Source organism: Streptomyces sp. NPDC096105 (assembly GCF_044763335.1).
Lineage (GTDB): Bacteria > Actinomycetota > Actinomycetes > Streptomycetales > Streptomycetaceae > Streptomyces.
This window is the reverse complement of the sequence record NZ_JBIWGC010000005.1, coordinates 335,644-391,916: the sequence shown is the minus strand read 5'-3', so window position 1 is coordinate 391,916 and position 56,273 is coordinate 335,644. Positions and strand designations below refer to the sequence as shown.

The 56,273-nt window shown below is 74.4% G+C and carries 48 protein-coding genes and 1 riboswitch (2 of these 49 only partly in view); of the genes, 18 read left to right on the top strand and 30 right to left on the bottom strand.

What is annotated here, in order from left to right; genetic code table 11:
* The 4 genes in view from ACIQ8B_RS11830 to ACIQ8B_RS11815 are tightly spaced (at most 24 nt apart) and all read right to left on the bottom strand, a layout consistent with a single transcriptional unit that may run on beyond the window.
* A protein-coding gene (locus ACIQ8B_RS11830) for a hydantoinase B/oxoprolinase family protein (RefSeq protein ID WP_403546565.1) crosses the window boundary here: on the bottom strand, positions 1-3,587 show its 5' portion. It extends 67 nt beyond the left edge of the window; 3,587 of the gene's 3,654 nt are visible here — the first part of the coding sequence; its start codon is at positions 3,585-3,587; its stop codon lies off the left edge, out of view.
* A gap of 24 nt (positions 3,588-3,611) precedes the next feature.
* Positions 3,612-4,007 carry a DUF742 domain-containing protein gene (locus ACIQ8B_RS11825; RefSeq protein ID WP_106415200.1) on the bottom strand — a complete coding sequence of 132 codons (396 nt, stop codon included), beginning with the start codon at positions 4,005-4,007 and terminating at the stop codon, positions 3,612-3,614.
* Between the two features lie 9 nt (positions 4,008-4,016).
* Entirely contained in the window at positions 4,017-4,451 is a 435-nt protein-coding gene (locus ACIQ8B_RS11820) for a roadblock/LC7 domain-containing protein (protein WP_106415199.1), read from the bottom strand.
* A complete protein-coding gene (locus ACIQ8B_RS11815; protein WP_403546564.1) occupies positions 4,448-7,438 on the bottom strand; it encodes a nitrate- and nitrite sensing domain-containing protein in 2,991 nt (996 codons plus the stop codon). Before ACIQ8B_RS11815 ends, ACIQ8B_RS11820 begins: the two co-directional genes overlap by 4 nt.
* A 418-nt stretch (positions 7,439-7,856) precedes the next feature.
* Here ACIQ8B_RS11815 and ACIQ8B_RS11810 point away from each other — a divergent pair, with 418 nt between their 5' ends.
* Both ACIQ8B_RS11810 and ACIQ8B_RS11805 read left to right on the top strand, forming a co-directional pair.
* Positions 7,857-8,402, top strand: coding sequence for a hypothetical protein (locus ACIQ8B_RS11810; protein ID WP_403546580.1), 546 nt, complete (start codon positions 7,857-7,859; stop codon positions 8,400-8,402).
* A gap of 106 nt (positions 8,403-8,508) precedes the next feature.
* A complete protein-coding gene (locus ACIQ8B_RS11805) occupies positions 8,509-9,303 on the top strand; it encodes an IclR family transcriptional regulator (RefSeq protein ID WP_403546563.1) in 795 nt (264 codons plus the stop codon).
* 379 nt (positions 9,304-9,682) lie between these two features.
* Here ACIQ8B_RS11805 and ACIQ8B_RS11800 read toward each other — a convergent pair whose 3' ends face one another.
* From ACIQ8B_RS11800 to ACIQ8B_RS11785, 4 genes are all read right to left on the bottom strand, one after another.
* A complete protein-coding gene (locus ACIQ8B_RS11800) occupies positions 9,683-14,308 on the bottom strand; it encodes a hypothetical protein (RefSeq protein ID WP_403546562.1) in 4,626 nt (1,541 codons plus the stop codon).
* Between the two features lie 33 nt (positions 14,309-14,341).
* Complete coding sequence (locus ACIQ8B_RS11795) at positions 14,342-15,223, bottom strand: hypothetical protein (protein ID WP_403546561.1); 882 nt, start codon at positions 15,221-15,223, stop codon at positions 14,342-14,344.
* A 112-nt stretch (positions 15,224-15,335) separates the two neighbouring features.
* Complete coding sequence (locus ACIQ8B_RS11790) at positions 15,336-16,862, bottom strand: hypothetical protein (RefSeq protein WP_106415194.1); 1,527 nt, start codon at positions 16,860-16,862, stop codon at positions 15,336-15,338.
* A gap of 104 nt (positions 16,863-16,966) precedes the next feature.
* Entirely contained in the window at positions 16,967-17,662 is a 696-nt protein-coding gene (locus tag ACIQ8B_RS11785; RefSeq protein WP_106415193.1) for a GntR family transcriptional regulator, read from the bottom strand.
* Between the two features lie 132 nt (positions 17,663-17,794).
* Here ACIQ8B_RS11785 and ACIQ8B_RS11780 point away from each other — a divergent pair, with 132 nt between their 5' ends.
* Genes ACIQ8B_RS11780 through ACIQ8B_RS11760 form a run of 5 tightly spaced genes read left to right on the top strand, consistent with a single transcriptional unit; the run spans position 17,795 to position 22,286 of the window.
* Entirely contained in the window at positions 17,795-19,117 is a 1,323-nt protein-coding gene (locus tag ACIQ8B_RS11780) for an MFS transporter (RefSeq protein WP_403546560.1), read from the top strand.
* Positions 19,118-19,146: 29 nt separating this feature from the next.
* Positions 19,147-19,971, top strand: coding sequence for a putative hydro-lyase (locus ACIQ8B_RS11775; protein ID WP_403546579.1), 825 nt, complete (start codon positions 19,147-19,149; stop codon positions 19,969-19,971).
* A gap of 55 nt (positions 19,972-20,026) precedes the next feature.
* Complete coding sequence (locus ACIQ8B_RS11770; RefSeq protein WP_403546559.1) at positions 20,027-20,785, top strand: LamB/YcsF family protein; 759 nt, start codon at positions 20,027-20,029, stop codon at positions 20,783-20,785.
* The gene (gene pxpB / locus ACIQ8B_RS11765; RefSeq protein ID WP_290004264.1) at positions 20,782-21,411 is read left to right on the top strand and encodes a 5-oxoprolinase subunit PxpB; all 630 of its coding nucleotides are present in this window, start codon (positions 20,782-20,784) and stop codon (positions 21,409-21,411) included. The genes ACIQ8B_RS11770 and pxpB overlap by 4 nt, the downstream gene beginning before the upstream one ends.
* Positions 21,408-22,286, top strand: coding sequence for a biotin-dependent carboxyltransferase family protein (locus ACIQ8B_RS11760; RefSeq protein WP_403546558.1), 879 nt, complete (start codon positions 21,408-21,410; stop codon positions 22,284-22,286). Before pxpB ends, ACIQ8B_RS11760 begins: the two co-directional genes overlap by 4 nt.
* Positions 22,287-22,343: 57 nt before the next feature.
* Here the strand turns inward: ACIQ8B_RS11760 and ACIQ8B_RS11755 are convergent, their stop codons facing one another.
* Together ACIQ8B_RS11755 and ACIQ8B_RS11750 are read right to left on the bottom strand one after the other, a co-directional pair.
* Positions 22,344-23,762 (bottom strand): HEAT repeat domain-containing protein, encoded by a 1,419-nt coding sequence (locus tag ACIQ8B_RS11755; protein WP_403546557.1) that lies wholly within the window; start codon positions 23,760-23,762, stop codon positions 22,344-22,346.
* A 300-nt stretch (positions 23,763-24,062) separates the two neighbouring features.
* Positions 24,063-24,455: an ankyrin repeat domain-containing protein gene (locus ACIQ8B_RS11750; protein WP_106415187.1), complete on the bottom strand. Its 393-nt coding sequence runs from the start codon at positions 24,453-24,455 to the stop codon at positions 24,063-24,065.
* 257 nt (positions 24,456-24,712) lie between these two features.
* On the opposite strand from ACIQ8B_RS11750, the gene ACIQ8B_RS11745 reads away from it, so the two are divergent.
* Both ACIQ8B_RS11745 and ACIQ8B_RS11740 read left to right on the top strand, forming a co-directional pair.
* Positions 24,713-24,907: a hypothetical protein gene (locus ACIQ8B_RS11745; protein WP_006136669.1), complete on the top strand. Its 195-nt coding sequence runs from the start codon at positions 24,713-24,715 to the stop codon at positions 24,905-24,907.
* A 49-nt stretch (positions 24,908-24,956) separates the two neighbouring features.
* On the top strand, positions 24,957-26,642 hold the full coding sequence (locus ACIQ8B_RS11740; protein WP_403546556.1) for a hypothetical protein: 1,686 nt from the start codon (positions 24,957-24,959) through the stop codon (positions 26,640-26,642).
* A gap of 438 nt (positions 26,643-27,080) precedes the next feature.
* Here ACIQ8B_RS11740 and ACIQ8B_RS11735 read toward each other — a convergent pair whose 3' ends face one another.
* Positions 27,081-28,580, bottom strand: a complete 1,500-nt coding sequence (locus ACIQ8B_RS11735) for a PLP-dependent aminotransferase family protein (protein ID WP_290004273.1) — start codon at positions 28,578-28,580, stop codon at positions 27,081-27,083.
* A 99-nt stretch (positions 28,581-28,679) separates the two neighbouring features.
* Between ACIQ8B_RS11735 and ACIQ8B_RS11730 the strand changes: the two genes are divergently transcribed.
* From ACIQ8B_RS11730 to ACIQ8B_RS11715, 4 genes are all read left to right on the top strand, one after another.
* Positions 28,680-29,345 (top strand): YitT family protein, encoded by a 666-nt coding sequence (locus ACIQ8B_RS11730; RefSeq protein ID WP_290004275.1) that lies wholly within the window; start codon positions 28,680-28,682, stop codon positions 29,343-29,345.
* On the top strand, positions 29,342-30,109 hold the full coding sequence (locus tag ACIQ8B_RS11725) for a glycerophosphodiester phosphodiesterase (RefSeq protein WP_403546555.1): 768 nt from the start codon (positions 29,342-29,344) through the stop codon (positions 30,107-30,109). Before ACIQ8B_RS11730 ends, ACIQ8B_RS11725 begins: the two co-directional genes overlap by 4 nt.
* A gap of 52 nt (positions 30,110-30,161) precedes the next feature.
* Positions 30,162-31,508 carry an MFS transporter gene (locus ACIQ8B_RS11720; protein ID WP_403546554.1) on the top strand — a complete coding sequence of 449 codons (1,347 nt, stop codon included), beginning with the start codon at positions 30,162-30,164 and terminating at the stop codon, positions 31,506-31,508.
* Positions 31,509-31,787: 279 nt separating this feature from the next.
* A complete protein-coding gene (locus ACIQ8B_RS11715) occupies positions 31,788-32,162 on the top strand; it encodes an RNA polymerase-binding protein RbpA (protein WP_003977404.1) in 375 nt (124 codons plus the stop codon).
* Between the two features lie 104 nt (positions 32,163-32,266).
* Here ACIQ8B_RS11715 and fxsA read toward each other — a convergent pair whose 3' ends face one another.
* From fxsA to ACIQ8B_RS11695, 4 genes are all read right to left on the bottom strand, one after another.
* Positions 32,267-32,848 (bottom strand): FxsA family membrane protein, encoded by a 582-nt coding sequence (fxsA, locus tag ACIQ8B_RS11710; RefSeq protein ID WP_403546553.1) that lies wholly within the window; start codon positions 32,846-32,848, stop codon positions 32,267-32,269.
* Positions 32,849-32,917: 69 nt separating this feature from the next.
* Positions 32,918-33,793: a polyprenol monophosphomannose synthase gene (locus tag ACIQ8B_RS11705; protein WP_403546552.1), complete on the bottom strand. Its 876-nt coding sequence runs from the start codon at positions 33,791-33,793 to the stop codon at positions 32,918-32,920.
* A gap of 541 nt (positions 33,794-34,334) precedes the next feature.
* On the bottom strand, positions 34,335-35,939 hold the full coding sequence (locus ACIQ8B_RS11700; protein WP_106415179.1) for an amidohydrolase: 1,605 nt from the start codon (positions 35,937-35,939) through the stop codon (positions 34,335-34,337).
* A gap of 390 nt (positions 35,940-36,329) precedes the next feature.
* Positions 36,330-36,770: an Lrp/AsnC family transcriptional regulator gene (locus ACIQ8B_RS11695; protein ID WP_106415178.1), complete on the bottom strand. Its 441-nt coding sequence runs from the start codon at positions 36,768-36,770 to the stop codon at positions 36,330-36,332.
* Positions 36,771-36,984: 214 nt separating this feature from the next.
* On the opposite strand from ACIQ8B_RS11695, the gene ACIQ8B_RS11690 reads away from it, so the two are divergent.
* A complete protein-coding gene (locus tag ACIQ8B_RS11690; protein WP_290004288.1) occupies positions 36,985-37,419 on the top strand; it encodes a hypothetical protein in 435 nt (144 codons plus the stop codon).
* A gap of 341 nt (positions 37,420-37,760) precedes the next feature.
* On the opposite strand, the gene ACIQ8B_RS11685 is transcribed toward ACIQ8B_RS11690, so the two are convergent.
* From ACIQ8B_RS11685 to ACIQ8B_RS11670, 4 genes are all read right to left on the bottom strand, one after another.
* Entirely contained in the window at positions 37,761-38,933 is a 1,173-nt protein-coding gene (locus ACIQ8B_RS11685) for an acyl-CoA dehydrogenase family protein (protein WP_403546551.1), read from the bottom strand.
* 441 nt (positions 38,934-39,374) lie between these two features.
* Positions 39,375-39,542, bottom strand: a complete 168-nt coding sequence (locus tag ACIQ8B_RS11680) for a hypothetical protein (protein ID WP_403546578.1) — start codon at positions 39,540-39,542, stop codon at positions 39,375-39,377.
* A 171-nt stretch (positions 39,543-39,713) separates the two neighbouring features.
* A complete protein-coding gene (locus tag ACIQ8B_RS11675; RefSeq protein ID WP_106415174.1) occupies positions 39,714-39,854 on the bottom strand; it encodes an SCO1431 family membrane protein in 141 nt (46 codons plus the stop codon).
* Between the two features lie 141 nt (positions 39,855-39,995).
* Complete coding sequence (locus ACIQ8B_RS11670; protein WP_403546550.1) at positions 39,996-41,369, bottom strand: peptidase C39 family protein; 1,374 nt, start codon at positions 41,367-41,369, stop codon at positions 39,996-39,998.
* A gap of 344 nt (positions 41,370-41,713) precedes the next feature.
* On the opposite strand from ACIQ8B_RS11670, the gene ACIQ8B_RS11665 reads away from it, so the two are divergent.
* Complete coding sequence (locus ACIQ8B_RS11665; protein ID WP_403546549.1) at positions 41,714-42,271, top strand: hypothetical protein; 558 nt, start codon at positions 41,714-41,716, stop codon at positions 42,269-42,271.
* 451 nt (positions 42,272-42,722) lie between these two features.
* Positions 42,723-44,585: an AAA family ATPase gene (locus tag ACIQ8B_RS11660; protein WP_403546548.1), complete on the top strand. Its 1,863-nt coding sequence runs from the start codon at positions 42,723-42,725 to the stop codon at positions 44,583-44,585.
* A 33-nt stretch (positions 44,586-44,618) separates the two neighbouring features.
* Here ACIQ8B_RS11660 and ACIQ8B_RS11655 read toward each other — a convergent pair whose 3' ends face one another.
* From ACIQ8B_RS11655 to ACIQ8B_RS11610, 10 genes are all read right to left on the bottom strand, one after another.
* Positions 44,619-45,695 carry a hemolysin family protein gene (locus ACIQ8B_RS11655; RefSeq protein ID WP_403546547.1) on the bottom strand — a complete coding sequence of 359 codons (1,077 nt, stop codon included), beginning with the start codon at positions 45,693-45,695 and terminating at the stop codon, positions 44,619-44,621.
* Entirely contained in the window at positions 45,692-47,023 is a 1,332-nt protein-coding gene (locus tag ACIQ8B_RS11650; protein ID WP_403546546.1) for a hemolysin family protein, read from the bottom strand. Before ACIQ8B_RS11650 ends, ACIQ8B_RS11655 begins: the two co-directional genes overlap by 4 nt.
* Positions 47,024-47,264: 241 nt before the next feature.
* Complete coding sequence (locus tag ACIQ8B_RS11645) at positions 47,265-47,726, bottom strand: PH domain-containing protein (RefSeq protein ID WP_290004308.1); 462 nt, start codon at positions 47,724-47,726, stop codon at positions 47,265-47,267.
* A gap of 20 nt (positions 47,727-47,746) precedes the next feature.
* Positions 47,747-48,631 carry an ATP phosphoribosyltransferase gene (gene hisG, locus ACIQ8B_RS11640; RefSeq protein WP_290004310.1) on the bottom strand — a complete coding sequence of 295 codons (885 nt, stop codon included), beginning with the start codon at positions 48,629-48,631 and terminating at the stop codon, positions 47,747-47,749.
* 47 nt (positions 48,632-48,678) lie between these two features.
* A complete protein-coding gene (locus ACIQ8B_RS11635; RefSeq protein ID WP_004990764.1) occupies positions 48,679-48,951 on the bottom strand; it encodes a phosphoribosyl-ATP diphosphatase in 273 nt (90 codons plus the stop codon).
* A gap of 34 nt (positions 48,952-48,985) precedes the next feature.
* On the bottom strand, positions 48,986-49,471 hold the full coding sequence (gene ribH / locus ACIQ8B_RS11630) for a 6,7-dimethyl-8-ribityllumazine synthase (protein WP_106415166.1): 486 nt from the start codon (positions 49,469-49,471) through the stop codon (positions 48,986-48,988).
* A 19-nt stretch (positions 49,472-49,490) separates the two neighbouring features.
* Positions 49,491-50,861, bottom strand: coding sequence for a bifunctional 3,4-dihydroxy-2-butanone-4-phosphate synthase/GTP cyclohydrolase II (locus ACIQ8B_RS11625; protein ID WP_403546545.1), 1,371 nt, complete (start codon positions 50,859-50,861; stop codon positions 49,491-49,493).
* A complete protein-coding gene (locus ACIQ8B_RS11620) occupies positions 50,858-51,499 on the bottom strand; it encodes a nicotinamide riboside transporter PnuC (RefSeq protein WP_403546544.1) in 642 nt (213 codons plus the stop codon). The genes ACIQ8B_RS11625 and ACIQ8B_RS11620 overlap by 4 nt, the downstream gene beginning before the upstream one ends.
* On the bottom strand, positions 51,496-52,110 hold the full coding sequence (locus ACIQ8B_RS11615) for a riboflavin synthase (protein WP_403546543.1): 615 nt from the start codon (positions 52,108-52,110) through the stop codon (positions 51,496-51,498). Before ACIQ8B_RS11615 ends, ACIQ8B_RS11620 begins: the two co-directional genes overlap by 4 nt.
* 144 nt (positions 52,111-52,254) lie before the next feature.
* A riboswitch (FMN riboswitch) is annotated at positions 52,255-52,385 on the bottom strand.
* A 461-nt stretch (positions 52,386-52,846) separates the two neighbouring features.
* A complete protein-coding gene (locus ACIQ8B_RS11610; RefSeq protein ID WP_403546542.1) occupies positions 52,847-54,034 on the bottom strand; it encodes an ROK family transcriptional regulator in 1,188 nt (395 codons plus the stop codon).
* A 158-nt stretch (positions 54,035-54,192) separates the two neighbouring features.
* On the opposite strand from ACIQ8B_RS11610, the gene ACIQ8B_RS11605 reads away from it, so the two are divergent.
* Entirely contained in the window at positions 54,193-55,398 is a 1,206-nt protein-coding gene (locus ACIQ8B_RS11605; RefSeq protein WP_290004323.1) for an MFS transporter, read from the top strand.
* Here the strand turns inward: ACIQ8B_RS11605 and ACIQ8B_RS11600 are convergent.
* Positions 55,358-55,816 (bottom strand): thioesterase family protein, encoded by a 459-nt coding sequence (locus tag ACIQ8B_RS11600; RefSeq protein WP_106415161.1) that lies wholly within the window; start codon positions 55,814-55,816, stop codon positions 55,358-55,360. The two genes, ACIQ8B_RS11605 and ACIQ8B_RS11600, sit on opposite strands and share 41 nt — an antisense overlap.
* A 174-nt stretch (positions 55,817-55,990) precedes the next feature.
* On the opposite strand from ACIQ8B_RS11600, the gene ACIQ8B_RS11595 reads away from it, so the two are divergent.
* Positions 55,991-56,273, top strand: the 5' end (the start) of a protein-coding gene (locus ACIQ8B_RS11595; RefSeq protein ID WP_403546541.1) for a uracil-xanthine permease family protein. The gene runs 1,124 nt beyond the window's last position; only the first 283 of its 1,407 coding nucleotides appear in the window; its start codon is at positions 55,991-55,993; its stop codon lies off the right edge, out of view.

The following is a 56,273-nucleotide window of genomic DNA, read 5'->3' as shown; positions in this document are numbered from 1 at the left end:
CCGCCGCCGGGGGTTTCGATGACGAGGACGTCGCCGGGGCCGACGTCCGCCGAGTCGCTGCCGGCGAGCGGGGTGACCGTGCCGTCGGCCCGCTCGATCCGGTTGGCGCCCGTCGCGCCGGGGGCCCCGCCGGCCATGCCGTAGGGCGGCACCCGGCGGTGCTGGGACAGCGTGGAGACCGTCATGGGCTCCAGGAAGCGGATGCGGCGGACGGCTCCGTCACCGCCGCGCCACCGCCCGGCGCCGCCGCTGCCCCGGCGCACCGCGAACTCCTCGAGCCGGACCGGCAGCCGCCACTCCAGGATCTCCGGGTCGGTGAGCCGGGAGTTGGTCATGTGCGTCTGGACGACGGGGGCTCCGGGGTGGCCGTGGCCGGCACCGGAGCCGGACGCCACGGTTTCGTAGTACTGGTGGCGGGCGTTGCCGAAGGTGACGTTGTTCATGGTGCCGGAGCCCTCGGCCTGGACGCCGAGCGCCGCGTAGAGGGCGCCGGTGACGGCCTGTGAGGTCTCGACGTTGCCCGCGACGACGGCGGCCGGGGGTTCGGGCGCCAGCATGGAGCCGGGCGGGACGACGATGCGCAGCGGGCGCAGACAGCCGTCGTTGAGCGGGATGTCGTCGGCGACCAGGGTGCGGAAGACGTACAGGACGGCCGCGTCGACGACGGAGGAGGGCGCGTTGAAATTGGTGGCGAGCTGGGGGGACGTGCCGGTGAAGTCGATGGTCGCGGAACGGTCGGCGCGGTCCACGCTCACCGTGACGCGCAGGACGGCGCCCGAGTCGGTCTCGTAGGCGTACGCGCCGTCGTCCAGGGCGTCGATGACGCGGCGCACCGCCTCCTCGGCGTTGTCCTGCACGTGCCGCATGTAGGCCTGGACGACGTCGAGGCCGTAGGTGTCGATCATGCGGCCGACCTCTTCGACGCCCTTGTGGTTGGCGGCGATCTGGGCGCGCAGGTCGGCGAGGTTGGTCGCCGGGTCGCGGGAGGGGTGGGGCGCCTCGGTGAGCAGGCGCAGGGTCTCCTCCTCGCGGAACCGGCCGTTCTCGGTGAGCAGCCAGTTGTCGAAGAGGACGCCCTCCTCGTCGATGGTGCGGCTGTTCGCGGGCATGGAGCCGGGGGCGATGCCGCCGATCTCGGCGTGGTGGCCGCGGGAGGCGACGTGGAAGAGGACCTCGGGGTCCCGCCGCGTGCCGTCCTCGGGTGCGGTGCCGAAGACGGGGGTGATGACGGTGACGTCGGGCAGGTGGGTGCCGCCGTGGTACGGGTCGTTCACGGCGTAGGCGTCGCCGGGGCGCATGGCGGAGCCGCGCCGTCGGACGACCTCCTTGACGCTGGTGCCCATCGAGCCCAGGTGGACGGGGATGTGCGGGGCGTTGGCCACCAGGTTCCCGTCGGGGTCGAAGAGGGCGCAGGAGAAGTCCAGTCGCTCCTTGATGTTGACGGACTGGGCGGTGGACTCCAGGCGGGCGCCCATCTGTTCGGCGATGGACATGAAGAGGTTGTGGAAGATCTCGAGCAGGACCGGGTCGGCCTCCGTGCCGACGTCGGAACTCTCCGTGACCGCGACGCGTTCCATGACCAGGTGCCCGTCGTCGGTGGTCGCGGCCCGCCAGCCGTCGTCGACGACGGTGGTGGAACCGTCCTCGGCGATGATCGCGGGGCCGGTGACGGTCTCGTCGGGAGGGAGGTCCTCGCGGCGGTGGAGGGGCACGTCGCGCCAGGCGCCGCCGGTGTGGAGGCGGACGGTGGCGGGTGCGGCGGGCCGTCCCGACCAGGTGGCCAGGGCGGAGAGATCAGGGGGTTCGGTGGCGCCGGTGGCTTCGACGGAGAGTGCCTCGACGACGATCGGGCGGTCGAGGGTGAAGGAGTAGGTGGCGCGGTGCCGGTCCTCGAAGGCGCGCCGCATGGTGTCGGGCTCGGTGAGCTCGACGGTGAGGGTGGTGTCGGTGCCGTCGTAGCGGAGCTGGGCCCGGCGGGTGACCTCGACGCGTTCCTCGGGGACGTCCTCGGCGAGGAGCTCGGCGCGGGCCGCCGCCTCCAGTTCGTCGGCGGTCCCGTGGACGGCGGGCATGGCGGCGGGCTCCAGCGGGGCCTCGACGGAGCGTTCCCGCATGGCGGTGGTGTCGGCGAGGCCGATACCGAGCGCGGACAGCACGCCCGCCATGGGGGGCACGAGGACGGTGCGGATGCCGAGGGAGTCGGCGACCATGCAGGCGTGCTGGCCGCCCGCCCCGCCGAAGGTGGTGAGGGCGTACCGGGTGATGTCGTGACCCTTCTGCACGGAGATCCGCTTGACCGCGGCCGCGACATGGGCGACGGCGATCTGGAGGTAGCCCTCGGCGACCTGCTCGGGGGTGCGGTCGTCGCCGGTGCTCCCGTGGATCTCGCGGGCGAGGGCGGTGAAGCGTTCGCGGACCACGTCCGCGTCGAGCGGCCGGTCGCCGCCGGGGCCGAACACGGCCGGGAAGTGGGCCGGCTGGATGCGGCCCAGCATGACGTTGGCGTCGGTGACGGCGAGCGGGCCGCCGCGCCGGTAGCAGGCGGGGCCGGGGTCCGCTCCCGCCGAGTCGGGGCCGACGCGGTAGCGGGAGCCGTCGAAGTGCAGCACCGAGCCGCCGCCCGCGGCGACGGTGTGGATGTCGAGCATCGGCGCGCGCAGCCGGACCCCCGCGATCCGGGTGGTGAAGACGCGCTCGTACTCGCCGGCGAAGTGGGATACGTCGGTGGAGGTGCCGCCCATGTCGAAGCCGATGACCCGGTCGAAGCCGGCGAGCCGCGACATGCGGGCCATGCCCACGATCCCGCCGGCGGGTCCGGACAGGATCGCGTCCTTGCCGCGGAACTGCCGGGCCTCGGTGAGCCCGCCGTTGGACTGCATGAACATCAGCCGTACGCCTTCGAGCGCGTCGGCGACCTGGCGCACATAGCGGCGCAGCACGGGTGAGAGGTACGCGTCGACGACGGCGGTGTCCCCGCGCGGCACCAGCTTCATCAGCGGGCTGACCTCGCTGGACAGCGAGATCTGCGGGAAGCCGACGCGGGCGGCGAGTTCCCCGACGGCCTGTTCGTGAGCGGGGTGGCGGTCGCTGTGCAGGCAGACCACGGCGACGGCCCGGATCCCGTCGTCGTACGCCTGCCGCAGCGGACCGGTGAGGGCGTCGAGGTCGGGGGCGCGCAGCACGGTGCCGTCGGCGGCGACGCGTTCGTCCACCTCGACGACCCGCTCGTGGAGCGGTGACGGCAGGTCGATGCGGCGCGCGAAGATGTGCGGGCGGTTCTGGTAGGCGATGCGCAGGGCGTCGCGGAAGCCGCGGGTGATGACCAGCAGGGTGCGCTCGCCCTTGCGCTCGAGGAGGGCGTTGGTGGCGACGGTGGTCCCCATGCGGACGACGTCGACGGGGTCGCCGGAGCCGTTCAGCAGCGCGCGGACGCCGGCCACCGCCGCGTCGGCGCCGGACGGGTCCGAGCGTCCCGGGTCCGGGTGGTCGGAGAGGACCTTGCGGGTGAGCAGCCGACCGTCGGGGCGGCGCGCGACGATGTCGGTGAAGGTGCCGCCTCGGTCGACCCAGAACTGCCAGCCTGTCACGCCACTACCCCGCTTCCGCGCCGGTCACAGCGCCCGGAGGCCGTTGATCACGTCGCGCAGAATACTCTCGTCCGGCAGCTCGGCCGGGGGGACGGGCCGGTTCACATGGACGAGTTCCGCGTCCACGAGATCACCGACGAGGACCCGGACCACGCCCACCGGCAGGTCGAGTCCCGCGGCGAGTTCGGCGACCGTCTGGGGGATCTCGCGGCACAGTCCGACGATGTCGACGTGTTCCGGGGAGAGGGTGGGGTCCTCCTCCGGGTCGTCCGCGTGCGGCTCCGCGACGACCACGGCGATCAGGTCGAGGCGGTGCTGGGCCGCACTGGTGGTGCGGCCCCGCGTCATGGCGTACGGACGGACGACCGGTCCGGCCTCGTCGTCGAACCAGTGGCTTCTCCCCTGACCGTGAGCGCTCATGCAGGTTCACTACCCGCTCGAGGGCAGATCGGTGCGTGGCGCGGCGCCCAGGTGTGCGCCGACCCGCTTCACCAGGAGGGTCATCTCGTAGGCCACCTGGCCGACGTCGGAGTCGGCGTCGGCGAGGACGGCGAGGCAGCTGCCGTCCCCGGCGGCGGTGACGAACAGGAACGCCTCGTCGAGCTCGACGACGGTCTGGCGGACCTCGCCGGCCTCGAAGTGGCGGCCCACGCCCTTGGCGAGGCTGTGGAAGCCGGAGGCGACGGCGGCCAGATGTTCGCTGTCCTCCCGGGTGAGGTCCTTGGACGCTCCCGTGGGCAGGCCGTCGCCGGAGAGCACGATCGCCTTGCGGATGCTGGCGACGCGGTCCACCAGGTCGTCGAGGAGCCAGTTCAGCTCCCCCTTGTCGTTCGCGGTGTGGCCGGTGGCGCTCGGTTCGGTCATCGACCGTCCCCCTTAGTCCTTCGTCGTGGTGCTGTGCCGCTGCCGGCGTCGTCGCCCGCGGCGTTCTCCTCCCGGCCGCGCTGCCAGCCGCGCTGGAGCGAGGCCATGCGGCTGCGTACTTCGTCCGCGTCCCGTTCGACGGGCCGGGCCCGGTCGGTCTTCCGGGCCGCGGCGTCGCGCTTGAGCTGCGGGGCCAGGCTGGCCTGCCGCACGCGCCGGGGCAGTGCTGCGCCGTCGGGCCGCGGTGTGCCGTCGGGCCGCGGTGTGCCGGTGTCCGTGTCCTCGGCGCACGTGTCGCCGGTGTACGCGTCGCCGGTGACCGGAGGGGAGTCGTCGGGGCCGCCGCCGGTGGTCGCGGGGCGGCGGGAGGAGCCGGTGGGTGCGGGACCGGCGGGCGCGGGGGTGTCGTCGCGCTTCCCCGTGCCGGAGCCGGGCCGGGCGGGGCCGGTGGTGCGCCGGCGGGCGGGCAGGGGCGGCGGTGTCCCCGTGCCCGGCTGCTCCGGGTCACGCGCGGGGAGCTCCGACACGGGCTCCGCGCCGGTCCGGCCGATGGCCCGTCGGCCGGTGCCGCCGCGGCGCCGGGAGGGCAGCGGCGGGGGCTCGTCCGCATCGGGGCGGGTGTGCGGGGCCGCGGTGTCGTCGTCCGTCCGTCCGTCCCGGGCCCGCGGGTCGCGGACCGGGCGGCCGTGGGAGCTGACCAGCTTGGGGGCGGCCCGGCGGGTGAGCGGCACGGGGCCGCTCACCCGCTCGCCGGTCGTCCCGTCCCGGTCGTCCGGGGCGGGATCGTGCCGTGCGGTGTCGTGTCCGGGGGCGTCGTGTCCGGAGGTGTCGCGGCCGGGACGCTCGTCGTCGGTGCGGGAGCGGCGGGACCGGAACAGACCGCCGTGCTCGCGGTCCTCGTCGTCCAGGGCGGGGAAGCCGTCGAGGGCGTCCAGGTCGACGGGCGCCTCCAGTTCGACCGGTCCGTCCAGCACGGAGGCGGGCAGCCCGGGCAGGGCCACGGGCACCTGGGAGAGCGCGGTGCGGCGGCTGTCGGCCGGTTCCTTCTCCGTACGGCGCGGGCGGTCGAGGCGGAATCCGACGCCGTTGGTGTCGGGCACGTCGTCGGTGAGCAGCGCGTCGGGGATGAACACGACGGCCGTGGTGCCGCCGTACGGGGACGGCTGGAGGGAGACGCGGACGTTCTGGCGCTGGGCGAGCCGGCTGACCACGAACAGGCCGAGCCGGTCGGTGTCGGACAGCTCGAACTCCGGTGTCTCCGCGAGCCGGAGGTTGGCGTCGAGCAGCGCGTCGGCGGCCATGCCGAGGCCCCGGTCGTGGATCTCCAGGGTGAAGCCGTTGCCGACGCGCTCGCCGACGACCTGGACCGCGGTGTGCGGCGGGGAGAACACCGTGGCGTTCTCCAGCAGTTCGGCCACCAGGTGGGTGAGGTCGGCGACGGCCGGTCCGGTGACGGCGATCCGGGGCAGCCGTCGGACCTCGATGCGCTCGTAGTCCTCGACCTCGGCGACGGCGGCGCGTACGACGTCCATGAGCTGCACGGGCTTGCGCCACTGGCGGGAGGGGGCGGCGCCGGACAGGATGACCAGGCCCTCGGCGTGCCGGCGCATGCGGGTGGTCAGGTGGTCCAGCCGGAACAGGTCGGCGAGTTCCTCGGTGTCGTCCGTCCGGCGCTCCATCGCGTCGAGCAGGGTGAGCTGCTTGTGCAGCAGCACCTGGCTGCGGCGGGCGAGGTTGACGAAGACCTCGGAGACGCCGGCCCGCAGTTCGGCCTGCTTGACCGCGGCCTCGACGGCGGCGCGCTGCAGGGTGTTGAGGGCCTGGCCGACCTCCCCGATCTCGTTCTTGTCGTACTCCAGGCGCGGGACCTCGGTCTCGACGTCGACCTGTTCGCCGGCCGAGAGGCGGCGCATCACGCTGGGCAGCCGCACCCCGGACGCCTCGTGGGCCTCCAGGCGCAGTTGCCTGAGGTCGCGGATGAGCTTGCGGCCCACGCGCACGGAGAGGAACAGGGAGACGAGCAGGGCGGCCAGGCCGAGCACACCGGCGGCGACGGCCTTGGCGATGACGCCCATGGCGACGGGCCGCACCCGCTCCTGGTAGCGGTCGGTGGCCTGGTCGTTGAGGGTGGCGAGTTCCTCCAGCACCTCCCCGGCGGCGGTGTCCCAGGTCTTGGCGGTGACCCCGCGGGGCGTGCCGTTCTCGGCGAAGACGGCCGCCTGCTCGCCGACCCGCAGCGGGGCGGTGGCGGCGTTCGACCAGAACGTCTCGTAGCGGTCGCGCTCGTCCGCGGGGAGCTGCGGCAGCGCCGACTCGTACAGCAGGGTGCGCTGGGCCATCAGGTCGGAGACGTCCCGCACCTCGGTGGGGGCCAGCTCGCCGACGATCAGCGCGGAGCCGAGCAGGGCGTCCTGGCGGGCGAGCAGTTCGCGGGCACGGGCCAGGTTCACCAGGGCGCGGTACTCCTTGTCGAGGCCGACGTCCTCGACCACGTGCAGGTCGGCCAGCAGCACGTAGCAGGGGTCGACGAGGCGGTTGTAGAGGTCGAGGGCCTGGCGGCGGTCGACGGTGCCGTCGTCGACGCTGCGGCGGAGGGACTGGATGCCCTCGAACGAGTCGAGGACGGCGTCGAGTTTGTCGGAGCCGCCGTGCATGGCCTCGCGCACGCCGTCGGCGGACGCGCTCCTGCGGACGGCGGCCACGGCCTTGTCGGTGGCCGTACGGCTGCGCCTGAGGGCGGAGAGCCCGTCGGCGGCACGGGGGTCGGCGAGATGGACGAGGGTCTGCCGGCGCTCCTGCTGGAGGACGCGGACGGTGTCCTCGACCGGGTAACCGACCTCCTCCATCACGGACGACACGTCGAACAGGTGGCTCGCCTCGCGGCTCGTGATCACCGTGGTGAAGGCCCAGAGCGTGGTCAGGGACACCAGCGGCACGAGAAGCAGCGCCACGATCTTCCGGCGGATGGACTTCCCGCGAAAGCGCATGGCCTCCCCCAGCTCGGCCCCCCGGGTGACCGGGGGCACGCATGTGCGTCAACAAACGGCGCGAGCCTACTACCGCATCGGGGTCAACTCGAAGACCCTGCCGGAGGATTGGGTTCCGGCAGGCGGTCGGTACAGGCTGAGTTGTCCGCCCATTGCGGGAGATTGCCTCCCGGAGCCCGGGACGGGTTTCCCGGCCCTTTCCACCGGGTTACGGGCGGCTGTTGGCCGAAAACTTTCCCGACCGGGAATCTTCACGACGCTCCGCACGTCCTTACCTGTGGGACATGGGGGCGGAATCGGCCACAGGAGCCGTGTCCCGCACCTGGGCAGCGTAAAACAGCGCAAGCCGGGCAGCCAATGGGGAGCCGGGTCTTCGGACATGGGCAGTGGGCTGGCGGCGGTGGGGAGTGACACGGTGATGGGCACGGCGGAGCGGCGCGGGACGTCCGAGGACGGCACTGCGGCGCGGGATGTGACGCGGCGGGGCGCCGCGGTGGCGGAGCGTGTGACGGACGCGGCCGGGCGGCGGGCGGACGACGGCCCCGTCCGGGAAGCGGCCGAGGACCGGCCGGCGTACCGGCCGTTGTGGGTGGAGGAGCCGGCCAAACGGCGCCGCATGCCCGATCCGGTGCGGACGGCCGCGGTGCGATCGGTGCTCGTCATCGCGGTGACGCTGATCCAGGCCATGGTGGCCCTGCTGTGCACGCTGGCCGGGTCCTGGCTCGCCTTCCCGATGGTCGTCAGCAGCGTGGTCAGCACCATCGCGGCCACCTGGGCGGCGCTCGACGTGTGGGTGACCCGCCAGGTGTGGAACCAGCGGCACGGCGTGGTGTCCACGCCCAGCAGCACGGCCCGGGCGCTGCGCCGCGAGCGGCGGCAGGCCCGCCGTCAGCAGCGGGCCGCCGAGCGCGAGCGGACCCGCATACGTCGGCGGGGCGGCACCGGGCAGTTGTCGCACCCGTAGGACGCGCCGTCGGTAGGGTGGCGTTCCGTACGACGCACAGGTGAGTGCGGTGCGCGACGGCCCGGCGGCCCGCGCGCACCGGGCGTTCGGAGGGACGGGGCCGGCCATGACCCCTGCGGGACGGCCCGCAGAGCGGGAGAAGAGCGCGAACGGCGCCGTGCGGTCCGTGGACCGCGCGGTGAGCGTGCTGGAGATCCTCGCCCGGCGCGGTGAGGCCGGGGTCACGGAGATCGCCGACGAACTGGGCGTGCACCGCTCCACCGCGTTCCGGCTGCTGGGCGTTCTGGAGAACCGCGGTCTGGTCGCGCAGGCCGGCGACCGGGGCAAGTACCACCTCGGGGCCGGTGTGCTGCGCCTCGCGGGCGCGGCGGCCGTGCGGCTGGACGTCTCGCAGGAGGCCGTCCCGGTCTGCCGGGACCTCGCCGACGAGCTGGGCGAGACGGTGAACACCGCGGTGCTGGACGAGGACGCCGCCGTCAACATCATGCAGGCGCGCGGTACGGCCGCCGTGACCGCGCAGGACTGGCTGGGCCGGCGCACAGCGCTGCACGCGACGTCCAGCGGCAAGGTGTTCCTGGCCCACATGGCGCCCGCGCTGCGCGAGGACCATCTGGCCCGCCCGCTGCGCCGGTTCACGGAGCACACCGTCACGGAGGCGTCCGTGCTGCGCGACGAGCTGGAGCGGGTGTCGGAGCGGGGGTACGCGGCGACGCGCGAGGAGCTCGAACTGGGACTCGTCGCCGTCGCGGCACCGGTCCACGCGCACGACGGCGCGGTGATCGCCGCGATCAGCGTCTCGGGCCCGGTGTTCCGGATGACGCCGGATCGCCTGCCCCGGCTGGGCTCCAGGACGGCGGCCGCAGCGGAGGAGCTGTCGCGGCGGATGGGGTACGGCTTCTAGGCGCCGAACGCGGCGAGGGCGGCGGCGGACGGCCGGCGCCACCGCGCACCCGAGCGGGGCGGGGCGGCACGTCACGCCCTTGGGCGGCGCCGCGCGGGTCGTCAGGCTCGACGCGTCGGGGACCACGGCGTCGAAGGTCATGCCGCCGGGGACCGTGTGATTGGCGGTCGGGGCGGGCGGGCGGCCCGCTCAAGCACGGACCGTCCGGCGCGCCCGGGACGTTTCCCCCATGGCCCCGAGCGCAGACCGGCCGGTCACGCCAACGCGAGCGGCCGGCACCGGGGAGCGGGACCCGGTGCGTGGCGGGGCGTGGCAGCCCCGGCCCCGCAGCCGAAGCGACCGGCGGTCACGGCGCCGCGAGGTGCTCCGCGGCCGCCGCTCAGGTCGTCGCGGCCGGCCGTTTGAACATGCGGGTGGCGGTGATCTCGCTGTGGGTCTCCTGGCCCGGGTCCGGCTGGGGGAGGCCGGGGCGGAGGTGTTCCTCCACGCTGATGTACTTCAGGCCCGCCCTCAGGTCGGCGTCGTTGCGGAGGCGGATGACCAGCGGGAACTCGGCCAGGGCCGTGGTGTCGAACAGGCCGGTGGTGTACAGCAGCTGGACGCCGAGCGCGTCGGCGACCGCCCGCTGGAGCTCCAGCAGGTAGGTGGCGTTGGCCCGGCCGATGGGGTTGTCGAGGAACAGCGTCCCCGCGTGCCGGTGCTTGTCGCGGCCCCGGTCGTTCGAGCGCAGCGCGGCCATCGTGCAGTACAGGGCGATGGCCGCGGTGAGCAGCTGCCCGCCGGAGAAGACGTCGCCCATCTGCCCGACCGGCACCCGCTCGGCGCGCAGCACCGCGTCGGGCTTGAGGATCTCCACGGCGACGCCCTTGGGCCGCAGGGCGGCGGCGACCCCGCGCAGGAGCAGGGACATGCCGTCCCGCCGCAGGTCGGAGTTCTTCTTGACGGCTGCCCGGGTGGCCTCGTCGATGACCTCGCCGAGGCGCTCGGTGAGGGTGGCCTGGTCGGGCTCCTCGAAACGGATGCGCAGGAACTCCTGCCCGGACCACTCCCCCAGGCCCTCCGGCAGCCGGGACAGCCGCTGGGCCGAGCGGAGGGTGGCGAGGGCGGACTCGACCAGGCCGCGCAGCCGGTCCACGATCGAGTCGCGGTTGCGCTCCAGCTGCTCCAGCTCGTCGGTGAGCACCCGCAGCCGGGGGGCGAAGGCGTCGGCCCACTTCTTGGCGTGCTCCGGCAGCGCGGAGGCGGGCAGTTCGCGGATCTGCTGGCGGGCCGGGGTGCGGACCTGTTCGTACCGGGTGGAGTTGGCGTGCCGCACCAGCACGTCGCCGGCCTCGCGCACCGCGGCCTCGGCGGCGGACAGGTCGGCGGCGCAGCCGCGCAGCGAGCGGCGTGCCTCGGCGGCGGACCGCCGGGCGTCGTCGAGACCGCCGGGGTAGGCCTCGGGCTGCTCCTGCTCCTCCTCGGCGGCGTGCTCGCGCAGCAGGTCGCGGAGCATGACGGCGATCTCGTCGAAGCCGCCGGCCGCGTCCTCGGCGGCCCGGTGGGCGGCGAGGAGTTCGGCGTGCGCCTCCCGGGCCTGGCGCAACTGCTCCTCGCAGGCGGCGAGTTCGGCGGTGGCGGTGCGCAGGAGGGCCTGGGCGTGCTCGGCGTCGCGCGGGACCAGCTCCTCGGGCAGCTCGGTGTGCGCCTCGCCGTCCGCCGGGGCGAGCCGCTCGGCTTCGCCGCGGAGCCGGCCGAGCTGCTCGCTCGCGCCGGACATGCGGGTCTCCAGCAGCTGCACCAGTTCCTCGGCGCGGGCCGCGGCGGCCTGCCGGCTGGGCCCGTCGGCCCCGTCGGGCGACTCCAGCAGCTGCTCGGCGCGGGTGCGGACCTTGTTGCTGAGCCGGTCCAGTTCGGCGCGCGCGGCGCTCTCGTCGCTCTCCGCGCGGGCCTGCTCGGCGCGCAGGTCGGCGCCGACGCCGACCTTCTCGTACACCTGGGACGCGGCGCGGTAGGCCTCCCGCAGGGCGGGCAGGGACGCCTGCGGGGCGCCGTCGCCGTCCTCGGGCAGGTCGTCGGGGGCGCCGGCGATCTCGGCGCGCTCGGCGCGCAGGGCGCGGGCGGTGCGCCGGGCGTCGTCGGCGGCGCGCTGGGCGGCGCGCCGGTCCTCGTCCGCGGCACGGGCCCGCTCCAGGCAGGACTGGGCGCGGGCCTCCGCCTCGGCGGCGTCGTCGGCCAGTTCGCGCAGCTTGGCCTGCCATCCGGCGCGTTCGCGCAGCCGGAAGGCGAGCCCGGCGAGGGCGTCGGCGGCGCGCCGGGCCTTCTGGGCGGCCTCCTGCCGTTCGTCCCGGACCCGGACCGCCTCGGCGGCCGCTTCCTCGGCCTCCGCCCGGAGGCCGCGCGCCTCCGCGAGTTCGGCCTCGGCCTCCTCGGTGAAGGTCCGTGCCTGCTCGGCCGCGGCGGCCAGTTCGGCGAGGCGTCCGGCCGGGCAGCCGGTGCGCCAGGAGGCGAGCCGGGCGGCGAGTTCGCGGTCCTTGCCGAGCCGGGCGGCGAGCGTCCGGATCTCCTCGTCCCGCTCGGCGGCCCGGGCGCGCAGCGCCTGCCGCTCCTCGTCGGCGGCGTGCTCGTCGTGCATGGCCGGGTTCGGCGGTACGAGGAACACGTCGCCGGAGTCGGACGCGGGCGTGGGCGCGAGCAGGGCGGCTGCGGTGCCGACGGCGACGGCGGACCGGGGCAGCAGGGCGGCGTCGCCGAGCGCCTCGCGGGCGCGGGCGTGGGAGTCGGGGTCGGTGATGACGACGCCGTCGACGAGTTCGGGGCGGGCCGCCAGCACGCGCGCGTGGTCGGCGGGGTCGACGGCCTGGGCGAGGTAGCGCCACCCGGGGAGGGCGGGGATGCCGTGCTCGCCGAGGAACTCGACGGTGGCCAGTACGTCGGGGCCGGGCGGCAGCAGTCCGCCGTCGCCGAGGGCACCGAGGACGCGGGCGTCGTCCGCGGCGGCGGTGCGCAGCTCGAACAGCTGCCGCTCGGCGGAGGACACGGCGTCGTCGAGCAGCTCGCGCAGCTCGTCGGCGAACCGGTCGAGTTCCTCCGCGCTCAGCCCGCCCTCGCGGGGACCGCTCCCCGCCGTGTCGGTGTCCGTGCGCCGGCCCGGCACGGCCGCCCGGCGCTTGCCGGAGGCGCCCGGCAGGCTCAGCAGCTCCGCCAGCCGCTGTTCGGCGGCGAGGGACTCGGCGGTGCGCCGCTCGCTGTCGTGGGCGCGCTCGGCCGCCGTGGCCGCGTCGGCGGCGCGGGCGGCGGTGAGTTCCGCGCGGCTCTCGGCGGCGGCCGTCTCACGGGCGTGCTCGGTGGCCCGGCGGGCGGACTCGCGGGCGGTGTCCCAGGCGGCGACGGCGGTCTTCTCGGCGTCGCTGGCCGCGAGGGCGGCGCGGGCCGGGTCGGCATCGGGGGCGCTGTCGTCGAGCCAGCCGGCCCGGACGGCCTCGGCGGTCTCCTGCTCGACCTCGGCGAGCCGCTGCCGCAGGTGGCCGATCTCGCTGCGGGCGCGCTGCGCCTCGGTGGCGGCGGCGGTGGAGTCGCGGTGGGCGCCGTCGCCGGCCTCCTGGAGCGCGGCGGAGCGCGCCTCCTCCTCGTTGGCGTGGTTCTCGGCCTTCTGCGCGGCGGCGTGCAGGGCGCGGACCAGGTCGACGGCGGCCTTGGCGCGTGCGGCGAGGGCCGGGGCGGCGTCCCGCTCGGCCTCCTGGATCGCGGCGGACACCCGCGCCACCCGGTCGGCGGCGGCCCGGTGGCGTAGCACGGACTCGGCGGCCTGCCAGGCGGAGTGGAGTGTGCGCGCGTCGGCCAGTTCGCGCTTCTGGGCGGCGGCGGACTTCTCGGCGGCGGCGAGCGCCAACGAGGCGTGGCGGTAGGCGAGTTCGGCGGAGACACGGGCGCTGTGCCCGCGGGCGGTCTCGGCCTGGGCGACCGCGTGCGCGGCGGCGGTGACGCGGTGGGCGAGGTCGGCCGCGCGCTCCCGCTCCTGGGCGCCCCGCGCGGAGAGCCGGCGGGCGAGGGCGCGGGTGCGGCGCTCGGCGGAGGCGTGGATCTCCCGGGCCCGGGTGCGGGCGTCGGCGGCCTCGACGATGCGGCCGAGCAGGTCGACGGACCCGGCGGTGAAGTCCCGTTCGGCGATGAGTTCGGCACGCCGGCCCAGCTTGTTGCCGAAGCCGCTGACCAGGTCGGCGAGTCCGTCGGTGTCGCGGGTGTCGGTGACGGCGCGCAGCAGCAGGTCGGTGAAGTCGGAGTCCTTCTTCACCGCGAAGAGACCGGCCGCCTCGCCCTCGTCTGCGTTCATCTCCCGTTGGTAGCGGAAGAGTTCGGGGTCGAGTCCGAGGTCACCGAGGTGTTCGGTCCAGCGTTCGTGGATCTCCTCCCAGTGCACCTCCAGGTGCGGGTAGGTCTTGCCCGCCTCGGTGAGGGCGTCACGGAAACCCTTCATGGTGCGGCGCCGGCCACGGGCACCGGACTGGCCCTCGACGGGCGGGCGCACGGAGGTGGCCTCGGCGACGGGGAGGTTGTCCAGGCTGAGGCCGGGACCGGGACGGAAGGAGTACCAGGCCTCGGCGAACTTCCGCGGGTCGTTGGAGACCTGGCGGCCGCGCCATTCGCTGACCTTGCCGACGACGACGCACTCGCCGGTCTGCACGTGCTGCCATTCGAGCGCCACGTGGCCGCAGTCGTCGGCGAGCAGGAACTTGCGCAGCACGCCGGAGCTGGCGCCGCCGAGGGTGTTGCGGTGCCCGGGGAGCATCACGGAGAAGATCAGCTTCAGCAGGACGGACTTGCCGCCGCCGTTCTCCAGGAAGAGCACGCCGGCGGGCGCGGGCCTGCGGGGCGGGCCGACGGGCTCGTCCGCGAAGAACTCCGCCTGCGTCGGTGCCGGGTTCGGCACGGTGGCGCCGACGCCGCGCAGGTCGAGCACGGTGTCGGCGTAGCGTGCGCCCGCCGGTCCGATGGAGTAGAGGCGGACCCGGGACAGCTCGTACATGGCGGACTCTCGTGAGGCTTCGTGGGGTGGGGGTCAGACGGAGTGGAAGGGGAGGCCGGCGTCGGCGACCAGGTCCAGGTCGTCGCCGTCCTCGGGCGGCAGCAGGGTGGGGGTGCCGTCGGTGACGGGGACGACGCCGAGGTCGAGCAGTTCGGCCATGGCGGCGCTGCCCGCCATGTCGCGGACCTGGAGCTGGTAGCGGGCGGTGGTGCGGTAGGTGCCGCCGTTGTCGTCGCCGGTGCGCTGGAGGAAGCCGGAGTCGGTGAGGAAGGAGACGGCCTTGGCGACGATGCCGGTGGTGGATCCGGCCAGGCGGCGGGCGTCCTTGGTGGCGCCGGTGGCGCTGCGCCGGGACCAGATCCGCCAGGCGGCCTCGAGTCCGGGGGCGTCGGTGGCCGGGTCGGTGTTCTCGCCCTGTTCGGCGGCCCGCTCCTCCAGGCGGTGGCAGGCCTGGCGGACGAAGGCGTCGACGCCGTTGACCGTGACGCGTCCGATGTAGCCGTCGTCGGCGAGGTCCTCGGGGCGGGGGAAGGCCATGGCGGCGACGGCGAGGTGGGCGAGTCCGTGCAGGAAGCGGTCGCCGCCGTCGGCGGAGGCGCGGCGCGCGTAGTCGCCCATGCGGACGGCGAAGACGGAGTCCTCGGCGGCGGTGACGGCCATGCCGGCGCGCGGGGACACCTCCAGGACGACGAGTCCGAGGCCGGTGGCCACGGCGTCGGCGAGCCGCGCGAACGGCGGGTCCTCCCGGTAGCGGCGCAGCAGGTCGGCGTACTCCTGGTCGCGGGCGGGCTGGAGCTTGGGCTGGAGGCCGAAGGCGACGAGCCGGGCCGCGTCGGCGGCGTCGGCGGGCGTGACGACGGTGCTCGCCGGCGTCGCCGCGGGCTCCGGCTCGCTCCGGTCGGCGTGCTCGGTCACGGTCGGGGCTCCTCGGTACGGGCGAAATCGGTACGGGCGAAATCGGTGCGGGCGAAATCGGTGCGGACGGTCCCGGTGCGGGGGGTGTCGCCGCGGGCTGCTCGGGTCGCGGTCACGCCGCCTCCGCACGGTCCGCGGCCATGCCCGCCGCGTCCAGCAGGGCCGTGCCCACGATGAGGTCGGCGCCGCCGAACTCGGGGTCGTCGAGTGCGGTGCCGTCGTCCACGGCGAACAGCAGTTTCCGCTCCCCCTGGCGGTAGGCGGTGCCGACCGGCGGGCTGGCGGCGTGGACCGCCAGCAGGGCGACCAGGTAGGGCAGCTCGGGGTCCTTGCGGCGGGCCTCGGCGAGCAGCCCGGACAGCCGGCGCGGCGCGTCGGCCGGGAGGTCCAGCAGTTCGGTGGCGGCCGCGAGCTGCTCCTCGCTGAAGCGGCTGTCGTCGGGGGTGGCGATGAGGTCCGGCTCGGGCATCTCGGCACCGAGGTGTTCCCGCTCCACGGGCGGGGTCAGCAGGATCTCGACGAGGTCGGCGACCCGGACGGACACGGGTGTGCGCAGTCCGGTGCCGTGGGCGAAGAACGCGTCGGTGACCCGGGACGCCTGCTCCACGGGGAGCGGCAGCAGGGGCGCGAGGAGTTGGCCGTAGAGGTCGGTGCCGGCGGCCGCGGCGGGGGTGGCGAAGGCCTGCCGGTCCTGCTCGGCGCGGAACAGCGGGCCGGCCTCCAGCAGCCGGGACTGCAGCTGGGTGTGACGGCGGATGCAGTCCTTGACGATGTCCACCAGCTCGGCGGCGCGGCGCTTGTGCCCGGGGTCCTCGGACTCGTCGCGGGCCTTGCGGATGTTGGTGAGGATCGCGTTCTCGTGGCGGTAGCGGTCGGCGACGTGGTCGAGCGCCTCGGCGATCATGTCGGGCACGGCGCTGAGCCAGTCCACCGCGCGGACGTTGCGCCGGGTGGCCTCCAGGGCGCGGCGCAGGGTCTCGGAGTACTGCACCGTGCGGTAGCGGGCCTGCTCGGCGGCGAGCTGGGCGTCGGCGAGCCTGCCCCGGCTGATCAGCACCTCGAGCTTGACCTCGGCGGCGATCTGGGCGCTGGTGACGTCCGTGTCGAGGGCGCCGACCAGGACGTTGACCGCCTCGTCGGTGGTGCGCAGGTACACCGTGCCGCCGGGTCCCGGGACCTCTTCGATCAGTTTGAAGTCGTAGTCGCGGCGGACGTACGTGCCGTCCGGGCCGAACACGCCGTACACGGCGCGGAAGCCGCGGTCGACGCTGCCGACGTTGATCAGGTTCTCCAGGACCCAGCGGGCCACCCGCTCGTGCTCGGCCGCGGGGCGGTCGGGGGCCTGCGCGGCGGCGCGCGGGACGAGCCGGGCGACGATCTGCTCGTGGTCGGCGCCGGTGTCGAAGTCCATGGTGAGCGTGACCAGGTCGATGGCGGCGAGGGCGATCTCCGCCATGCCGTACACCGAGTACTCGCCCGCGAGATTGGCCTTGCGGGCGTCCAGGTCGTGCAGCGGCGCGGTGCACGCGAGCGCGCGCAGCCGCCGCGCCAGTCCTTCGTCGGCGGCCGGGCCCGGCGCGGGGCGCGGCCCCGCGCTGAGCTGGGGCGGAACGCTGTCCGTCGATGCAGGCGAAGTCACGGTGCACAGACTAGGTCCTCGGTCCGACAACGGCCCAAACGAGGCAGAAGCGCCCCGTTCCCGCGGCCTGCGGACCACCCGCACCGGCCGGTTTCCCCGCGGTCCTACTCCCCGTCCCCGACCCGGCGCCGGTAGACCTCCACCACCCGTTCCAACGACAGGTCGAGGTAGGCCGCGAGCAGGCGCTCGGCCGCGTCCCGGTCGCCCGCCTGAAGAGCCTGGAGAATCTCGACATTTCGCGCGATGTACGGTTCGTGCAGCCGCTGCGGCTCGTCCACCACGTGGAAAGCGAGCCGCAGTTCGGCGAAGACGCTGCGCATCAGCTCGGCGGTGCGCTCGCCGGAGGCGAGGGCGACCAGCTCCTGGTGGAAGTGGATGTTGGCCGTGCCCACCGCTTTCCAGTCACCTTCGCGCGCCGCCCGCTGCCCCTGCGCGACCGCCCCGGCGAGCCCGTCGAGGGCGTAGGGCGGCTCGCCCAGCCCGCGGACGACGGCGCACTCGACGAGCCGGCGGGTGCGGTAGATGTCCTCGACGTCCTCGACGGTCAGCACCCGGACGAACACGCCCCGGTTGAGCTCGTGGACGAGCAGCCGTTCATGGGTGAGCAGCCGGAACGCCTCGCGCAGCGTGTTGCGGGAGACCCCGAGGGCGCCGCCGATGCTGTCCTCCGACAGCCGGGTGCCGGGCGGGAAGAACCCCTCGGCGATGCGGCTCCTGAGGATGTCCGCGACGCGCTCGGCGGTGCTGGTGCGGCCCAACAGGGCGCGGTCGTCGGCGAGTCCGCTCGTCTGCTCTGCCATGCCTGAATTCAAGCGCACGCGGAAGAACGAGACAACATGGGTATTGAAGGATCGTTCAACGATCCTCTACCTTGCTGGGCACCGGCACGGCTCACTCCTTTCCTGCACCCCCGTCCTTTCTGCGAGGTGCCCATGAGCACGACCCCTTCTCCGCCCCACGCCCTCACCGGCTCCCCACCCCCCGCCAAGCCCGAACCCCCGTCCGAGGACAGGGCGTTCGGCTGGCTGCGCGCACTCGGTCCGCGCGGCCGGCGCGCGTTCGGCGGCGCGTTCGGCGGTTATGCCCTGGACTCGTACGACTACTTCACGCTGCCGCTGACGATGGTGGCGCTGTCCGCGTACTTCGGCCTGAACAGCGGCCAGACCGGTCTGCTGACGACCGTGACCCTGCTCGTCTCGGCGGTCGGCGGCGCCCTCGCGGGTGTGCTGGCGGACCGCATCGGCCGGGTCAGGGCGCTGCTGCTGACGGTGATCACCTACGCGGTGTTCACCGTGGCCTGCGGCTTCGCCCCCAACTACGAGACGCTGCTGGTCTTCCGCGCCCTGCAGGGCCTCGGCTTCGGCGGCGAGTGGGCGGTCGGCGCGATCCTGGTCGCCGAGTACGCCGGCGCCCGGCACCGGGGCCGCACCCTCGGCGCGGTGCAGAGCTCCTGGGCCGTCGGCTGGGCCCTGGCCGTGATCGTCTACACGGCGATCTTCTCCCTGGTCGACGACGACCTGGCCTGGCGCGTGATGTTCTGGACCGGCGCGCTGCCCGCGCTGCTCGTGGTGTGGGTGCGGCGCAGCGTGCAGGACGCGCCGGAGGCGGCCGCCGCCCGGGAGAACAGCGTGCACAAGGGATCGTTCGCGGCGATCTTCCAGCCGGCCCGCGCGGGCTCTCCCGGTCTGCTGCGCACCACCCTGTTCGCGGTCCTGCTCTCCACCGGCGTGCAGGGCGGTTACTACACCCTCGCCACCTGGGTGCCGACCTACCTCAAGACCGAGCGCGGCCTGTCGGTCGTGGGCACCGGCGGCTACCTCACGTTCCTCATCTCGGGCGCGTTCCTCGGGTACCTGACGGGCGGTTACCTCACGGACCGGCTGGGCCGCCGGCGCAACATCTGGCTGTTCGCCCTGCTGTCGGCGGTGTGCATCGTGGCGTACACGAACATCCCGGACGGCGCGAACACCCTGGTCCTCGTCCTCGGTTTCCCGCTCGGGTTCTGCATGTCGGCGATCTTCAGCGGCTTCGGCTCCTACCTGAGCGAGCTGTACCCGACGGCCGTGCGCGGCACCGGCCAGGGCTTCACCTACAACACCGGCCGCGCCGTCGGAGCCGTCTTCCCCACCACCGTCGGCTTCCTCGCCGACGGCTGGGGCGTCGGCGGCGCCCTGGTCTTCGGCGCGATCGGCTACGGCCTGGCCGCGCTGGCGCTGCTGGGACTGCCGGAGACGCGCGGGAAGGAGCTGGAGTGAACGCCGCCGACGACACCGTCCGCACCGCCGTGGACGAGCGCCCTGTGGTGCCCGCCGGCCACCTCGCCGACGACACCGCGCGCGCGTGGAGCCCGCGGACGGCCCGCGCCCGCTTCCGGGAGGGCCTGGCGGTGCCCACGGCCGGCGTGGCCGCCGGGTACACCCAGGCCAACCTGGTCTCCGTGCCCGCCGACTGGGCGTACGACATGCTGCTGTTCTGCCAGCGCAACCCGCGCGCGTGTCCGGTCCTCGACGTCACCGACGCCGGTTCCGCCACCACCGTGCTCGCCCCGGACGCCGACCTGCGCACCGACCTGCCGCGCTACCGGGTGTGGGAGCACGGCGAGCTGGTGGACGAGCCGACGGACGTGCGGGCGTACTGGCGGGACGATCTGGTGTCGTTCCTCATCGGCTGCAGCTTCACCTTCGAGTGGGCGCTCGCGGCGGCCGGCGTGCCGCTGCGCCACCTGGAGCAGGGCCGGAACGTCCCGATGTACGTGACGACGTGGCAGTGCCGCCCGGCGGGGCGGCTGAGCGGCCCGATGGTGGTGTCGATGCGGCCCGTGCCGCCGGAACACCTCGACGCCGCCATCCGGGAGAGCAGTCTGATGCCCGCCGTGCACGGCGGTCCGGTGCACTGCGGCGACCCGTCCGCGCTGGGCGTCGACGACCTGGACCGTCCCGACTTCGGCGACCGGGTGGACCTCGCACCGGACGACATCCCGGTGTTCTGGGCCTGCGGGGTCACCCCCCAGGCGGCGGTCATGGCCTCCCGGCCGCCGTTCGCCCTCACGCACGCGCCGGGCCGGATGTTCGTGGGCGACGCGCGGGACGAGCAGTTCCGCGTGGTCTGACCGGCCCCCGCACGGCGCCCGCCGGCCCTCACCCGCACGAAGGAACGAAGGATTCATGACCTCGATCGATCTGAACGCCGACCTCGGCGAGGGGTTCGGCCACTGGCGGCTCACCGACGACGAGCGGCTCCTGTCGGTGGTGACCAGCGCCAACGTGGCCTGCGGCTTCCACGCCGGGGACGCTCCCACCATGCGCCGGGTGTGCGAACTCGCCGCCGCGCGCGGGGTGCGGATCGGCGCCCAGGTCTCCTACCGCGACCTGGCCGGGTTCGGGCGGCGCGCGATGGACGTGCCGCCCGCCGAACTGGCGGCCGAGGTGGCGTACCAGATCGGCGCCCTCGAGGTGTTCGCCCGCGCGGCGGGGAGCCGGGTGGCGTACGTCAAGCCGCACGGCGCGCTCTACAACCGCGTGGTGCGCGACGAGGAGCAGGCCCGCGCGGTGGTGGACGGGGTGGTCCTCGCCGACCCCGCGCTGCCCGTGCTCGGGCTGCCCGGCTCCCGGCTGCTGGAGGTGGCCGCCAGAACGGGGCTGCCGGCGGTCGAGGAGGCGTTCGCGGACCGCGCGTACACCGACGAGGGCACCTTGGTGCCGCGCGGCGAGGAGGGCGCCCTGGTCACCGATCCGGGGGCCGTTCTGGAACGTTCGGTGGGCCTGGCCCGGAGCGGGGAGGTCGTGGCGCTCTCGGGGCGGCGGATCCGGATGAGGGCCCGTTCCCTGTGCCTGCACGGCGACACGCCGGGCGCGGTGGACCTGGCGCGACGGGTGCGGGACGCCCTGGAGGCGTCCGGGGTCCGGGTGGAGGCGTTCGCATGAGGACGCTGCCCGTCGGCGAGGACGCGCTGCTCGTCGAGGTCGCCACGGGCGAGGAAGCACAGGCGCTCCTGGCGGAGCTGCTGCGCCGCCGCGCGGAGGGGGAGCTGACGGCCCGTGAGATCGTCCCGGCGGCGCGTACGGTGCTGCTCGACGGCCTGCCCGATCCTGCCCGCCTGGCCGCCGAACTGACCTCGCGCCCGGTGCCGCCCGCCCCGCCGCGTCCGGCCGGGACGGTCGAGATCCCGGTGCGCTACGACGGCCCGGACCTGGCGGACGTGGCCGCGCACTGGGGCGTCACGCCGGCGGAGGCGGCCCGCCTGCACGCGGACGCCGAGTACCGCGTCGCGTTCTGCGGGTTCGCCCCCGGTTTCGGCTACCTCACCGGTCTGCCCGCCCGCTACGAGGTGCCCCGCCGGTCCGCCCCGCGCACGTCCGTCCCGGCGGGCTCGGTGGCCCTCGCCGGACCGTACACCGGCGTCTACCCGCGCTCCTCCCCCGGCGGCTGGCAGCTCATCGGCACCACCGACCTGGTGCTGTGGGACCACACCCGGGAACCCGCGGCGCTGCTCTCCCCCGGCACGCGCGTGCGGTTCGTCCCGGTGACCCCGACGGGGCCGGCGGCATGACGGACCGCGCGCTCTCCGTCGTACGGGCGGGGGCCCTGACGACCGTTCAGGACCGCGGCCGCCCCGGCCACGCCCACCTCGGCGTCCCCCGCTCCGGCGCGCTGGACGGCCCGGCCGCCGCGCTCGCCAACCGCCTGGTGGGCAACGGCCCGGACGCGGCCGTCCTGGAGACCACCCTCGGCGGCTGCTCCCTGCGGCCCCGCTCCGCCGTCACGGTGGCGGTCACCGGGGCGCCCTGCCGGGTCAGGGTGGACGGACGCCCCGCCGCCTGGGGCGCGCCGGTGCGGGTGCGCGCCGGGGCCGTGCTGGACGTCGGGCCGGCGGTCCTCGGCGTCCGCGCCTACGTCGCCGTCTCCGGCGGGGTCGCCGTGGAGCCGGTGCTGGGCAGCCGCTCCACGGACCTGCTGTCCGGTCTCGGTCCGGCGCCGCTGGCGGACGGGACGGTGCTGCCGCTCGGTGCGCCGACGGGCCGCCACGCGCGCGTGGACGTGGCGCCGCAGGCGGCGCCGCCCGCCGAACTCGTCCTGCGCGTGACGCCGGGGCCGCGCGACGACTGGTTCACCGCGGAGGCGCTGCGGCGCTTCCTGTCCGGCACGTTCTTCGTCTCGCCGGCGAGCAATCGCATCGGACTGCGTACGACGGGTCCGGTGCTGGAGCGCGCGCGGTGCGATGAGCTGCCCAGTGAGGGAATGGTCCTGGGGGCGGTCCAGGTGCCGCCCGCCGGGACGCCGGTGATCTTTCTTGCCGATCACCCCACGACCGGCGGCTATCCGGTCATCGCCGTGGTGCACGCGGCGGATCTGTCCGCGGCGGCGCAGGCCCGGCCGGGGACGCCGGTGCGGTTCGTCGCCGCGCGGGCCCGCCGGGGTCGCTGAGGCGCCTGGGGGCCGCGCCCCCGGGCCCCCCTCGCCGGCCCTGGCGGACCCCGGACATCACACCGCCGTTTCCTCGGGGCCGATCCTGCTGCGGACCGCCGTCTGGACCTCGGCCTCTTCCGCCGGGTCGGCGGCGAGGCGGCGGAGACGGTCGACCACGCGGGCGTCGCCGGTCTCGGCGTGGCGGGCGGCGATCTCGCGGGTGGTCTCCTCGCAGTCCCAGAGGCATTCGACGGCGAAGCCGGTGGGGAAGGACGGGTCGGTGGCGGCGAGGGCGCGGGCGGCGCGGCCGCGGAGATGGGAGGAGGCGGTCTCGCGGTAGACGTGCCGCAGTACGGGTGCGGCGCAGGCGATGCCGAGGCGCCCGGCGCCGTCGACGAGGGTCCACAGGGTCGTCGCGTCGGGGCCCTCGCCCCGTACGGCCTCGCGGAGTGCGGCGAGGACCAGGTCGCGGTCGCGCGCCCCGCCCCGGCAGGCGAGCACGCGTGCGGCGGCCTCGCCCAGCGCGTCGGGCCGGCGGGCCCAGCCGCGCGCCCGGTCGACGGCGGCCGTGCCGCGCATGCGTTCGAAGGCGTCGACGGCGGCGTCCACGACGGCCGTCGAGCCGTCGGTCACGGCGCCCTCGATCAGGTCGAGGGCACTGGGGTCCCCGGTGTCGGCGAGATAGCGCAGCGCCGTGCACCGGGCTCCGTCGGTGCCGTCCTGGGCGGCGCGGACGATCTCCGGCCGGTCCTCGGGGCCCGCCACGGCGGACAGACAGCGGGCGGCCGGCACGTGCAGGGCGGCGCCGCGGTCCAGACCCTGCTGGGCCCAGTCGAACACGGCCTGGACGCTCCAGCCGGGGCGTGGTCCGGCGGGCCGCATCTGCCGTTGCCAGCGGTCGAAGGAGCCGGCCTCCCGGGCGGCCCGTACGCGCGTGGCGACGGCCGGGCGCGGGTCGTCGGCCCACAGGCGCCAGGGACGTGGTTCGAAGGCGTCCCGCACGGTCGCGGCCAGTTCGGCCTCGCCCTGGGGATCGGTGGAGAAGCGCGCGAGCACCGGGCCGGCGAGGGACCGCAGGCCCGCGTCGTCGTCGCGGAGGGCCAGTTCGTCGAGGGCCCAGGCCCAGTTGGTGCCCTGGGCGGCGTACCTGCGCAACAGGTGCAGGGCGTCCCGCCGGCCGTAGGAGGCGAGGTGGCCGAGGACGGCGAGGGCGAGTCCGGTGCGTGACTCGTCGGTGTCGAGGACGTCCTCGGGATCGAAGAGGTGGGCCTCGACGACGTCGAGTCCGCCGTGCAGGTCGAGGTAGAGGCGGGCGTAGTAGAGGGAGCGGTTCTCCACCTGCCAGTCGTGGCGCGGGTCGCGCAGCACGCAGTGGTTCAGCGCCGCGAGCGCCTCGGAGCGCGGGGCGGTGAGCGCGTGCAGTGTGCCGTCGCCGCGGCCCCGCTGGAGCAGGCCGAGCAGCGTACCGCTGGGCGCTATGACCGGATCGAACATGGGAAACAGCCTCACATCAAGCGTCGACGCAACCGGGAGTGTGGGTCACCTGGCCGCGTGACAACACGTCGGGGCGCCCGCCGTTTCCTGCTCGTTGCAGACCATCTCTCCCTGCCTCTCGTCGGTGGCCCGTGCGGACCGCGTCACGGCCCGCGCGGTGCGGCAACACCTGCCCAGCCATCGCGTCCGTGAATCACGTCGTCATGATGACCCGGCGGTCACATCTGCCGCGACCGTATTTCGGCGGCCCTGTACCGCCTCCCCCGTTTTCCGTGTCGTCGCTGGTCGGAGCGGAGTCGCTCAGCCCTCACCGAAGAGCTCGAGCAGTTCCGTGCGGGCGAACATGCGGGCCGTGTCGACGGCCGACGGGGTGCCCGCGGAGGGGTCGGCGCCGCCCTCCAGGAGGGCCTTGACGACGTCGGTCTCCCCCTTGAACACCGCTCCCGCGAGTGGCGTCTGGCCGCGGTCGTTGACGCGGTCGGCGTCGGCGCCGCGGGCCAGCAGGGCGCGCACCGCACCGGCGTGGCCGTGGTAGGCGGCGAGCATCACGAGGGAGTCGCCGCGGTCGTTGGTGAGGTCGGCGGGGACGCCCGCGTCGACGTAGGCCACGAGCTCCTCGGTGCGGCCGCGCCGGGCCAGATCGAAGATCTTGGTCGCCAGCTCCACGACCTCGGGGTCGGGGGCTTCACTCATCGCCGGACCGCCTCTCACTGCACGGGTACACATCGGGAACAGGGCGTACGTCTGCACGTGGGGCAGCCGTACGGGTGAATCGCCAGGGTACTGGCTCGGGTGGCACATGACCTGACGCGCCCGAGGTAATGATCAGCGCGGGCTCCGCCGGGCATTCGGGGCGGATATCCACCCAGTTGCACCTTTTATCGTATAGACACATGCTGTGATCAGGGAAGGACTCATGGTGACTGTCCCCGCGAACCAGGAGAACTCACATGATCATCTCGATCTCATGCGTGGTGCTGCTCGGCATCGTCGTCTTCATCTTCTTCCGCAAGGACGGACTGAAGCTGTCGCACGCACTGGTGGCGATGCTGTTCGGCTTCTATCTGGCCAGCACGGCCATCGCGCCGAGCATCAAGGCGGGCGGCGAGAGCCTCGCCGGTCTCCTGGGCGGGTTCAAGTTCTGACCCGCCCCACCACGCCCCGCCCGCCCGTACGCACCCTCTGGAGACAGCAGTGGCCCGGCGTCCCCTTCCCCGCGTCCTCAGCAACGGCAGCGCCCAGCTCGCCCGGAGCCGGGAGCTGGCCAGGACGGCGGCCGACAGCGCCACGGACGTCCTCCACCCGCTGATCACCATCACGCGCGGGCTGCGCCGGCTGGCCTCGGCCGGACGGCGCAGGTGGGCCGACACCCCCAAGGAGCGGCGCGGCACGCTGCTCTTCGGCCTGGCGGCGGTGCTGCTGGCCGTGGCGCTCGCGCCGTACGGCCCGCTGCTCGCCGTCGTCGCCCTGATGGCGGCGGCGGCCTGGCACGGACGGGACCGCACGCCCGCGGCGCCCGCCGGGCCCGCCCCCGGCCAGTCACAGCGCCTGAAGTCGCTGTACGAGGCCCTGGTGCCGTACTTCTCGGCGAGCGACGACCCCGAGCCGCTGTACGCCCGCGGCGGCGACTGGGGGGAGGTCTTCTCCGAGTACGAGTTCGACGGCGACGGCCGCCTCGCGCACCTGGTGATCGCCTACCCGGCCTACTTCACGGACGCCGAGCCGGAGTCCCGCGCGCGGATCGAGCACCTGCTCGGCGCCAAGTGCGGACGCGACCGGGAGTACCACTTCGCGTGGGACGAGGAGGCCAACCAGCTCACCGTCCGCGTCCTCGCCCCGCTGCCCACCGACATCGCCGCGCAGCCCTTCGTCACGGCCCCCGGCGAGACGGTGCTCGGCTTCACCGACCCCACGCGCGTGCAGCGGACGCTGCCGCTCACCCACGGCCCGCACGGCGAGGAGCGGACCGACGTCCCGCCGGTCGTGTGGCGCACCGGCGTCCGCTCCACCGAGCCGCACCTGCTCGCGGTCGGCCAGCCGGGCAGCGGCACCTCGACCCTGCTGCGCTCCATCGCCCTCCAGGCGCTGCACCACGGCGACGTGGTGATCGTGGACGGCGGCGGGACCGGCGAGTACGCCTGTCTCACCGGCCGGGACGGCGTGCTCGCCGTCGAGTGCGCCCTGTCGGGGGCGCTGACCAGCCTGGAGTGGGCGGCCCACGAGACCGAGCGTCGGCTGACCGCGGCCAGCAAGGCGCACCAGGCGGGCGACCCGCCGCCGGAGGACACCCGGCGCCCCCTGTGGCTGCTGCTGGACCGGCCGAGCGTCTTCACCCACCTGGCCGCGGCGGAGGACGGCACCGACCCGCAGTCCCTGCTCCAGGCCCCGCTGCGGCACGGCCGCGCGGCGAACGTCACCGTGGTGGTCGCGGAACAGTTCGACGGCCTCGACGCCCTGGCCGGCCCGGTACGGCAGCACACCCGCGCGCGCGTCGTGCTCGGCCCCGCCACGGCCGCCCAGCTCGAGACCGTGCTGGGCGCGCCCCCGCACACCACGCCGGTCGACCAGGTGCCGCCCGGACGCGGCTACGCCCGCCTCGGCACGGGCCCGGTCCACCGCCTCCAGGTCCCGGCGACCCCCGACCCCTACGACGACGCGACCAGCGAGGCCCACCGCCAGGCCGTCCTCGACCTGCTCCCGCCCCGCACGACCCCGGCGGACGAGGAGCCGGGTCCGGTGCCGGAGGCGGTGCGGCTGGACAAGGCGGCCACGGAGAAGGTCGCCGCGGCGGCGGCGCTCGCGGCGGACACGGAAGCGTCGGAGCCGGCCGCTGCTCCACCGGCCCCGGAGGGCGCGGCAGTGGCGGAATCCTCCTCGTGAGGGCGTTGTCACACCCACCGCCGTCCGCGGGCGGTCGTGCCGCAGACGGCGGCACGGGCGGGCGCCGGGGGTCGCCCCCTCCGGGGGAGGCGCCCCGCCGGCGGGCCTGGCTCTCAGCGCCGTACCAGCGGCCAAGGGGGTGCCAGGCACAGTCGTACGCCGGGTGCGGCCCGGCCGCGGTTGCTCGCGCAGTTCCCCGCGCCCCTGAGGGCGTCACCCGCCGGTGACCGTGCAACCTGCCGCCGTCCGCGGGCGGTCGTGCCGCAGGGCGGCACGGGCGGGCGCCGGGGGGTACCCCCTGGAGGAGGCGTCCTGCCGGTCGGCCCCGCTTCCAGCGCCCTGCCGGGCACGGCCGAACGCCGGGTGCGGCCCGGCCGTGGCCGGTCGCGCGGTTCCCCGCGCCCCTGAGGGCGCTGTCACCCGCGCCCCCTGAAGGGGTTATGCCACGAATGTGCGCGGGAGCTCCCCGCCCGACGTCCCGCCCGTCTCGACGACGCGGGCCGCCGCCGCCAGGCGGACCGCCGCTTCCTCGGCGACCGCGCCGCCCACCGTGAACGGCAGCCGGACATAGCCCTCGAACGCGCCGTCCACCCCGAAGCGCGGTCCGGACGGGACGCGCACGCCCACCCGCTCCCCCGCCTCGGCCAGGCGGGAGCCGGAAAGGCCGCCCGTGCGGACCCACAGGGTGAGGCCGCCGCGGGGGACCTCGAACTCCCAGCCGGGCAGCTCGCGCCGGACCGCGCTCACCAGTTCGTCACGGTTCCGCCGGGCCTGGGCGCGGCGCAGCTCGACCGCCTCCTCCCAGCCGCCCGTGCCGAACAGCCAGTTCACGGCGAGCTGTTCGAGCACCGGTGTGCCGAGGTCGGCGTAGGCGCGGGCGGCGACGAGGCTGCGGATCACGTCGGGGGCGGCGCGCACCCAGCCGATGCGCATGCCGGCCCAGAACGCCTTGCTCGCCGAGCCGACCGTGATGACCGTCGACCCGGCGGGGTCGAACGCGCACACCGGACGCGGCATCTCCACGTCCTCGTCGAACCACAGCTCGCTCATCGTCTCGTCGGCGACGAGCACCGTGCCCGCCGAGCGGGCCGCGTCGACCAGCCGGCGCCGCTGGTCCTCGTCGGCGAGCGCCCCGGTCGGGTTGTGGAAGTCGGCGACGACGTAGGCGATGCGCGGGGCTGCCTCCCGCAGCACCTGGCGCCAGCGGTCCAGGTCCCAGCCGGCCAGTCCCTCGGCCATGGCGACGGGGACGAGCCGCGCGCCGGCCTCGCGCATGAGCTGGAGGATGTTGGCGTAGGAGGGGGACTCCACGGCGATCCGCTCGCCGCGACCGCCGAAGAGGTGACAGATGGCGTCGATGGCGCCCATCGCGCCGGTGGTGACCATGATCTGCTCGGGCATGGTGGCGATGCCCCGCCGGGTGTAGCGGTCGGCGATCATCGCGCGCAGGGCGGGCAGCCCCGCCGGATAGTCGCCGTGGGTGTGCGCGTACGGCGGCAGTTCCTCCAGGGCACCCTGGACGGCGCGGGTGAGCCACGGCTCGGGGGCGGGCAGCGCGGCGCAGCCCAGGTCGATCATGGAGCCGAGCGCCTCGGGCGGCAGCGGCTCCAGACCGCGCGCCGGGACCGGGTTGCCGGCCGGGACGGCGGTCCAGCTTCCGGCGCCGCGCCGCGACTCGAGGAAGCCCTCGCCGCGCAGCGCCTCGTAGGCGGCGGCCACGGTGGTGCGGCTCACCGACAGGGCGAGGGCGAGTTCCCGCTCGGCGGGCAACCGCGCGGCGACCGCCACGCGCCCTTCCAGCACCAGCAGGCGGATGCCGTCGGCGAGGGCGCGGTAGGCGGGCGGACGCCGACTGCCGGGCCCCGCCGGGCGGTCCTGCTGGGAACCGAGCAGCCGGGCCAGCTGAGCGGCCCCCACTGCGGACGTCCACTGCGCCATACAAATCAGTCCACCTTCCCCGGATTGGCCATGGAGGGCATGACCAGTCAGGCTCCAGGGTGGCACGCGTCGGTCCACTTCCACCACAGGGGGCACCTCTTGGCCAGAAACGCGCTCCGCGAGCGCCGTCTCGTGCGGCGGCTGTTCCAGCTCTACGCGGGCCTGGCCCTGTACGGGGCCAGTTCGGCGCTGCTGGTGCGGTCCGGACTCGGCCTGGAGCCGTGGAACGTCCTGCACCAGGGCCTGTCCGAGCGCACCGGACTGTCCATGGGCGTGGTGCTGACCGCCGTGGGCGCGGCGGTCCTGCTGCTGTGGATCCCGCTGCGGCAGCGGCCGGGGCTCGGCACGGTCTCCAACGTGCTGGTGATCGGCGCGGCGATGGACGCGACGCTGGCCGTGGTGCCGGACGCGCACGCCGTCGCCGTACGGGTGGCGCTGATGGCGGCGGGGATCGTGCTGAACGGCGCGGCGACCGGGCTGTACATCGCGGCCCGGTTCGGTCCGGGCCCGCGCGACGGGCTGATGACGGGGCTGCACCAGCGCACGGGGGTGTCGGTGCGCCTGGTCCGCACGGCCATCGAGATCACGGTGGTGGTCACCGGCTTCGTGCTGGGCGGCACGGTCGGCGTCGGCACCCTGCTGTACGCGGTGGCCATCGGCCCGCTCGCCCAGCTGTTCCTGCGCGTCTTCACGGTCCCCGCACCGGGCGAGGGCAGCACCGTCGTCGCGGGACGGACGCCCCGGCGGGCGATACTGCGGTCGTGACCCCGCGGATACGCCACCCGTACCTCGACCATCCCGGACCGCTCGCCTTCGCCCACCGGGGCGGGGCCGCGGACGGGCTGGAGAACACCGTCCGGCAGTTCCGAAGCGCCGTCGAGGCGGGCTACCGGTACATCGAGACCGATGTCCACGCCACGCGCGACGGCCGCCTCGTCGCCTTCCACGACGCCACCCTGGACCGGGTGACGGACGGAGCGGGCCGGATCGCCGACCTGCCCTGGGCGGAGGTGGCGCGGGCGCGGGTGGCCGGACAGGAGCCGGTCCCCCTGTTCGAGGAGCTGCTGGAGACCTTCCCCGGCGTCCGCTGGAACGTGGACGTGAAGGCCGAACCGGCGTTGCGCCCCCTGTTGGACCTGATCGAGCGCACCGGGGCCTGGGACCGGATCTGCGTCGGGTCGTTCTCGGAGACACGCGTGGTGCGCGCCCAGCGGCTGGCCGGGCCGCGTCTCGCCACGTCGTTCGGCACCCGGGGCGTGCTCAGCTTGCGGCTGCGCTCCTGGGGACTGCCGGTCCCGCTGCGCCGGTCGGCGGTCGCCGCCCAGGTGCCGGAGGAGCGGTCGGGTGTCCGCGTGGTCGACGAGCGTTTCGTGCGGGCGGCTCACGCGCGCGGCCTCCAGGTCCACGTGTGGACCGTGAACGAACCGCAACGCATGCACCGGCTCCTGGACCTCGGGGTGGATGGCATCATGACCGATCACATCGGCACACTGCGCGAGGTCATGGAGGACCGCGGCACCTGGGTCTGAGACCCTCGCGCCCCGGTCGTCCCGGCGCGCACACGGGGAAGCGAGGGCACGGGTGGACACCGACACCGTGCGGTCACCGGCGGCGGACGACAGCGCCGGGCGGCGGCGCGAGCAGCGCGGCTGGTACTTCTACGACTGGGCCTGCTCCGTCTACTCCACGAGCGTCGTCACCGTGTTCCTCGGCCCCTACCTGACCTCGGTCGCCGAGGCGGCGGCGGACGCGGACGGGTTCGTGCACCCGCTGGGCATACCCGTGCGGGCGGGCTCCTTCTTCGCGTACGCGGTGTCCCTGTCGGTGATCGTGGCGGTGCTGGTGATGCCGCTGGTGGGGGCCGCGGCCGACCGCACCGGACGCAAGAAGCCGCTGCTCGCGGCGGCCGCCTACACCGGTGCCGCGGCGACCGCCGGGATGTTCTTCCTCGAGGGCGACCGGTATCTGCTGGGCGGTCTGCTGCTGGTGGTGGCGAACGCCGCGCAGTCGGTCGCGATGATGCTCTACAACTCCTACCTGCCGCAGATCGCGCCGCCGGAGGAGCGGGACGCCGTCTCCTCGCGCGGCTGGGCCTTCGGCTACGCGGCCGGCGCGCTGGTGCTCGTGGCGAACCTCGTCCTCTACACGGGGCACGACAGCTTCGGGGTGTCCGAGGGCATGGCGGTGCGCATCTGCCTGGCGTCGGCCGGGCTGTGGTGGGGCGCGTTCGCCGTGATCCCGCTGCGCCGGCTACGGGACCGCCGCGCCCCCGCCCGGGAGGCGGCCCTGCCCGGATTCCGGCAGCTCGCGGCGACGATCCGCGACATGCGCCGGCACCCGCTGACCCTCGCCTTCCTGCTGGCGTACCTGGTCTACAACGACGGCATCCAGACGGTGATCTCCCAGGCCTCGGTGTACGGCTCGAAGGAGCTGGGGCTCGGGCAGTCGACGCTGATCGTGGCCGTGCTGCTGGTCCAGGTGCTGGCGGTGGCGGGCGCGCTGCTGCTGGGCATGCTCGCCCGGCGGTACGGGGCGAAGCGCACCGTCCTCGGTTCGCTGGTCGCCTGGACGCTGACGCTGGCCGCCGGGTACTTCCTGCCGGCCGGCGCGCCCGGGTGGTTCTTCGTGCTGGCCGCCGGGATCGGTCTGGTCCTCGGCGGCAGCCAGGCCCTGTCGCGCTCCCTCTTCTCCCATCTGGTCCCGCCCGGCAAGGAGGCCGAGTACTTCTCGGCGTACGAGATCAGCGACCGGGGGCTGAGCTGGCTCGGGCCGCTGCTGTTCGGTCTGACGTACCAGCTCACGGGCAGCTACCGGGACGCGATCATCTCCCTGGTGGGCTTCTTCGTGCTGGGATTCGTCCTGCTGGCGCGGGTACCCGTACGGCGGGCGATCGCCGACGCGGGCAACCCGGTGCCCCAGCGGATTTAGCGCTCGGCGCGAAAGGGCGGTAGTGTACGCGTTTGGCCTGCCAGGCGTACCGTTACTGCGCGTCAAAGATGCCGAACCGCTGTGTCACATCTGTGACCGGATGTGACAAACCGGGCGTCGGTGGGTACTGCACTGGTTGACAAAGGCTGCGGCCACGACGGTGACACATGACCCGGAACGGGACTCCGAACGGGAATCTTTACCGCCGACCGGACGTTGACCGGATGACGACGACAGCGACACCTGTCCTGTGGGCGACAAGCCCGGGAGGCACGATTCATGAGTGAGCGAGCTCTTCGCGGCACGCGCCTCGTGGTGACCAGCTACGAGACGGACCGCGGCATCGACCTGGCCCCGCGCCAGGCCGTGGAGTACGCATGCGAGAAGGGGCACCGCTTCGAGATGCCCTTCTCGGTCGAGGCGGAGATCCCGCCGGAGTGGGAGTGCAAGGTCTGCGGTGCCCAGGCACTCCTGGTGGACGGTGACGGCCCGGAGGAGAAGAAGGCCAAGCCGGCGCGTACGCATTGGGACATGCTGATGGAGCGGCGCACCCGAGAGGAGCTCGAAGAGGTCCTCGAGGAGCGTCTCGCCGTTCTGCGGTCCGGTGCGATGAACATCGCGGTGCATCCGCGGGACAGCCGCAAGTCGGCCTGATCCCGGCGGGAGTCCGCCCGGACGCACAGCGACAGGACCGAGGGCGCCGTACGTGTACGGCGCCCTCGGTCCTGTCCGCGTGCCCGGACGCGGCCGGGCCGTCCTCACTTCGTCAGCGGGGGCCGCGGGGTGCCCTCGGGGGTGCCTTCGGGCTCGTCCCGGATGACCTCGCCCTGGACCACCTTGCCGTCCGGGCGGTGCACACGGGACTGGGTGAAGGCGTCCCCCAGCGGACTCCGCGCGGCGGCCTCGCGGAGCTTGCGCTCGAAGGTGCGCTCCGCGTACCGGCTCACGGCCTTCTGGACCGGCGGCACCAGCAGGAGCAGCCCCAGCGCGTCGGAGATCAGGCCGGGGAGGACGATCAGCAGGCCGCCCAGCATCGTCAGCCCGTTGCCCTCGCTGTCGGGCCGGGGCCCGGGGGGCACGGGAGCGCCGGTCTGCTGCTGTTGCACGGTCTCGGTGAGGTTCTTGAAGGCACGGCGGCCTGCCCGCTTGATCACGTACGAACCCAGGACGATGCCGGCCACCAGGATCAGGAAGACCACCAGGCCGCTCGACGCCCCGGCGACCAGGGTCAGCAGCCAGATCTCCAGCACGAGCCATGTGGCGACGCTCAACGGCAGCAGTGTGCGCAGCCGGGAGCGCCGGGGCCGGGCGGAGTACGGGCTCTGAGCACCAGTCGTCATACCCCCAGTGTGCCTGGGCCGGGCTCAGCACGGGATAAGCGGGGCCCGCCCCGCCGTCCTGCGGCTCTCCTACGACTCGGAGCGCTCGGCGCCCGGCGTCGTCTCCTTGACCGGGGCGGCCGGGGCGGCCTTGCCGGCCCGGGGCTGGCGGGGCTTGTCGTCGTCGCGTCCGAGGGCCTTGCCGACCCTCTCCCCCACGCCCCAGGCGGTGACCCGCCACAGTGCCTCGACGAGGATGTCCCGGCTCATCTTGGAGTCGCCGAGTTCGCGCTCCACGAAGGTGATGGGCACCTCGACGACGTGGTAGCCGGCCTTCACCGCGCGCCGGGCGAGGTCGACCTGGAAGCAGTACCCCTGGGAGGCGACGTCCTCGAGGCCGAGGCCTTCCAGCGTCTCGCGGCGGAACGCGCGGAACCCGCCGGTGATGTCGCGCAGCGGCAGGTCGAGCGCCATGCGCGAGTAGAGGCTGCCGCCGCGCGAGATGAACTCCCGCGACTTCGGCCAGTTGACCACCCGGCCGCCGGGCACCCAGCGCGAGCCGAGCACCAGGTCGGCGCCCTTGAGGGCGGTGAGCAGCCGGGGCAGTTCCTCGGGCTGGTGGGAGCCGTCGGCGTCCATCTCGATCAGGACGCCGTAGCCGTGCTCCAGGCCCCAGCGGAAGCCCGCGAGGTAGGCGGCGCCGAGGCCTTCCTTGCCCTTGCGGTGCAGCACCTGGACGTGGTCGTCGCCGGCGGCCAGTTCGTCGGCGAGCTCGCCGGTGCCGTCGGGGCTGTTGTCGTCGGCCACGAGGACGTGCGCCTCGGGAGCGGCCTTGCGCACGCGTCCGACGATCGCCTTGATGTTCTCCGCCTCGTTGTACGTGGGGATGATCACCAGGGCCGTACCGAGCGGGCCGAATCTCCGCCCCTGGGATCCTGCCGCGAGGGTCCCGCCGCCGTCGTTCACTGCTGCCCCTTCATGTCCTGTGCGCAGGACCCCACCTTAGTCGGCGCGGCCCGCGGTGACGTGACAGGACGTACATGTGGTGGCGTCTTTCCCGAAGATCGGGTAGGCACACCTTCCCTTGCCGGATGCGCGCGGACGAACAGCGGAGGGGGGCCCGGCGCCCTTCGGGCCGGCCCGGGACCCGCCGGCTGCGGATCGACCTGGAGCCGTTGTCTACTGGGCGCCCGGGCCCCACCCGGGGTCGCACCTCCCCGGCCGGCGGGAACGTCCCTCGGTCCCACGCCGCGCTGAGCCTGGCTCCCAGTGGCGGTGCCCGGTGCGGCACACCGTCCCTGACCCAGCGGCGCCAGCCCGAGTGGCCGGACGTTCTCCGGTCGGGCGTCCGGTGGTGGACCCGGCCGAACCTACCGGCCCCCCGCGGCCGCCTGTCAACAGCCCTCCTGCCTGCACGACGCGGGTCACGTGCCTGGTCGGAGGCGAGGATGCGCAGGTCGCGCGACGGCGGCGCGGTGCATGATCGTCAGCGCGCCGCCCGTGCGGATCACTCGCCCGGTCGTACGAAGACCGTGCGGCCGCCGACCACCGTGCGGAGGCAGACGGGCAGGTCACGGCCGGGGGTGAGGTCGGGCAGGCCGGGGGTGCCGGACCTCGGGTCGGTGGACCAGCGGGCCACCCGGTCGTCGGGCGCCTGGACGACGAGTTCGCCGGTGCGCCAGACGGCGTAGTCGGCGGGGGCGCCGGGCACCAGGACGCCCGCGTCGTCCCGTCCGGTCGCCCGCCAGCCGCCGCGGGTGTGCGCGGTGAAGGCGGCACGGACGGAGACGCGGTGCTCGGGGGTGCGGTGGAAGGCCGCCGCCCGGACGGTGCCCCACGGGTCGAGCGGGGTGACCGGGCTGTCGGAGCCGAAGGCGAGCGGGACGCCGGCCCGCAGCAGTGCGGCGAACGGGTTGAGCGTGCGGGCGCGCTCGGCGCCGAGGCGCTGGGCGTACATGCCGTCCTCGCCGCCCCACAGGGCGTCGAAGGCGGGCTGGACGGAGGCGGTGAGACCGAGCTCGGCGAAGGCGGCGATCGTCTCCGGCGTGACCATCTCGGCGTGCTCGACGCGGTGCCGGGCGGCGCGCACGCGGGCGAGGCCGAGCTTCTCGGCCGCCGCGCGGACGCCGTCGACGACGGCGGTGACCGCGGCGTCGCCGATGGCGTGGAAGCCCGCCTGGAGGCCCGCCTCGGTGCAGGCGGTCACGTGGGCGGCGACCGCGCGGGCGTCGAGGTGCGCGGTTCCGGTGTGGGCGGCGTCGGCGTACGGCTCGTGCAGGCAGGCGGTGTGCGAGCCGAGGGCGCCGTCGGCGAAGAGGTCGCCCGCCGCGCCGAGCGCGCCCAGCTCGCGGGCCTTGGCTACGTCCTGCTCGGCCCAGTAGCCGACGACGCGGGGGCCCGGCTCCTCGCGGGCGAGGCGCAGCAGGCCGGTGAAGTCGTCCTCGGAGGAGATCTCGGGGCCGCCGCACTCGTGCACCGTGCCGATGCCCAGGGACGCCGCGTGGGCGAGGGCGGCGCGCTGGGCGGCGGTGCGCTGGGCGGGGGTGACGGCGCCCAGCGCGGCGGCGCGCACCGCGTGGTGGTCGTCCCCGGTGAGCGGCCGGTCCTCACGGGTCACGCCGCCCGCCACGAGGTCGAGCAGCGCGGTGGAGACGACGGCGGAGTGCACGTCGATGCGGCTGAGGTAGAGGGGGCGTCCGCCGGTGGCCTCGTCGAGCTCCGCGCGCGTCGGGGGCCGGCCGCCGGGCCAGCGGGAGGCGTCCCAGCCGTGCCCGAGCAGCACCCGGTCGTCCGGGCGGCCGGCGGCGAACTGCCGCACCCGGGCGAGGGCGTCCTCCAGGGAGGCGGCGGCGGACAGGTCCAGGCCGGTGAGGGCGAGGCCGGTGGCGGTGGTGTGGACGTGCGCGTCGGTGAACGCCGGGGTGACCAGCGCCCCGTCGAGGTCGACCACCTCGTCGACACCGTCCGCGAAGGCGTCGGCGGCGCCCTCGGAGCCCACCCAGGCGACCTGCCCGCGCTCGACGACCATCGCCGTGGCGAAGGGGTCGGCGGGGCTGTGCACCTCCCCGCGACGGAGCAGGACGGTGGGCGGCGGGGCGGTACGTTCACTCATGCCCTTAGTCTCGCGCGCCGGGCGTACGGCCCCGCACGCAGGTCCCGCTCGGGGCGGCGCCCCCTCCCGGCACCCCGCGGCGGTCGGCCGGCCCGCCCGCGGCGCGCCGTGCCCGCGGCAGGCCGACGGCGGCTCGAGCCGCTCCGTCCGGCGGCCGCGCCCGAACGGCGCCCCACCGTGCCCGCGGCCGCGTGGGCCGACGGCCACACGGGGCACGGCGAAGCCGGCCCGGCCGGCCGGCCGGACCCGCGCGGCCCCCCGGGCCGTCGCACGCTCAGGGCCGACACGCCCCGGCCGGCACCGCCCGACGCGGTCACCGGCCCGCCGCAGGGCCGCCCGCCTCTGCGTCCGGCCCGGTCCGGGGCCGGACGCCCGAGTCCGCCGGGCGCGTCAGACGCGAGGGGGCCGTGCCTCGTAGGGCGTCGAAAGGACCACCGTCGTACGCGTGGAGACCCCCGCCAGGGTGCGGACCCTCGCGAGGAGTTCCTCCAGCTCGTGCGGGGTGGCGACGCGTACCTTGAGGATGTAGTTCTCGTCGCCGGCGACGCTGTGGCACGCCTCGATCTCGGGGACGCCGGCCAGCCGGTCCGCGATGTCGTCGGGGGCGCTGGGGTCGAACGGCTTGACCGAGATGAAGGCGGTCATGGGCAGGCCGACCGCCTCCGGGTCGACCACCGCCGTGTAGCCGCGGATGACGCCGCGCTGCTCCAGCCGCCGCACCCGCTGGTGCACGGCCGACGTGGACAGGCCCGTGGCCTTGCCCAGGTCGGTGTAGCTCATCCGCCCGTCCTTGACGAGCAGCTGCACGATCTGTCGGTCCAGCTCCTCCATGGCGCTGAACCTACAGGGCGCTTGATCGCCCCGGACACCGGAACGACGGCGTGCGGGCGTCGCGGACGGCACCTGCGAGTGACATGTGACGAACGCCACACCCGTTGCGCCGTCTCCGTGATGTTTCCGTGATTACCCCCGAGAGGTCGAGGGAAGTGCTTGCTGTGGTCGAGGCCGCAGCGCCTGAACGGCCCAGCCCGAGGGGGAGTACCCAATGCAGAGTCTCAAGCGCCCTGGTCGTACCACGTCCAAGCGGCAGCAGCCGGTCGTCATGCCCGATCCGGAGTACGTCGAACCCGGCACCCCGGACGAGGACGCCGACCCGTACGACACCTTCGAGATGTTCCGGGTCGTGTGCCCGGACTGCTCGCAGCCCATCGCCCTTCTGGCGGACGAGGAGGTCCTGCCGGAGCACGCCCTGTGCGCCTCGCCGTGGAACCCGTTCGGGCTCACGGTCTGCCGCGGCACCGGCCGCCGGGCGTCCGAGGCCCGGCCCGCGGACGAGACCGTCACGCCCCAGGAGCAGGACACGGCCCTGCTGCTGACGCTCCCGCAGGGGCTCGACTGGCGGACCCAGCCCTTCTCGCACGTCGGCGGACCGGGATCGCGTCCGATCCGGTTCCCGCTGGTGCGGCGCGACGCCGCCTGAGCGCAGGCCGGCCCGGGGCGGCGGAGCTCCGCCGCCCCTGCTCTTCGCCGCCTTCGCCCCTTTCCGTTTCCGCCGCACGGGGCACGGGCGGGCGCACGCCCTCCTCGGACCCTCGTGACCGGTCCGGTCGTGCGTCGGCCGGGCACGACGACCCCCGCGCGGGCGACGACCGGGCGTCGGCGCCACGGGGTTCGCGCCGCCGTCCGTCGAGACGGCCGTGACCGCCCCGCCGCCGCGGCTCCCGGACCCACCCCTCCCCCGCGGCCTGACGCGGACGGGGACGGAGCGGGGCGGCGCGGAGCGGGACCGGCTCGCCGGGTCCTGGTGTGGGCCCGGCCGGTTCAGCGCGTCTCCGGCCCCGCGAGGTGGCGGGCGATGACCATGCGCTGGATCTGGTTGGTGCCCTCGACGATCTGCAGGACCTTCGCCTCGCGCATGTAGCGCTCGGCGGGGAAGTCGGCGGTGTAACCGTAGCCGCCGAGGACCTGCACGGTGTCGGTGGTGACCCGCATCGCGGCGTCGGTGCAGTGCAGCTTGGCCATCGCGGCCTGCCGGCCGAACGGCCGGCCCGCGTCGCGGAGCCGGGCCGCCGCCAGGTACAGCGCGCGTCCCGCCTCGATCTGGGTGGCCATGTCGGCGAGCATGAAGCGCAGCCCCTGGAAGTCGGCGATCGGCCTGCCGAACTGGCGCCGTTCGGTGGCGTGGCCGACGGCCTCGTCGAGCGCCGCCTGGGCCACGCCGATGGCGCACGCGGCGATGCCCAGCCGGCCGCCGTCCAACGCGGACAGGGCGATGGCGAAACCCTGCCCCTCGTCGCCGATGCGGCGCGCGTCAGGGACCCGGACGCCGTCGAAGTGGACCTGGGCGGTGGGCGAGCCCTTCATGCCCATCTTCTTCTCCGGCGCGGCGGCGCTGAGGCCCTCGGCGTCCCCGGGCACCAGGAACGCGCTGATGCCGCGCGCCCCCTCACCGCCGGTGCGTGCCATGACCGTGTAGAAGTCGGCGACGCCGCCGTGGGTGATCCACGCCTTGGTGCCGTCGATGACCCAGTCGTCCCCGTCGCGGACCGCGCGGGTGCGCAGGGACGCGGCGTCTGAGCCGGAGGAGGGTTCGGAGAGGCAGTAGCCGCCGAGCAGGCCGCCGCCGAGCATCGCGGGCAGGTGCTCGGCGCGCTGCTCCTTGGTGCCGTGGGCGGCGAGCGGATAGGTGGCGAGCGTGTGCACGCTGACGCCGAGGGCGACGGTGAGACGGGCCCGGGCGAGCTCCTCGAGGACCTGGAGGTAGACCTCGTACGGCTGGTCGCCGCCGCCGTACTCGGAGTCGTAGGGCAGGCCGAGCAGGCCGGACTCGGACAGCAGGGTGAACAGCTCACGCGGGAAGCGGCCCGCTTCCTCCTCCTCGGCCGCCCTGGGGGCGATCTCGCGCTGCGCGATGTCGCGGACGAGCGAGATCAGATCCCGGGCCTCGTCCGTGGGCAGTAGCCGGTCCACCGGCTGCGGGGCGCGGTCGGGCATGGCGTCGCTCTCCTCCCTGTTCGGGCACATCGGCGTGCGCCTGGGGTGGAGGCGTCCGCGCCGGGGTCGTGTCAGTGCCTGGCCGGTGGGCGCACTCCCGGGTCTCGGAAGCTGCTGACCAGCGGCTGTGCGCTGTGAGTATGCCCGATCGGCGGCAGCGCGTCACCAGTTAACGACCGCTTACTTCCACGACACTGTACGGCGTCCCCCCGCTGATCGCATCGGCCCGCACCATTGGCCAACTGGTCTAGTCCTCCTGGGGTTTCCGTCCGATCGAATTGACGCGCTCATGTCAAACAACGCGGTTCTCCCCTCCTCCACGAGGAGACACCGGGTGCCATCCCCCCGCCCCCGATCGCGCGGCGGGCGGCCCGGTGGTGCTCCGCGTACCGCAGACAACTGTCGCCGGTGCGCCGCACCCGCTCCACGGGCGGCAGTTCGTCACCGCTCGCCGCCGGCGCGACCGGCCCGGCCGCCGAGTCCTCGGTGATCGCCGGGCAGCAGCCCCGCTCGGAGTGGAAGCAGCAGGGGATCAGGCCCCTTGGCGACCCGCGCCCGGCGTGCGATGTCGTCCATCGACGGCGCGTCGTAGGGCCGGTCGGCGAACAGGCGGCGTCCGACGGCGATGAAGTCCGACGCGACGGGCCGACGCTCGCCGGGGACCGCGAACCGGGGGAGGCACCGCGGACCGCCGGCTGAGGTTCACCGCCGGCCCAGGTCTCCTGCGGGGGGGGCGAGACGGTCCCGCAGGGATGTGGCAGGGCGGCCCGCACCGCGGGACTACAGCAGTCCCAGCTGTGTCACGAGCATCGCGAGGACCACGACGAGGGTCCAGCCCAGCACATGCTCGGCGATCTTCGGACCGTCCTCGCGGGGTCCGCCGGTACGGACGCGGGTGACGGTGGCTGCGTTGGCGCTCATGACTTCTACCTGGTCTCCGTGGTGCGTGGATCCCCCCAAGCGACGTCCTCCACCTTGCCACCGGAACCGGCCGGCGCCGCCGAGAGGTTGGTCACACGCGGCGGGCCCCGGTGACGGCCGGGGACCGCCGCGCGCGCCGGCTCAGCGCACGCCCACCGCCGCGAGCGCCTTGCGCTGGCGCGGGGTCGGGCGGGCCGGGAAGTACAGGTAGCAGACGCCGCCGGTGCCGGAGGCGACCTTCCCGGAGGCGTTGTACCGCTTGGTCCTGAGCCAGATGTTCTCCCACTCGCGCCGCTGGTAGACCCGGCGCACGGCCTCGTTGTCGTCCGAGGCGGGGTCGTTGGCGATCACGTCGCCGTCGGCGGTGAAGCCGATCACGGTCATCAGGTGCCCGGCGGTGCCGTAGCCCGCCCCCGTCAGCTCCTCCTTCAGGAACGACTGGGAGGTGATGGCCGGGATGCCCGCCGCGATCAGCGTCTCCAGGTCGGTGAGCGACCGCAGGCGGGTGACCACGCCCTGGAGGCCGGGGAAGGTGGCCGCGTAGGCCGCGTTGAACGGCCAGTTGCCGCACCCGGCGTACTGGTAGTCGTAGGTGTGACGGGCCGCGTGGCAGATCTGCGGGTCGGCGTAGGAGGGATCGACCCAGGAGAGCTGCTCCTCGGAGAGCCGGCCGCCCCAGTACTCGATGATCATCTGCGAGGAGGTGGGGCTGCACCAGGCCTCGCCGCCGTTGTCGTACTCCGGGTACTGGCCCTTGTGGATCTCCTGCGAGTAGCGCGGGACGATCAGCTCCCTGGCGAGGCCGGGCGTCGAGGCGGGGACGGTGAACCGGTCGGGGACGTCGGAGCCCATCACGCCGAGGCGCCACACGGTCGGGGTGAGGCGGGTGCCCGGACGGCGGTACAGGGTCAGGCGCAGCCGGCAGGAGGTCAGGCGCAGCCCTGAGGACGCGTCGTCGACGGCGAGCGTGTCCGTCCAGACGCTGCTCCTCCCGTCGCCCTGGTCGTCCACCGAGGTGCGCCGGATGTCGCCGTCGCCGGCCGCCCAGCGGCCCATCACGTACCAGGGGGTGTCCGTACCGTCGGAGTACGTGCCCTTCAGCTCGACCTGGATCCACGTGCCCTCGGGGGTGTGCGCGTTCCAGGAGGCGATCGCCTCGGTGGACGGGACCGCGAGGCGGTGGACGGGCGAGGTCCAGGTGGCGTACTCCCAGGCGGCCGTGCGGCCGGTGTGCGGGTCGGTGTAGTCCGTCGTGCCGGCCGCCTCGGCGACCACCAGGCCGGGGCGGACGCCGGCCACGGCGCGGGCGCCGGCGGCGGTGCCGGAGCGCCAGTCGGTGTACGTGGTCCAGGCGCGGTTGTCGACGGTGCGGGCGGCGGCCCGCCCGGGCGCCGCGGGCCGGGTGGCGCCGGCGGTCGGGACGGACGCGGACGCCGTCGCCGCGCTGCCGGCGACGGTGGCGACGACCGCCGCGGTCAGCAGGGTTCTGCGGGACGGCAGTTCGGCTCTGCTCATGGGTGGGGGACCCCCAGGTGTCGGAGTCGGGACAGGACCGGTGCACAGCCGCCGGGGGGTGTGCGTCCGGCGGATGGAGCGGGTGTGGGCCCCACTATGAACGCAGCCGGGCGGATCCTGCCAGCATCCGGGCCGCGCGGCGCCCACCGACAGGGGACTCGACCAGTGGCGGATCCACCGCGGATGCGCGCCTCCCGCCCGTGACGGCCGGGGTCCCGGCCGCACGGACCGCCGTACCGTCCGGGGCCTAGAGTGCTCCCGTCCGCACTCCCCCACAGCCCCGGGAACCAGTCATTCACACGCTCGCCTCCCGCATCCGCCGGCTCCCTCCCTCGTGCGGCCCGGTGCGGCTCGTCGCCGTCGACGGGCACGCCGGGTCCGGGAAGTCGACCTTCGCCGGGCTGCTGGCCGCCGCGCTCGGCGGCGCCCCGGTGCTGCACCTCGACGACATCGCCCGCCACGACGAGCTGTTCGACTGGACCGCACGGCTGCGCGACGAGGTGATCGGCCCGCTCTCCCGGGGCGCGACCGCGCACTACGCCCCCTACGACTGGCGCGCCCGGCGCCCCGGACCGCCGCGCCCGCTGCCCGCCGCGCCGGTGGTGGTCGTGGAGGGCGTCGGCGCCGGACGCGAGGCGCTGCGTCCGTATCTGGCGCTGCTGCTGTGGATGGACGTGCCGCGTGAGGAGTCCTGGGCGCGGGGGCGGGCACGGGACGGCGAGGAGCAGCGGGCGTTCTGGGACGGCTGGGAGCGGGCGGAGCGCGCGCACTTCACCGACGACCCCTCGCGCCCCTTCGCACACCTGCTGGTACGGCAGTGGCGGCAGGGGTACGAGCTGGTTCCCGGGCCCGCCGGGACGGGGGAGGCACCTTGTTCGATCACGCTCAGTGACGGGCCGTAGGCGATGTGGTGATCCCGTGAAGAACGGTCCCGGACAAGTTGCCGCGGTCCCCCAACTCGGCTTGACCGAGGGCCCGTACAGGTCTTACGTTCTCAATGTGCGGCCCTTCGGGAGCCGCCGGAAGACGCGAAGCCCCCGGTTGTTCCCCCGTGATCGGGGGCTTCGTTCTGCCCTTTTCACGCTTTCCGGGCGCACAGTGGCATATGACGATCACCCTGGGTGAGGATCATCTTCCGCGCGCCTCCCACGCGCCCCCTTTCCCTCTCCGTCTCCCCTGCTCCGCACCCTGCGGACGCGGCGCCCCCGCAGGTACGATGCCCCTCGGTGCGACCGGCGACGACGCTTCACGCACCTGGCAACTCCGGTCCGCGGCACGGCGGTTCGGCCACAGGGCGCCGGTGGCCGAGGGCCGGCCGGCACACCGACGGGGGCACGGTCTGTGGGGGACGCGATGGACTTCGGCACGCAGGGCCCGCAGGCCCCGGCCGACCTCGCCTGGCTGCGAGGTGTGGACGCCTACACGATGGGCGCCTATCCGCAGGCGGAGGAGGAGTTCCGGACCGCCGTGCGGATCGATCCGGGGATGGCCGACGGCTGGCTCGGACTGCACGCGCTGCGCGTCGACACGACGACCGCGCTGCTGCGCATGTTCCGCCACCGCGACCGCTTCGGCGAACAGCGCGCCCGGCACCGCCGCACCCTCAACTCCTGGTACTGGCTCGGCTGGTGGGTGCAGCCGGTCCTGGAGACCCCGCACGACCTGCTGCTCGCCCACGCCTCGCACTGGCTGGACGGCCGGCACGTCCCCGAGCTGGACCGCGCGCTCGCCGGGCTGCCCCCGGTGGACACCGACCCGCAGGTGCGCTTCCTGCACGCCTGCCGCGCCTATCTGGTCAAGGACTGGGAGCAACTGGTCCGGCACACCGACCCGCTCGTCGACGACCCGCTGCTGGGCATCGAGGCGGGCCTGTTCGGCGGCATGGCCCGGGTGCGGCTGGAGATGTACGGGCAGGCCGAGCCGCTGCTGTCGGCGGCGCTGATGCGGTGCCGCAGCGAACAGCCGCAGCGCAAGGAGCTGCGCTACTGGCTGGCCCGCGCGCACGAGGGCACCGGCCGCAGCGCCGCCGCCCTCCCCCTGTACCGGGCCGTGCACCGGGTCGATCCGGCCTTCATGGACACCTCCGCCCGGCTCGCCGCGATCGCCGAGGGCGACGGCTACGACGACTCCGCCGACCTCGCCGCGATCACCCTGAGCGGCGTCGGGCAGGACACCGTCGACGGCCCCGACACCCTGGACCCGCTCTTCGGGGCGGAGGGCCGTGACCTGCGGCTGTCCGCTCCCGGCCCCACGCCCTCCCCGATGCCCCCGCCGGCCGGGCCGGGGGCGCGCGAGCGCTTCGGCGGCTCCGGCCCGGCGCTGCCCCCGGGCCCCACCGACCCGGCGCTGCTGGAGGAGGCGCTCGCGGAGCTGGAGCGCATGGTCGGCCTCGAGCCGGTGAAGCGTCAGGTCAAGGCGCTGTCGGCGCAGTTGAACATGGCGCGGCTGCGGACCGGCCAGGGCCTCCCGGTGCAGCCGCCCAAACGGCACTTCGTCTTCTCCGGCCCCTCCGGCACGGGCAAGACCACCGTCGCCCGCATCCTGGGCCGGGTCTTCTACGCCCTCGGGCTGCTCGGCGGCGACCACCTGGTGGAGGCCCAGCGGGCGGACCTGGTCGGTGAGTACCTGGGGCAGACCGCGGTGAAGGCCAACGAACTGATCGACTCCGCGCTCGGCGGGGTGCTCTTCGTCGACGAGGCGTACTCCCTGTCGAACTCCGGGTACGGCAAGGGCGACGCGTACGGCGACGAGGCGCTGCAGGTGCTGCTGAAGCGGGCCGAGGACAACCGCGACCACCTGGTGGTGATCCTCGCCGGCTACCCGGAGGGCATGGACCGGCTGCTGGCCGCGAACCCGGGACTGTCGTCCCGGTTCACCACCCGCGTGGATTTTCCCTCCTACCGGCCGCTGGAGCTGACGAGGATCGGCGAGGTGCTGGCCGCGGAGAACGGCGACGTGTGGGACGAGGAGGCCCTGGACGAGCTGCGCTCCATCGCCGGGCACGTGGTGGACCAGGGCTGGATCGACGAGCTGGGCAACGGCCGGTTCCTGCGCACCCTGTACGAGAAGAGCTGCGCCTACCGGGACCTGCGGCTGTCGGCGTACCCGGGGCCGCTGTCCCGGGAGGACCTGGCGACCCTGCGGCTGCCGGACCTGATGCAGGCGTACGGGGAGGTGCTGTCGGGGCGGGGCCCCTCGGACCCGTCGGAGCCGTGAGACCCCGACGGGCGTGACGACGAGGGGCCGCCGTCAGGTGGCCATCGCCTCCTCCGGTGCTCCGCTCGCCCGCTGCGGGGTGAGCGTGACCTCGCGGTGGGCGGGGTCCCGCACCTCGCCCACGAGCATCTCCAGGACGTCCTCCAGGGCGACCAGGCCCAGCGCCTTGCCGGACGCGTCGGCCACCTGGGCCAGGTGGGTGGCCGCCCGGCGCATCACCGTCAGGGCGTCGTCCAGCGGGAGTTCGGGACGCAGGGTGGTCATCGGGCGCCACAGGTGCTGTGGGACGGCCCGGTCGGCGTCCTCCAGGTCCAGGACGTCCTTGACGTGCAGGTAGCCCATGAAGGCGCCGCCCTCGGCCGCCACCGGGAAGCGTGAGTACCCGGTGCGGGCGGTCAGCTCCACGATCTGCCCCGCGGTGACCGCCGGGGTGACCGTCACCAGGGACTCACGGCGCAGCAGGACGTCCGTGACCGGGCGGGAGCCCAGCTCCAGGGCGTCCTCCAGGCGCTCCGCCTCCTCCGGGTCGAGCAGACCGGCCTGGCCGGCGTCCTCCACCAGCCGGTTGAGCTGCTCGCTGGTGAAGACGGCCTCCACCTCGTCCTTGGGCTCCACGCGGAACAGCCGCAGGACGGCCCGGGCGCAGGCGCCGAGGGCGACGGTGACCGGTCTGCACAGGCGGGCGAACCCCACCAGGCCGGGGCTGAGCCACAGGGCCGCCTTCTCGGGAGCGGCCATCGCCAGGTTCTTCGGGACCATCTCGCCGATGACGAGGTGGAAGAAGACCACGGCGGCGAGCGCGATGACGTAGCCGAGCGGGTGGATCACCTCGTGCGGCAGGCGCATCCACGCGAACACCGGCTCCAGCAGCCGGGCGACGGTCGGTTCGGCGACCGCGCCCAGGGTGAGCGAGCAGACGGTGATGCCGAACTGGGCGGCCGCCATCATCTGCGGCAGATGCTCCAGGCCGTGCAGCACTTGGCGGGCGCGGGCGGTGCCCAGCGGTTCGATCTGGCTGCGGCGGACCGACACCAGGGCGAACTCGGCGCCGACGAAGAAGCCGTTGGCGAGCACGAGCAGTGCGGCCGACAGCAGGTGCAGGAGGCTCATCCGGCGGCCTCCGCCAGGGGCAGCCGGGCCGTACGGACCAGGCGGACCCGTTCCGCGCGGTAGTGATCGACGCGGCGCACGGACAGCCGCCAGCCGGGCAGTTCCGCGCGGTCCCCCACGGCCGGGATCCGGCCGAGCGCGTCGGCGACCAGGCCGGCCACCGTCTCGTAGGGGCCCTCGGGGACCTCCAGCCCGGCCCGGCGCAGGGTGTCGATCCGGGCGCCGCCGTCGACGTCCCAGGCCGGGTCGCCGTCCTCCGGCGGGGCGGGGGCGAGTTCCGGCACGTCCTGTCCGTCGTGCTCGTCGCGTACCTCGCCGACGATCTCCTCGATGATGTCCTCCAGGGTGACCACGCCGGCGGTGCCGCCGTACTCGTCGACGACGACCGCGATGGGCTGCTCGCTGCGCAGCCGGGTGAGCAGCGGGCGCACCGGCAGGGTCTCGGGAACCAGCAGCGCCGGGCGGGCGATGCGGCCGGCCGGGGTGCGCAGCCGTTCGTGCGCGGGGACCGCGAGGGCGTCCTTGAGGTGGACCATGCCGGCGATCTCGTCGATCCGTTCCCGGTAGACGGGGAAGCGGGACAGGCCGGTGGCGCGGGTCAGGTTGACCACGTCCTCGGCGGTCGCGGACGCCTGGAGGGCGCTGACCCGCACGCGCGGGGTCATGACGTGCTGGGCGGTCAGCTCGCCCAGCGACAGGGTGCGGACGAAGAGGTCCGCCGTGTCCTGCTCCAGGGTGCCCGCGCGGGCCGAGTGCCGGGCCAGGGAGACCAGTTCGCCGGGGGTGCGGGCGGAGGCGAGCTCCTCGGCGGGCTCGACGCCCATGGCCCGCACCAGCCGGTTGGCCACGGCGTTCAGCCCGGCGATGACCGGGCGGAACAGGCGGGCGAACGCGTGCTGCGGACCGGCGACGAAGCGCGCGACCTGCATCGGCCGGGACACCGCCCAGTTCTTCGGCACGAGTTCGCCGATCACCATCTGCACGGCGGACGCGAGCAGCATGCCGATCACCACGGACACGCCGGGGACCGCGCCCGCCGGTGTCCCGGCGCCGGTGAGCGGGGCGTCCAGCAGCGCGGCGAGGGCCGGTTCGGCGAGCATGCCGACCACCAGGGAGGTGAGGGTGATGCCGAGCTGGGTGCCGGAGAGCTGGAAGGACAGTTCGCGCAGGGACGCGACGACCCGGCGGGCGCGCCGGTCGCCGCCCGCGGCGGCCTCCTCGGCGTCCGCCCGCTCGACGGTGACCAGGCCGAACTCGGCGGCCACGAAGAAGCCGTTGGCCAGGATCAGCAGGAAGGCGGCTGCGAGGAGCAGCAGAGGGGTGCTCATGACGCCGCCTCCGCGTGCGCGCCCACCGGGAGACGGGCGCTGTGCCGGCAGGGGGCGGCGCAGGTACTGCAGGAGGATCCGTCCATCGCCGGAGAGGGTCACTCCTCGGATAGCTGGGGCCCCTCGGCGCACCGCGCGGGCGGCAGGGGCGGAGGCGCTGTCGGCGCGCCTCCGCCCCACAGATTAATCAAGACAGGGGGCCGCCGCGGCAGGTCCGGACGCAGCGGCGGGCCGGCCGGGGTCAGTCGCGGGGCGTCCCGGCCGCGGGCGCGGAGTGCGCCTCGGCGAGGGCCCGCAGGACGCGGGCGTCGGCGACGGCGCGCTGCCTGGCGATACCCGGCTGGATGCCGAGCGCGGGCAGGGTGGTGCCGTCGCTGAGGTCAAGGAACACCCAGGCGTCACCCGAGCGGAGGTTCACCTGAAGGATCTCCGCCCACTCGAGGCGGCGCCGGTGCACGATGTTGACGACCGTGACGCCCGCCTCGTCGGCGACGATCTTCGGCCGGGCCAGCAGGAACAGCACGCCGGCCAGCAGCGCGGCGGTGAACACGAAGCTGACCCGCTCCCCCGGGCCGAGCCCGCTCAGGAGCAGTCCGATCAGGCTGACGACGACGAACAGCGCGACGCCCGCGGAGAGCAGCACGGCACGGGTGCGGCCGGGCCGGAAGGTGACGGGCAGCTCAGGAAGCTCGGTGCCGGACATGACGGTTCCTCCCTGCCCGGTCACAGACGGCAGGCGTGGATCGCTGTGGTGAGGATGGCGCGGGCCCCGATGTCGTACAGGTCGTCCATGATCCGCTGCGCGTCCTTGGAGGGCACCATCGCCCGGACGGCGACCCAGCCCTCGTTGTGCAGCGGCGAGACGGTCGGGGACTCCAGGCCGGGGGTCAGCGCGACGGCCTTCTCCAGCTGCTCGACCCGGCAGTCGTAGTCCATCATCACGTACGTGCGGGCGACCAGGACGCCCTGGAGGCGGCGCAGGAACTGCTGCACCTTGGGCTCCTCCCCGTCCGCGCCGGTGGTGGGGGTCCCCCCGGGCGAGTGGGTTCGAGCCCGGGGGAGGATGACCACGGCCTCGGAGGTCATGATCGGGTCGCCGACGACCTCGAGGCCGGCGTTGCGCATCGAGGTGCCGGTCTCCACGACGTCCGCGATGACCTGGGCGACGCCGAGCTGGATGGCGGTCTCCACGGCGCCGTCGAGGTGGACGACGGAGGCGTCGATGCCGTGCTCGGCGAGGTGCGCGGCGACGATGCCCTCGTAGGAGGTGGCGATGGTCTTGCCGGCGAGGTCGCCGGTCCCGGTGATGGTGCCGGGCTTGGCGGCGTAGCGGAAGGTGGAGCGGGCGAAACCGAGCGGGAGGATCTCCTCGGCGTCGGCTCCGGAGTCGATCAGCAGGTCACGGCCGGTGATGCCGATGTCCAGCTGGCCGGAGGCGACGTAGATCGCGATGTCGCGGGGGCGGAGGTAGAAGAACTCGACCTCGTTGACCGGGTCGACGATCCGCAGTTCCTTGGACTCCCTGCGCTGCTGGTAGCCGGCCTCATGCAGCATCTCCGCCGCAGGTCCTGACAGGGAACCCTTGTTGGGGACGGCGATGCGCAGCATGAGGTCGGCTTCCTTCGCTTGGAACGGGAGGGGTGGGGCGGGGCTTCTTACAGGTGGGCGTAGACGTCGTCGAGGGAGATGCCGCGGGCGACCATCATCACCTGGACGTGGTACAGCAGCTGCGAGATCTCCTCGGCGGCCGCCTCCTTGCCCTCGTACTCGGCGGCCATCCAGACCTCGGCGGCCTCCTCGACGACCTTCTTGCCGATGGCATGGACGCCCTTGTCCACCAGCTCGGCGGTGCGGGAGGTGGCGGGGTCCCCGTGGGCGGCCTTGTGCTGGAGCTCGGTGAAGAGCTCCTCGAACGTCTTCTTGGACATGGTGGTCCTTACCCTACGCGGTGACGGGGACTGCTCACCGCCAGGGTTCGGACACCGAGCGCAGGCAGGCGGCGGTGGCGACGGCCGCGGTGACCGCCTCGTGCCCCTTGTCCTCGCGGGAGCCGGGCAGTCCGGCGCGGTCCAGGGCCTGCTGTTCGTCGTCGCACGTGAGGACGCCGAAGCCCACGGGGACGCCGGTGTCGACGGACACCTGGGTGAGCCCCTGGGTGACGCCCTGGCACACGTAGTCGAAGTGGGGTGTGCCGCCCCGGATGACGACGCCGAGGGCGACGATCGCGTCGTAGCCCCGGCCGGCCAGCACCTTGGCGACGACGGGCAGTTCCCAGCTGCCGGGGACCCTGAGCAGGGTCGGCTCGTCGATGCCCAGGTCGTGCAGGGCGCGCAGGGCGCCGTCCACCAGTCCGTCCATCACCTTCTCGTGCCACTGCGCCGCGACGACGGCGACCCGCAGGTCACCCACATTGCGTACGGTCAGCTCCGGTGCACCCTTGCCGCTCACGTCTCTCCTCGTGGTTCTCTCACTGGTTGCCGCAGGCGGGCACGGTCGGCGTGTCCAGCCAGGGCAGGTCGTGGCCCATCCGGTCCCGCTTGGTGCGCAGGTAGCGGAGGTTGTGCTCGCTCGCGGTGACGGGCATCGGCTCGCGCCGGCGGACGTCGATGCCGTGGCGGGCGAGCGCGTCGGACTTGTCGGGGTTGTTGGTCATCAGGCGGACGCTGCGGACGCCGAGGTCGGCGAGGATCCGCGCGCCCGCGGCGTAGTCGCGGGCGTCGGCGGGCAGGCCGAGTTCGAGGTTGGCGTCGAGGGTGTCGCGGCCGCGCTCCTGCAGTTCGTAGGCGCGCAGCTTGGACATCAGGCCGATGCCGCGTCCCTCGTGGCCGCGCAGGTAGACGACGACGCCCCGGCCCTCGGCCTGGATGCGGTCCAGGGAGGCGTCGAGCTGGGGGCCGCAGTCGCAGCGCCGGGAGCCGAAGACGTCCCCGGTCAGGCATTCCGAGTGCATGCGCACGAGGACGTCCTCGCCGTCGCCGAGGTCGCCGTGCACCAGGGCGACGTGCTCGACGCCGTCGACGGTGGAGCGGAAGCCGTACGCGGTGAAGGTGCCGTGGGAGGTGGGCAGCCGCACCGCGGCCTCGCGGCGGACGGTGGGCTCGCTGCCGCGGCGGTAGGCGATCAGGTCCTCGATGGAGATGATCGACAGGCCGTGCTTGCGGGCGAACGGCACCAGTTCGGGCAGGCGCAGCATGCGGCCGTCCTCGCCGGCGATCTCCACGATGGCGCCGGCCGGGCGCAGTCCCGCGAGGCGGGCCAGGTCGACGGCGGCCTCGGTGTGGCCGTCGCGCTCGAGCACGCCGCCGGGACGGGCGCGCAGCGGGAAGATGTGGCCGGGGCGGACGAAGTCGTCCGGTGCGGCGGTGCCGCAGGCCAGCAGCCGGAGCGTGGTGGCCCGGTCGGAGGCGGAGATGCCGGTGGTCACCCCGTGGGCGGCGGAGCCGTCGACGGTGACGGTGAACGCGGTCCGCATCGACTCGGTGTTCTGCGCCACCATCTGCGGGATGTCCAGCCGGTCGAGCTCCTCGCCCGTCATGGGGGCGCAGATCATGCCGCGGCACTCGGTCATCATGAAGGCGACGATCTCCTCGGTCGCCTTCTCGGCGGCGACGATCAGGTCGCCCTCGTTCTCCCGGTTCTCGTCGTCGACGACCACCACGGGGCGGCCGGCGGCGATGTCGGCGATCGCCTGCTCGACGGGGTCGAGCCGGAGGCCGAGGTCCTCGGTGTCGTACAGGGTCGGTGGGATCGAGGGGGCGTCGCGACGGGGGTCTCCCCAGGCCTTCCGCTCCGGGGGAGCCTCGTTCGGGGTGGTGGCGGGTGACGGGTGGGCGCTCATGCCGGCGCTCCTTCCGGTGCGGGCCGCGCCTCGCGGGTGCGCAGCCACCAGTCGCGCATGCCCCACAGGACGAGTGCGCCGTAGATGACGTAGACGAAGCCGGAGAAGGCGAAGCCGTTGGCGAAGTTCAGCGGGACGCCGACGAGGTCGACGAGCAGCCAGGCGAACCAGAACTCGACCATGCCGCGGGCCTGGGCGTACATCGCGACGACCGTGCCGACGAAGATGTAGGCGTCCGGCCAGGGGTCCCAGGACAGGGACGGGTAGGCGGTGAAGAGGCCCCCGACGACGAGGGTGCCGACGGCGGCCCCGGCGAACAGCACGCCCCGCTCGCGCCAGGTGGCGAACCGGACGGCGACGGAGCCGTCCTGGGCCTGCTGCCGGCCGCGGTGCCACTGCCGGAAGCCCCAGGCGGCGACGAGCATGACGACGACCTGCTTGCCGGCGCTGCCGGAGAGGTGGGCGGTGGCGAACGCGGCGAAGAGGATGAGCCCGGAGAGGAACTGGGCGGGCCAGGTCCACAGGGAGCGGCGCCAGCCGAGGGCGAGGCCGATCAGGCCGATCACGTTGCCGATCATGTCCGACCACTTGATGTGCTGGCCGAACAGGGTGAAGGCCTCGGAGTTGAGCCAGTTCACCGGGATGCCTCCTCACCGGCGACGCGGCCGCCGAGCATCCGCTCGACGTACTTGGCGATGACGTCCACCTCGAGGTTGACCGGGTCCCCGGGCTTCTTGAGGCCGAGGGTGGTCAGGGCGAGGGTGGTGGGGATGAGGCTGACGGTGAAGTGGTCGCGTCCGGCGTCGACGACGGTGAGGCTGATGCCGTCGACGGTGATGGAGCCCTTCTCCACGACGTAGCGGCTCAGGTCCGCGGGGAGGGAGATCCTGACGATCTCCCAGTGCTCGGAGGGGGTGCGCTCGAGGATCTCGCCGGTGCCGTCGACGTGGCCCTGCACGATGTGGCCGCCGAGGCGGTCGCCGACGGCGGTGGGCCGCTCGAGGTTGACACGGGAGCCGACGGTGAGGGCGCCTAGGCTGGAGCGGTCGAGGGTCTCCGCCATGACGTCGGCGGTGAACTCGTCGCCCTCGTGCTCGACGACGGTGAGGCACACGCCGTTGACGGCGATGGAGTCTCCGTGCCGGGCGCCCCGGGTGACGAGGGGGCCGCGCAGCCGGAAGCGACAGGCGTCGTCGAGGGTCTCGACGGCGGTGACCTCGCCCAGCTCTTCGACGATTCCGGTGAACACTTCCCGGGTCCTCCTGCCTCTTCGGGCACGGACTCCGGGGCTGTCGATGACGACAGGATCACGGGCGAGGACACCGGGAGCGACGCCGGACAGGGCACGCCCGAAGGGCGAACCGGTACGGCGGCGCGCATGGATGCCCGCCCGCCGCGCACTGCCTCCCATCCGGACTTTAACCGTCGGTCCAGGAATTTCACCTGGTCAACCGGTCGCTGGAGGCGACCGGGTCGCGGACTGTAACCGCCGGTTCGGACTTTCACCGACCCCGGAGTGCGCTGCTACTGGTACTGCCCCAGTCTGCCACGGCCGGGGCTCGGCCACGCGGGTGAGTGGTGTGGCGTGAGTCACAGAGGGCGACGAGGCGGCCACCAAGGGGCGCGCGACGCGCAACTCCCCCGGCTGTACGCTCACTTGCCGCCACCCCGGGAACCTGTCCACACCTCTTGACTAAATGGTCTAGTCCTTTTAGGGTCCGAGCCACCCTCACCGAGAGCGGCGCCCCTCAGGACCGGGACGGCGCCGGCTCCCCTTCAGGACCGGCCCGGCGGCGGTGACGACGGCCCTTGCCCGCCGCCGGGCCTCACCACACACGGACCGCGCCCGGCGGCCCGGCCCGGCGGAGCGGGGTCGCGTACGGCGCCGCAGGCGCCGCCGGTGCGGGGACGGCGCCGCCGAACGGAAGCGACCCCGCACGGCCGGCGCCTCGCCCCCACCGACGGACGCACCGCCGCACCCGCCGTCACCGCCCCGGCACCCCGAACAGCTCGTCCTGAGCCCGGTCCCGCGCCGTGAGCAGCGCCCCGCGCAGCACCGCTCCCCCGCCCAAGGTGCTCGGCCGCACGTCGACAGGGAGCGGGGACAACACCGTCAGGCGGTCGTGGACGCGCGCGGCCAGCGCCTCGCCGCCCGCCTGTCCGATCTCGCCGCCCAGGACCACGCACCCGGGGTCGAGGAGCGCGACCACGGCGGCGACGCCCACGGCGACCCGGTCGGCCAGGGTGTCGAGGAAGCGCGCGTGCACCGCACGCCGGGGTGCGGCGACGGCCGCCCGTACGGCACCCGCCGCCTCCGGCTCGGCCCCGGGTTCCGGTGCGACGCCGTACTCGCCCGCGAGCCGCGCGACCGCCGCGGCGCCGGCCAGGGAGTGGAAGCCGCCCGCGCAGTCGGTGGCCGACGGCAGGCCCGGGGTGCCCGGCACGGGCAGGAAGCCGATCTCCCCGGTGCCGCCGGAGGCGCCCCGGCGCAGGACGCCGTCGAGGATCACGGCGGCGCCGGTGCCGTGGCCGAGCCACAGAAGGACGAAGGTGTCGCGGTCGCGGGCGGCCCCGTCGCGCTGTTCGGCCAGCGCGGCGAGGTTGGTCTCGTTCTCCGCGCTGACCCGGGCCTCGGGCAGCCGTTCCTGGAGCACGGCGACCAGGCGCCGGTGCCACTCCGGCAGGCTCGTGGAGTCACGCAGTTCGCCGGTCGCGGGGTCGATCAGGCCGGGCGCGCCGATGCCCACCGTGTGCAGCCGGTCGGCGCCCGCCTCCTTGGCCGTCCGTTCGACCAGGGCGACGGCCTGCTCGACGGCGGGACCGGTGCCGGTGCCGTCGGCGATGGGCAGGGAGGCCTCGGCCAGCACCCCGCCGACGAGGTCGGAGACGACCAGGGCGACGCCCTCGGTGCGCACGTCCAGCGCGGCCAGGTGCGCGCGGCCGGCGACGATGCCGTACAGCTTGGCGTTGGGGCCCCGCCGCTGGGCGCGGGCCTCGCCGGCGACCTCGATCAGTCCGGCCGCGGTGAGGCGTTCGACGAGGTCGGCGACGGTGGGCCGGGAGAGTCCGGTGAGTTCCTTCAACTGCCCGGCGGTCAGCGGGCCCTCCTGCTGGAGCAGGCGCAGGGCGAGCCGGTCGTTGATGGCTCGGGCGGTGCTCGGGGATGCGGCCATGCCGGGGATCCTTCCAGATCGGCGTGCCCGGCCGGCGGGTGCCGCGGCCCGGGATGCCCCGTTTCTTTCAGGCAGGGTTCCTGATAGTTTACGGCGGCGCACACGACGGCAGTGGGCAGCGCGCGTACGACGGCGATGAGCCAGGGAAGGGCGGGGCGATGAGTGCAGTGGTCCACACACCACGTGAGGTGAAGCGGGCACGGTACGCCGTGGCCGCCGTGTTCGCCGTGCACGGCGCGGTCACCGGCTCGTTCGCGACCCGGGTCCCCTGGATCCAGGACCACGCGGGGGTCAGCGCCGGGCAGCTGGGCCTCGCGCTGGCCTTCCCCGCGCTGGGCGCGTCCCTGGCGATGCCGCTCGCGGGCCGCATCTCGCACCGCTTCGGCGCCCGTGGCGCGCTGCGCGGACTGCTCGCCCTGTGGACGCTGTCGCTGGTGCTGCCGGCCGCCGCCCCGAACATGCTCACCCTGTGCCTGGCCCTGTTCGTCTACGGCGCCACGGCCGGCATGTCGGACGTGGCGATGAACGCCCTCGGCGTCGAGGTGGAGAACCGGCTCGACCGGTCGATCATGTCGGGGCTGCACGGCATGTGGAGCGTCGGCGCCGTGGTCGGCTCGGCGGCGGGCACGCTCGCCGCGCACCTGGGCTCGGACGCCCGGCTGCACCACACGCTGGCCGCCGCCGTGCTGACGGTCGTGGGCTTCGCGGCCTGCGCCTGGGTGCTCGACCTGCAGCCGACCGAGGACGAGGAGCCGCCGCCCCGGTTCGCGCTGCCGCCGCGCTCGGCGCTGCTGATCGGCGCGATCGGCTTCTGCGCGGTGTTCGCCGAGGGGGCGAGCCTGGACTGGTCGGCGGTCTACCTGCGCGACCAGCTGGGGACCTCCGCGGGCCTCGCGGCCGCCTGCACGACCGGCTTCACGCTCACCATGGCGGTCGCCCGCATCGCCGGCGACCGGGTGGTGGACCGCTACGGCGCGGTGCGCACGGTCCGCGCGAGCGGCGTGGTGGCCCTGCTCGGCGGCGTGCTGATCGTGTCCGCCGGCCACCCCGCCGTCGCGATGACCGGGTTCGCGCTGATGGGACTGGGCATCGCGGTGGTCGTCCCGCTGTGCTTCGCCGCCGCCGGCCGCAGCGGCTCCAACCCGAGCCTGGCCATCGCGGGCGTGGCGACCATCACCTACACCTCGGGGCTGATCGCCCCGAGCGCCATCGGCCTGCTGGCCCAGGCGACCAGCCTGATGGTGTCGTTCGTGCTGGTGACGGTGCTGACCTGCGGCATCGCGGGCTTCGCGCGGGTGCTGCGCGCGGGCGACCGGGTGAAGGTCACGCGTCCGGACGCAGCAGTTCCCGAGCGGCGCCCCTGAACTCCTCGCTCCAGGGCGCCGGGCGCAGGGTCGTGGCGTCCAGCCGCACCAGCACCCGGCTGCCCCGCGCGTAGGTCACCGCGCCGTCCGCCGAGCAGAACCGGAAACCGTAGGTGAGCCCGGTGGTGCCGAGGCGCTCCACCCACAGGTGGACGGCGTAGGGACCGGGCCGGGTCACCGGGGCCTCGTAGGTGAGACGCAGTTCCCTGACCGCGTTGCAGGCGTCGCCGGCGGCGGCCCAGTCGCCGTCGAAGGCGACGCCGCCCGCCTGCATCCACTCGGCCCAGGCGCGCTCGACGAGCAGGGGGTAACGGGCGTTGTGCAGCAACCCCAGCGCGTCGAGGTCGTCGAAGTGGACGGTCACGGGCATCAGCCGGCCGTAGGAGAGGGCGGGCGCGGGCGGGGCTTCGGCGGTCACGTGCGGTGCTCCTGGGACGTACGGGAAAAGTGCCATGTGCATTGATCAACGGCGTGCCCTCATCCTAAGCGGATGCTCAGAGGCGCCCGCCCGCCCGGCCACCTGTGCGAACCACGTCCGTGCGGACCGCACAATGGTGCGGACACGCTGACCTTTCGAGAAAGCGACAACCCCATGGATCTCGGCGTCCGCTGGAAACTGCACGGAGACGGACGCACTCCGGCACCCGGGGCGGTCGTCCGCCCCGACGAGCGCCTCTCCTGGCCGCGCACCGCGGGCCTCGGCGCCCAGCACGTGGTCGCCATGTTCGGCGCGTCCTTCGTGGCGCCCGTCCTCATGGGCCTCGACCCGAACCTGGCGATCATGATGTCGGGCGTCGCGACCGTGATCTTCCTGCTGGCCACCCGCGGCCGGGTGCCCAGCTACCTGGGCTGCTCGCTCTCCTTCGTCGGCGTGG

What these genes read in the sequence shown, in the direction of transcription:
- ACIQ8B_RS11690 (WP_290004288.1), top strand. Translation starts at nt 36,985, where the DNA reads ATGCAGAGTCTCAAGCGCCCTGGTCGTACCACGTCCAAGCGGCAGCAG.
- ACIQ8B_RS11610 (WP_403546542.1), bottom strand. Translation starts at nt 54,034, where the DNA reads ATGGCCGCATCCCCGAGCACCGCCCGAGCCATCAACGACCGGCTCGCC.
- ACIQ8B_RS11760 (WP_403546558.1), top strand. Translation starts at nt 21,408, where the DNA reads ATGACGGACCGCGCGCTCTCCGTCGTACGGGCGGGGGCCCTGACGACC.
- ACIQ8B_RS11645 (WP_290004308.1), bottom strand. Translation starts at nt 47,726, where the DNA reads ATGTCCGGCACCGAGCTTCCTGAGCTGCCCGTCACCTTCCGGCCCGGC.
- ACIQ8B_RS11825 (WP_106415200.1), bottom strand. Translation starts at nt 4,007, where the DNA reads ATGAGCGCTCACGGTCAGGGGAGAAGCCACTGGTTCGACGACGAGGCC.
- ACIQ8B_RS11755 (WP_403546557.1), bottom strand. Translation starts at nt 23,762, where the DNA reads ATGTTCGATCCGGTCATAGCGCCCAGCGGTACGCTGCTCGGCCTGCTC.
- ACIQ8B_RS11820 (WP_106415199.1), bottom strand. Translation starts at nt 4,451, where the DNA reads ATGACCGAACCGAGCGCCACCGGCCACACCGCGAACGACAAGGGGGAG.
- ACIQ8B_RS11650 (WP_403546546.1), bottom strand. Translation starts at nt 47,023, where the DNA reads ATGAGCACCCCTCTGCTGCTCCTCGCAGCCGCCTTCCTGCTGATCCTG.
- ACIQ8B_RS11695 (WP_106415178.1), bottom strand. Translation starts at nt 36,770, where the DNA reads ATGGAGGAGCTGGACCGACAGATCGTGCAGCTGCTCGTCAAGGACGGG.
- ACIQ8B_RS11625 (WP_403546545.1), bottom strand. Translation starts at nt 50,861, where the DNA reads ATGAGCGCCCACCCGTCACCCGCCACCACCCCGAACGAGGCTCCCCCG.
- ACIQ8B_RS11715 (WP_003977404.1), top strand. Translation starts at nt 31,788, where the DNA reads ATGAGTGAGCGAGCTCTTCGCGGCACGCGCCTCGTGGTGACCAGCTAC.
- ACIQ8B_RS11655 (WP_403546547.1), bottom strand. Translation starts at nt 45,695, where the DNA reads ATGAGCCTCCTGCACCTGCTGTCGGCCGCACTGCTCGTGCTCGCCAAC.
- ACIQ8B_RS11635 (WP_004990764.1), bottom strand. Translation starts at nt 48,951, where the DNA reads ATGTCCAAGAAGACGTTCGAGGAGCTCTTCACCGAGCTCCAGCACAAG.
- ACIQ8B_RS11750 (WP_106415187.1), bottom strand. Translation starts at nt 24,455, where the DNA reads ATGAGTGAAGCCCCCGACCCCGAGGTCGTGGAGCTGGCGACCAAGATC.
- ACIQ8B_RS11685 (WP_403546551.1), bottom strand. Translation starts at nt 38,933, where the DNA reads ATGCCCGACCGCGCCCCGCAGCCGGTGGACCGGCTACTGCCCACGGAC.
- ACIQ8B_RS11770 (WP_403546559.1), top strand. Translation starts at nt 20,027, where the DNA reads ATGACCTCGATCGATCTGAACGCCGACCTCGGCGAGGGGTTCGGCCAC.
- ACIQ8B_RS11745 (WP_006136669.1), top strand. Translation starts at nt 24,713, where the DNA reads ATGATCATCTCGATCTCATGCGTGGTGCTGCTCGGCATCGTCGTCTTC.
- ACIQ8B_RS11605 (WP_290004323.1), top strand. Translation starts at nt 54,193, where the DNA reads ATGAGTGCAGTGGTCCACACACCACGTGAGGTGAAGCGGGCACGGTAC.
- ACIQ8B_RS11670 (WP_403546550.1), bottom strand. Translation starts at nt 41,369, where the DNA reads ATGAGCAGAGCCGAACTGCCGTCCCGCAGAACCCTGCTGACCGCGGCG.
- ACIQ8B_RS11785 (WP_106415193.1), bottom strand. Translation starts at nt 17,662, where the DNA reads ATGGCAGAGCAGACGAGCGGACTCGCCGACGACCGCGCCCTGTTGGGC.
- ACIQ8B_RS11810 (WP_403546580.1), top strand. Translation starts at nt 7,857, where the DNA reads ATGGGCACGGCGGAGCGGCGCGGGACGTCCGAGGACGGCACTGCGGCG.
- ACIQ8B_RS11735 (WP_290004273.1), bottom strand. Translation starts at nt 28,580, where the DNA reads ATGGCGCAGTGGACGTCCGCAGTGGGGGCCGCTCAGCTGGCCCGGCTG.
- ACIQ8B_RS11800 (WP_403546562.1), bottom strand. Translation starts at nt 14,308, where the DNA reads ATGTACGAGCTGTCCCGGGTCCGCCTCTACTCCATCGGACCGGCGGGC.
- ACIQ8B_RS11675 (WP_106415174.1), bottom strand. Translation starts at nt 39,854, where the DNA reads ATGAGCGCCAACGCAGCCACCGTCACCCGCGTCCGTACCGGCGGACCC.
- pxpB (WP_290004264.1), top strand. Translation starts at nt 20,782, where the DNA reads ATGAGGACGCTGCCCGTCGGCGAGGACGCGCTGCTCGTCGAGGTCGCC.
- ACIQ8B_RS11815 (WP_403546564.1), bottom strand. Translation starts at nt 7,438, where the DNA reads ATGCGCTTTCGCGGGAAGTCCATCCGCCGGAAGATCGTGGCGCTGCTT.
- hisG (WP_290004310.1), bottom strand. Translation starts at nt 48,631, where the DNA reads ATGCTGCGCATCGCCGTCCCCAACAAGGGTTCCCTGTCAGGACCTGCG.
- fxsA (WP_403546553.1), bottom strand. Translation starts at nt 32,848, where the DNA reads ATGACGACTGGTGCTCAGAGCCCGTACTCCGCCCGGCCCCGGCGCTCC.
- ACIQ8B_RS11780 (WP_403546560.1), top strand. Translation starts at nt 17,795, where the DNA reads ATGAGCACGACCCCTTCTCCGCCCCACGCCCTCACCGGCTCCCCACCC.
- ACIQ8B_RS11660 (WP_403546548.1), top strand. Translation starts at nt 42,723, where the DNA reads ATGGACTTCGGCACGCAGGGCCCGCAGGCCCCGGCCGACCTCGCCTGG.
- ACIQ8B_RS11700 (WP_106415179.1), bottom strand. Translation starts at nt 35,939, where the DNA reads ATGAGTGAACGTACCGCCCCGCCGCCCACCGTCCTGCTCCGTCGCGGG.
- ACIQ8B_RS11805 (WP_403546563.1), top strand. Translation starts at nt 8,509, where the DNA reads ATGACCCCTGCGGGACGGCCCGCAGAGCGGGAGAAGAGCGCGAACGGC.